A 57,671-nucleotide genomic window follows, 5' to 3' on the forward strand; every position below is an offset into this window, starting at 1 on the left:
GCCGACCAGTTCTTTGGCATTATCGGTGGCGTTACGCATGGCAATCATACGAGCCGCATGTTCGCTGGCCTGTGATTCCAAAACAGCCTGATAGACCTGCAAAGCGGTAAAGCGCGGAATGATCTCATCGAGGATCTCACGCATATCAGGTTCATACTCATACGCCGCAGCGGGGCCCGTGGATTTGTTTCCAAAATCTTCAACAAGGCCTTCGCCTTCGAGGTCGAGCGGCAGGAGTTTCTTAACCGTCGCGATTTGACGTCCCATATTGACGAAGTCAGTGTAAACGAGATAGACCTCATCCACAGCGCCACTGTTGAATTCTTCAACCGCAAGGCGGCCAATGGCGGAAACGTCGGCAAAACTTGGCGCGGCGGGAAGATTGCTGAAATCAGCAATCACCTTCTTACCACGGCGGATCATCAGGTCGCGGCCTTTGCGGCCGACGGCGATATATTTTACTGGAACAGGATTCGAGTCAAAGCGCTGGGAAGTAAAGCGGATCACATTGGAATTGTAGGCACCCGCGAGACCGCGGTCACCTGTTACTACAACCACCAGTGTATTATTCACCGATTTACGATGCGCCAAAAGCGGATGCAGGCTGTCGCGGCCGGGTTGCTCCGCAACATGTCTCAAAACCTGCCATGCTTTTGTTGCATAGGAACGCGTAGCAGTGACCGCATTGATTGCCTTGCGGACCTTGCTCGCGCTCACTGTTTCCAAAGCGCGCGTGACCTGCGAAATGTTCTTGACACTCTTTATTCTGAGTCGCATCTCACGAGCGGAAGCCATAGGTTAGTCCTTTAGTCCTTGGTCTTTAATCGGATGTCTAGGCTTGCCAGCCCGCGCGGAATGCATCGAGCGCTTTGGCGAGTGCAGCGCGGTTGTCATCGGTAATGGATTTCTTGTTGACAATATCCTTGCCGATTTCGGGATAGGAAGTTTCCATGAAGCGGATCAATTCAGCCTGCCACTGTGCCATCTTCTCCAGCGGAACGCCATCGGCATAACCGTTGGTGCCAGCGAAAATGACCATGACCTGATTCTCAACTTCAGAGGGCTGGTATTGAGGCTGCTTGAGGATTTCCTGCATGCGCTGACCACGGCTGAGCTGTTGCTGTGTGGACTTGTCGAGATCGGAAGCCATCAACGCAAATGCGGCCAATTCACGATAAGCAGCCATATCGAGGCGCAAGCGACCCGCAACCTGTCTCATCGCCTTGATCTGGGCGTCACCACCCACGCGGGATACGGATACACCTACGTTCACCGCAGGACGAATACCTGCATTGAACAAGTTACTCTCAAGGAATATCTGTCCATCTGTAATTGAAATCACGTTCGTGGGAACATAGGCAGAAATATCACCAAGCAGCGTTTCGATGATCGGAAGGGAAGTGAGTGAACCACCTGTACCGGTCACTTTGCTGATCTTGTGATTGTCTGCATCACTCATATGCTTGCGGGCTTCTTCGGCTTCATCTTTCGAGACTGGACCAGTATAAACCACGCCGTTCACGCCATCCTTTTCGGAAGCCGTGGCTCCTGAAAAATCCTTTTTGACAATAACGTATTTGTTGGCAAGGCGGGCGGAACGCTCCAGCAAGCGGGAATGCAGATAGAACACATCACCAGGGTAAGCTTCACGGCCAGGAGGGCGGCGCAGCAACAAGGATACCTGACGGTATGCCCATGCATGTTTGGAAAGATCATCATAAATGATCAGAGCATCGCGGCCGCTTTCCATGAATTCTTCACCGATGGCAGTGCCGGAGTACGGAGCGATGTACTGCAACGCAGCTGATTCATCCGCGGCAGCGACAACGATAATTGTATGATCCATCGCACCAGCACGTTCGAGAATACCGAGTGTGCGGGCAACAGCGGCTTTCTTCTGACCGATTGCCACATAGATACAAATAAGATCCTTGCCCTTTTGGTTGATGATCGCATCGATCGCAACGGCGGTCTTGCCCGTCTGGCGGTCGCCGATGATCAATTCACGCTGACCACGCCCCACGGGGATCATCGCATCAATGGACTTGATACCAGTCTGTACCGGGGTATCCACATCCTGACGATAAACCACACCCGGAGCAATGCGTTCGATCGGGCGAAAGCCAGTCGTAGCGATTGGGCCTTTGCCATCGATCGGTTCGCCCAGAGCATTCACAACGCGGCCGATCATTGCATCGCCCACAGGGACGGAAGCAATACGACCAGTACCGCGCACGGTCATGCCTTCTGAGATCTCATCGTACTCACCCATGATGATCACGCCAACCGATTCACTTTCAAGGTTGAACGCGGTGCCCATCACGCCGTTGGAAAACTGCACAAGTTCCTGCGCTTTTACATTCGCAAGACCCTGCACGCGGGCAATACCATCACCCGCTTCAAGCACAACGCCGATATCGCTGACGTTAAGCTCAGGCTTAAAACCTTCAATTTGTTTTTGCAAATCGCCTGTGATTTGCTTGATCAAGTCTGACATTAGGTAGCCTCCACCAAGATTCTTATTAGGACAAGAACCCGGATAAGGGCGTTATCCGGGTATATGTGTAATTTTCGCCCGTTTCCCCGCCCCACACCCCTTCGTGAGTAAGAGTACAAGCGCGACAATGATACCTGAAAGGGGAATGATTGTCTAGTTGCAATCAACCTGTTACCTTAAGAAATGTTTCTGACCCTTGTCATCTACACAGCTTGCGCTATTATTGCCCAAACTAATCTGGATTATCACATCTTCAATGAACAAAGGAGAAAAGATGTCTGAAACCCCAAATCGCGAAGAAGGAAAACCTCCCAGTCGCCGTATGAAGCGCTACTGGAAGGTTGCCGTTCTGGCAAACATCAAGGATGACAATCAGCAAAAACCCGAAGGGGTGCCGCCGGACGCCTTCGCCGATTTCGATCATATTGAGACAATTGACTCGCTTCGCGCCGCGCTCGAAACTGATGGCCACACAACTATCTTTATCCAGGCTGACAGAGACCTGCCCTACGCCCTCCGCGAAGTTCAGCCTGATATTTGCTTCAACATCGCCGAAGGTCTTGGGGGCGATGCGCGTGAAGCACAGGTGCCTGCCTTGCTGGAAATGCTCGGCATCCCATACACGGGTTCTCGCGTTCTCGCGAACGGAATTTCCCTCGACAAAACATTAACCAAACGCATCTGGCGTGACCGCCGCCTGCCCGTTGCCCCATTCCAGGAATTCAATGTCGGCGATGAGCCCTTGCGCCCTGAACTGAAGTTTCCGCTCTTCGTCAAGCCAGCCCGCGAAGGCACAGGCATGGGCGTGGACATGAAAGCCATCGTCAACAACGAGAAGGAATTACGCGAGCGCGCCCAATATATTGTCAATGTCTATCAACAACCTGCGCTTGTGGAAACCTTTTTGCCCGGCCGCGAATTCACCGTTGGTATTTTAGGCCGAGCCGATTCAAAACTATATTCCCGCCACCCCGAATGGTATGAAAAAGATGGCTTCCATCGTTTCCCCGTCCTCGAATTGGACAGCACCCGTTCCGTGACTCCGTGGGTTTATGGTCTTGAAGCGAAATCAAAAGACGTGGGCGCAGATGGATCCCCCGGTTATTTCTGCCCCGCAGAGATCGAACCTGAGTTGGAAAAGAAATTGAAGTATTATGCCTTGCGCGCGCACCAACTCCTGAACACATTGGACGTCTCCCGTACTGACATCCGCCTCGATGAAGATGGCAATCCGCGCGTCATGGAGATCAACACCCTGCCTGGCCTAACCCCCGATTACAGCGACCTGTGCTTGCAAGCCAAAGCTGAAGGCATTCGCTATGAAGACCTCGTGCTCGATATTCTTTATCTCGGCGCAAGCCGCTGGGGGATGTTGGAACCACGCGAATACGTGCCGGACTCACCAAAGAAAAAATAGAATCAAAAAAGCCCTGCAAATTTTGCAGGGCTTTTTTACATTAATCGTCGTCGTCGCCTTCACCGCCTTCAAAATCATTTCCATCGTGACAGGCTGTACATGTGGCCTCCTGCACAGTGGAAGGATGACATTGACGACAGGAAGCGCCGCCATGGAACACACCATTCCCGCCTTCCTCAGCAATTGGCTCGGGGTGTTGAATATTAAATCCGGCAGGTGTCCATGCAAAGATGGTATGGCAAGTGGCGCAATTGTTTCCAAACACGCCTGCATGGAAAGTTGGGTCGGCATGGCATGACACACACTCATTCGATAAACCCGTAAATGAGTCACCTTTATGGCATTGCTCGCAATCCACTCCTGAATGCCCGCCCGTCAACGGGAAGTTGGTGCGGCTGTGGTCAAAGGTTGCGTCGTCCCAGTCACTCGTGTTATGGCAGGATGCGCAATCTGTGCCGAACTTACCGTTGTGCTCGTCATCCTGTTGATGGCAGGAATAACAATCAGTCGGCGTACCCTTGAACACATTATTCACATGACAGCGTTCGCAACGCACTTCCCTATGTCCACCGTCCAACTTGAAGGCGGTTAGGTTATGGTCAAAGTTTGCGCTCTCCCAGTTCTTCGGTGTATGACAGGTTTCACACTGGGTTCCAAAACGGCCATTGTGCTCGTCATCCTGCTGATGACAGGAGTAACAGTCGCTGGGCGTACCCTTGAAGACGTTATTCACATGGCACTTTTCGCAGGCTACCTCATTGTGTTCACCTTCTAGTTTAAAGGCGGATAAATTATGGTCAAATTTCGCGGGAAGCCAGCCTTCTGATGAATGGCAGACACCACATTCATTACCATAGGTGCCCGCATGCGGATCGTCTCCGCGATGACAGGAGAAACAATCCTGCGGCGCAGACTGCAGATCCACGATGCTGCGGGCATCGAGATGACACGCTGTGCAGTTGGCTTCGGCATGTTCGCCAGTTAATTGAAACGGGAATTGATTATGATTGAAGTTGTCGCCGTAACGGTCGATGCCATCATGGCAGGCCAGACAATCCGTCCCGAAAGACAGGACATGTGTTTGGGTGAAGACAATATCCATTTGACGGTGGCAGTTGTCGCAGGAGTCAGATGCGAAGGTTGTCACATCCTCACCATGGCAATCCTTGCAGACGAACGCCTCGCCCGTCGCCTTTTGCTGATGCCCTTCCAATGAATATCCCAGCGCCTCATGCGGGAAGGTGTTCTCCCCCATCTCGGTCAATGAAGCCGTTGCGCCACGATGTTCAGGGTGACAATCACGACAGGCCAGCGTGTTATTCTTTTGCATGATCGCGCCGTGTAGTTGTGCCACATCGAACATCTGCGCGGCGATATCCGTGTGACACTTCGCACAGCGATCTGCCATTTTCTCGGCGCTCCACGGCTCGGCATGGCAAGCCGAACATTCCGTGATCTGTGCATGCGAATTAACACCGCCCAACACTTCTTCATCTGCCACGGCATTTAGTGCGCCAGCGGTGAACATTTGATTTCCGCTAAAAAACTCAAACCCGAAAAATACAACAATGGTTATCAGAGCGGCGAAAATCCCCGTTCCTGTAAAACATCCGAGACGATTATTACTTTGCATGATCCCCTCCTATCGCAGAAACGTGGCATAATAAAGTGCCGCGCCGACATGAATAAATGCGGAAATGAACAACGCCATACCGATAGGAATGTGCACCGTATGCCAAAGAGACATCAGCCGCCGCGCCTGTTTGAGCGCCTCCTGTGACAGCGTACCTTCTATTTCAAGCCCATCCATGGTGCGTGGAATACGAGTGTAGATATAACGGCCGATAAAACCGCTGAATACGATGATGACCGTCAGCAGCGTGGTCGCGCCCGCGAGACCGTTAAATTTCCATGAAGTGTGCAGCAAAACCATAAATGGCCCCACCAATCCAGTGAAAATATGGAATTGCAGCCATGTAGACATTCGTCCAAGCGCCGCACTCCTGCTTCGTTTTCGCAGGCTGTAGAGAATCTCTGTCATCAACATCAGCACAAAACCTACAATGCCAATGGAATGGCCGAACAATTCCCCCGCCGCGGGGATTTCCCGTGTCCAAACTACCACCGCCCCATACAAACCCGTGATCAACACACAAAACACAAACGCCAGCCAGAGTTCCTTGTTACTTCGAAGCATCCTCGGCCCTCCCGAAAAATGTATTTAACTCAAGTTACTGCCTTGAGGCTATAAAAATTTTTACCGCAAATCCAGGTTGTTTTTTTAATTTGCTTTATATTTGGACCAAAAATCCACCACCACATCTGCGATCTTTGCATCGCGCGCCAGTAATTTATCGCGCATGGACGTAATATCCATTCCATCCCGAACGATCCTTTGCAAAGGAGTGGAAATGGTTTGATCACCCATCACCACCGCACCAAGCAAAGTCTTTTCCCCAACCATCAAGCGGACACGGTTTACGTCGAATCCGCTTTGCGCCACAATGGCATCGGGCAATTGCCGAAACGTTTCACTGTCACCGCGCGCAATGCCGACGATGTCTTCATCGTGTCCCTGCCCCACTGACCCGATGATTGTGGTGGTCAGGCCTGCAAGGCGCGTTACATTGAAGGGAGTATTGCGGACATAGGTTTGCCGTTCACCAGTCATATTCAAACCCGCCGTATGACCTTGATCTCGCGCAAGGTGCCACAAACTGTCGATCACCGACCTGCCTGTGGCTGGGTCAAAGACCTGTGCCACATCGCCAGCGGCAAAAATATTTTCATCGTTGGTTTGTAAATATTCGTTCGTTAAAATGCCGCGGTCAACTGAAAGACCCGCATCTCGAGCCAGTTCCGCGCGTGGTTTAATTCCGATGGCATAAGCAAGGATGTCACAGCGCATCGTGCGCCCATCCTTTAAGCGGAGTCCATTCACACGGCTTTTCCCCGTGATCTCGGCTAGTTCCGTATGGAAGTGCAGAGTAACACCTTCCTCCTGCAAACGGCGCTCAATAATGCGCGATTCATATTCATCAAGCACATTACTCCAGTATCGATCTCCGCGCAAAAGGTAATGCACTTTCACCCCGCGTGATAACAGCCCCTCCGCCAATTCAAGCGCTGTGATGCCGCCGCCCACCACCACAGCGGTTTTTCCGCGTCTGGCAAATTTCAGGATTCTGCGCGCATCTTCCAAATGGTCGAGCTTGACCACGCCTTCAAGATTGGCGCCAGGAACAGCCAAAGGCGTGGCCTGTGCCCCGACAGCGATGAGCAGCTTATCGTAAGAAAGATACGTTTTTCCATCCAGGGCAATGGCCTTTTCTGTTGGAAGCAGTTTGGTCACGCGTCCCTTTTGAAATTTGAAATTGAGCCGCGCATAATCTTCGCGCGTGCGGGGAAACAAAGCTTTGTCGTGCAATTCGCCCGTCAGAAAGTAAGCCAGCCCGGGGCGCGAATAGAATCCGTGCGGGTCATCGCCCACCATTACGATCTCGCCAGCTTTCCCATTTGAACGGATCGCTTCGATCGCAGCCACCCCGGCAACCCCTGAACCGATCACGATATATCTCATTTGGCACCGTCCGTAAACAAGTCGGTGCGCTCAAAACGCAGCACCCCACGCGGACAACGAGCCACGCATTCCCCACAGGTCAAGCATTCGCTGTGCTTGATCGCCTCTCCCATCCAGGCATGCGCGCGAACATCGATCCCAATCGGACAATTGTAGGTACAAATACCGCATTGCACACAGCGGGAAGAATCAGGCACAACATGCCCCGCCGAAAGTGCCACACGCCTCGTTGCATCAGTTTTGAAAATGTTTATAAATGACAAGTAAGCCTCCTTGTATCAAGTCGCTTTTTCCCCAAAAAAGTTACGGCTTTGGCACTTGAGATTGTATTCCCATCTTGAAAAGCAGGACAGTAACAAATGTCATTAAAATAAAAACAGGGCTGCCTCACGGCAACCCTGCCTGTTCGCAAAACTTGAGCCGTCAGGCTTAGTCTTACGAGAGCGGAACTACATTCGCCGCCTGCAAGCCTTTGGGGCCATCCTCGATGGAGAATTCCACCTTCTGTTCGGCCTCCAACTTGCGGTAGCCATCGCTCTGAATGGCAGTGAAATGTACGAACACATCCTCACCACCATCCCGACCAATAAAGCCGTAGCCCTTGGTCGAATTGAACCACTTGACGGTTCCAACAAAACGCTCAGACATCTTTCTTTACTCCTGCTGAGAAAAAAATTGAAGCCCGTTCACCTTTCCGCTTTCAAAGGCGATTCGGGCCTGCTGAGCGCAAGATTATCATGCCTAAAACAGCATGTCAAGATTTAAATTTCTTCCGTATCGATGCAACTCTCGACGTAAGATGAAACCACCAAGGCGACCATTTCACCTGAAATTTTGCTCCGCGAATCACATTCCGCATCTCATTCGGACCTGTGAACGGGTCCAGCAAAATGACAGATCGCCCCACCTCGAAAGCCGCATGCGCATCCGAGCCGACCGTGCCAGCCAGCCCATGTTTTTCGGCAAACTCTTGCGCTCTTCGATTAAATCGCGGCAGCATACAGCGTGAGTTATACACTTCAATGGCATCCACAAATGGAATGATCTCCAGCAAGTCATTTTCCTGCCAACCGCCCGCGCGCAACTCGTCAAACGGGTGAGATACGCTGATGAATGCCCCTTGATCCTTCAAGCGCTTAATCGTTTCCTGCGGAGTTAAGAAAGGAGGAATTTCCTCCAACACAAAGGCGGCGAGAATCTCCCCTTTCGTCGTCATGATCTCCTCACCCACGATGACCAGTTCCGGGTCCAGTGCATGAGCCGCACGCGCGCCTGCAATGGAATTATGGTCGGTGATAACCAGGCGGTCCAATCCCTTGCGCCGCGCCGCCCGCACCAAATCTTCGGGGCGGGTAAGCGAATCTTTTGAAGCATGGGTATGACAATGAAATTCGAGGGTCAATTTACGAGACAAGGTCATAATGGTTTGAAGATGGCCTGCACGACGCCGCAAATAAAGAGCCGCTCATCCGAGGCATTGAATTCACGCTCGATATGCTTTGGGTTTAAGCTTTGCGGTTGGAGAATGATCCTGCCGTTTCGAACCAGGATTCTTTTCAAGGTGATTCCTTCATCCTCATCGCTGATGATCTCAGCAGCGACAATATCTCCGCTTTTATAGCCTGCTGGCGGCGAAATATCTCCATCCTCTTCAGGCTCGGTTACTTCCCTGGTGTTCTTTGGCAAAAACCGAAGCAACACATAATCACCGTTTTCGATGTTGGCCAGATTCATGCTGTCACCGGAAACCTTGATGACCGCCGTCCTGTGGGTTGAGCTTCGAAAAAAGCTGTGACCATCAATGGACAAGATCCGAAATGGTTTGTCTTCGATGAAGACCTGTTCCACTTCCACCATGCCATCGATCGGCGTTTCCAAAATACCGCTCGGCCCAATGTCACCTGCGTTGATGGATTCACGGATGGAAAAAAGCCCGATGCGGTCAGAATGCATTTGCTGTTCCGCATCTTCTCCGTTATTCGTGGCCGTCTCTGTTAACATGGATTTGTTTTCGGGTGTTTCGGCTGGCAACGGCGGAATTTGATATTTTTCAGCGGCCTGATGAAGCGCCTCGTGCATTTCTTTGCAGCGCACGTCATACCAATCCAGCCTTCCCTTTTGGCTCTCTTTATCGCGGATCCCCTTAAATCGTTTTTCTGCATCGCGCCATGAGTTGATGGCTTCCACTTCCTTGTTGGGCAACAGCCAATCCATGCAACCTTTCATCCACAAGGCAACAGCCTGATGGTGTAATGAGTTTGTATATTTGGTGGATGCCTCGCCGAAGAGTCTTTGAGCCTCCTTGAAGTTCCCCATCTCCGCAACACTCAACCCGCACTGCAAACAAATTTCAGCAGGCTCCAAACCTTCAGAAGCCTGACTCAAGCGGTTAAGGTCTTCGATAATACCCCAGGCTTTCTTCATTTCCTGCCTATCACATTCCCTCTTCAATCTATCCAGCAAAAGCGCGGAGGGGTCGCTCAATGAGCTCTTATTAAATTTATTCAACCATCTGCTGACATATCTCAACCAGCGGATGGATTTTGCTTCGGTCGTCATCATGGTTTCTTTCCATCCTTTTTCACGTCTTTGTCGGGAGTTTGCTCACCTGTTGTGGTTGAAAGCGCCTCCAATACCTGGGCAGTGCGTACCAAAACAATGTTGCGAATACTGCGGTCTTTTTCATCTTTCGCCAGATCAATATCGTCAAAGGCATGGACAATGCTCATCAATATTTCAGCCTGTGCCTCGGCATGGCCGATCTCCTGATAGGCATTGCGCTGCGCCTCACCATAGGCGCGTGTAACATCGGCATTGCCTATCCAACCAGCCTTCCACGTATCAATGCGTTGATCAGAAACAGCCTTATTATCCACTTCGAAGTGCCCGATATCACACCATAAAAGCTGGGCGCCTGCATCTTTTAATTTTTCGCGGGTGGCTAGGGTTCCCAATTGATCACTGATCTCCTTACGCGCATTACCATCGGTATATCGGGGTGCGGTAATCTGGTCTAACTGGTGTTTTGCAATATACTCGGAAATCGCTCCAGAAATGACACCCTTTACCATCTCGTGCCAAGTATTCGGTCCCGTTGTAGATACGGTGCGATTATATGTTAAGCTGCGAATCGCCCGAACAGTGAACGGATATGGGTTGGTCAGGCTGCGCCCGGCTGCGGTATTGGTCTCACGATGGTCAGACCACACACGGTAACGAAACCGCACATCTTTTACCGTTACCATGATCCCGTCCTTGGTCACTGCCGATACTGCCGGGATAAGTCCATGCTGATCATCAAGGTTGAGGGCACTCACGATCGATTCAAAGCGGGAAATAAAGAATTTACCCGCAGAATACACCCCGGCTGGCCCATGCAACCTTTCCGTCAAAATTGCGTTTCCGGGTCCAATGGAAATGTAGCCGGGGCCGCCAATCCGATCCAGACGATTTTTTCCCACCCCGGCAACGTACTTATCCGACACTTTGATCTTCGGATACCTGATTCCGCAAAAGGACGAGAGTAGATACAAGACCGCTAGTGCATAACTCCCGATGTTGTGGATATCCTGAATGTATCGCGCCCCTGACAAAAATGCGCTGATTAATGCCGCCAGAGGGAGGATCAAGTAGCGGAAAATGGACTCGCCGTTCAGAAACGGCTGTATATAGGTAAACTCAACCCAAGAAAGCGGCCCCACTACAATAAAAAACACTGCCGTATACCAAAGTATTTTTAAAGGCTTTGCCTTTTCTTCGTATCTTTCGACAAGGATATAAGCGATCAAAAGAATGAACAAGGCGATCACCACAAGTGGGAAGCCAATATCATTCCAAATTCGCCAAAGCGTGAGTTTCTCAACCACAAACCAGGCCGCGATAAGAATGGAGGCGGCCGCTGTCACAAAAAGCAGGAACAATCCGCGGAGCCGAGCCCAGAACAAGTCTCCAGACAGGAAGTTTTGAAGAATCCTCAAGAGTAGAGTTTTACCGGTACGAAAGATCATCATGGCGCACCTTCTTCGCCAATAATGGGATTCGATTCATCCGTCTTTTTGTTTTCTGGCAGGAGCCAGTGCCGCAGATTGGAAAGCATCTGAACCGTATCAGCAGGGAGCAATCGTTGCGTGGCTGGGTTGACTGCTGCCGATTCCAAAGCCTGATACAGGCGGAGCGCCAGAGCCTCTTCAGTATAGTGATTCTCCTGGAAGATCCTTGACAGGGAGTAGATCATATCCTGCTGGGTCCGCGAACGTTCATGGTTATGGATACGCATGGCATGCAGCTCATGACTGGCCAGGGTCTTTTGGGCCTCCTGCTGCCAATGGGCACGCCAGTTTTCAAGAAGTTGAGCACGCACGTCTTCATTGACAGGGACAAGGTCACCAAACCCGGCACCAAGGATCTTAATTCCACGGTCTCTGAGGACTGCGGCGCCTTTAAATTTCATAGGCCGGGAAAATTTCAAGTCGACCTCATTCACGTCCTGCGCATCCTTGATCGGGGTTTCATCCTTCAGCATCACAACCTGGTAGCCCAACACACCCAGGTTGGTAACTACTTTCCCAAATTTCTTTTTGAATTCACCCAACGGAAAATCATTCGGGTCGTCTGGCTTGTAAAGGTCATCGTAATTTTCATGTACCAGCAAATCCCGAAAAATATCGGCGGCCACATGTCCGGGCAGTTCCGTCCAATCGATCAGTCGAAACTCATCGGAGACATTGCGCGCGCGGGAATACACGGCAGAGAACACCCGCTCTTTATCGAAAATAAACTGGGAGGCCGCTCCAGTCTTCGAGACGCGAGTGTCAGTATCGTTCCACTCGAATTCGTTTTCGGCGTAGGCATGCTCAAGTTCTTTTGCGTCCTGATCGCTGATAAATTCCACGGGCTGAAATTTCACAACTTGATTACTTACAGAAGGCCCGGATAACTGCAAAGCCCGCCAGCCCTCATCAGTCCGCGTGACTTGCAAAATATCCTCAGCCTGCCCGAGGGTGAAGGTTACATTCACATTAGTCGTAACCTCAATGCCATCCCGGGTGCAGGCTTTTACTCCTTGTACGGCTCTGCTTTGCTTTCTCAGATCCACCCAACCCACGATCTTTTCTCCAGACTTGGTGAAAACCACGCCTGGACCAAATGCCTTCACGATGGTGACATTGACATCGTTACCGGCGATTCCCAACTTAGCCGCAACCTGCTTCCACACCCCAAGCTTGCGGGGGCTTTGAGTTTCAGCATCTTCAGATTCAGCTTCAAAATGTACCTCCTGCCGTAAAGCGTCAATGGATCCGGTCTGTTGTTCCAAAACAATGGCGCTGTATAGATCCACCAAAGCCACGCCTGCTTTGAAACTGTTCAATTCGTTTTCTTCAACCCTAGGCTCCCCCTCCTTTACGAAGATCGCCGGACCATGCAAGCTTCTCCCAGCCAATGTATAACGGACCAAGCCGGCAAACGCGTTTTGTATCTGCGTCAAGCCGCGCACTGGCAATGTAAATGGAGATATCCAAAATAACACGATGAAAAATATGACGACAAAAACAGTTACATTGGCAAAAATCATCAAACTGGCGCGGCTGGCTTCCGGGGAAACGTACACTGCTTCGGCCGCACGCAAAATATAAACATACCCCCAGGAAATGATCAACTGCCAGACAAGTTTTATTTCATTGAGAAAGGACACGCTAAATAGAGCCCCTACAAATATGGCAGTTCCGAGAATCGAGTATTTTGCCTGTCTTGAAATACGGGTATCAGCGGACATGGTATTTACCCATCCCCCAATGAGGGATTCAACACCCCCAACAAATCGTCAACCTCCAGATTGCTGTATTTGATCCCCAAATCACGGCGCATATTTGCGACAAGCAAAAAAAGCTTTTCGTCTGTCACACGCTGGGCTTTTCCATGCACAGTTGCACTTTCACGCCAATCGCGGAATGCGCGCACGACCTCATCTGAACCGATCAACACGATCTGCGAGGCAATAGCCGTTTCCGCCGCTTGTCTGCGACCATCTTCGAAAATATCTTGGGGAGGGGCCTGCAACAGTTTTGCAAACTCCGTATAAACACCCCACTTCTTATCGTTGAAACGTTTCAAGTATTCCTGTTCGAGGTCTGCTTTTGCTTGTCGCCAAAACCCCATGAAAGTAAATGCACCTGTTGCCAGAGCAATTACAAACGCAACTACGATCTCTGACGCTAACCCACTGATGTTTTCCATATGAAAACTCCCCGATAACTGATTGAAAATGCGGATGGATACGATGCTCAAAAATCAGTATATACGTGTAGCATCTTCATTGTCAAGAGGGCGTAAATTTGGTCATTTTGCCATCACAGAGATTCAGAGTCCACTCGAGAACAAAATTCGGAGAAATGTGTCATAATTATTGACAAGGCGTAACTTTTTATGCACAGCAACGACTGTATATAAAATACATGTATTTCGCCAAGATAAGGAGATAAGCATGAAAACAAAAGGCTTCTTGATTCGCATAGGGCTGGCTCTGTTGGTCGCCGCTTTGCTCGGGGCCGGAGCAGGGTTACTGACTCGCGAGAGCGTGGATGCCGCGGAGGGGACGTATAAAATCCTGGCCTGGAATGACCTGGGAATGCATTGTTACAACCGTGACTTTGCAGATCTCGCGGTATTGCCCCCATACAATACCTTGTGGGTTCAAGTGATCAAAGCCGGTGACCCGCCCACCCTGGTCACAAGCGGCGTTACCGTGGAATATTTCTACGAAGACAACACATACTCGGTTGGCAAAACCAATTTCTGGTCCTATTCGCAGGATCTGTTCGGCGTTAGTTTACCGCCCAATGTTGGCCTGAAAGGGAAAGGTCTGTCAGGAACGATGGATTTCAGCGGGGACCATTATGTTGCAGAGGGTATCCCGGTCACCGAGTTCAGCGACAGCGCCCCCACCACAAGCCAGCCTTATCAGCTTGCCACGGTCATCGTAAAAGATTCAGTCACAGGGGCGGAACTGGCCCGAACCCGGGTAGTCACACCCGTTTCATCGGAAATGCGCTGTGACAAATGCCACAGTGATGGCGGGGAAGGTAGTCCTGACAACCCAACTGGAAAAGTTGAAACCAACATTTTGCAGTTGCATGACGAAGAGGAAGGCACGAACTTAATGGCAAACCGCCCGGTATTATGCGCAAAATGCCATGCCTCCAACGCGCTCGGCGCACCGGGGCAATCGGGAGTGCCAAATCTATCCAATGCAATGCACGACAAACATGAAGATGAATCTCCAGACACTCTGGATGGCTGTTACAACTGCCACCCGGGGCCGCAAACAAAATGTCTACGCGACACGATGTCACAAGAAGGAATGACCTGCATTGATTGCCACGGCGGGATGTCCACCGTGAAAAATAATCCCGATCCTTGGCTGAACGAACCACGCTGTGACACCTGCCACGACAGCGGACAATACGATCAAAATCATCCGCTCTATCGCTTCTCAACCGAACACGGAGGCTTGTACTGCGAAGCCTGTCATGACAGCACGCATGCAGTTGCTCCAAGTCGTGAAGAGAACGATGCGATCAAATTCAATATCTTGCAGGGCAAAAACGGCCCCATAGACCAGTGTCAGGTTTGCCACACGATTACTCCATCTACTGGCTCGGGTCCGCACGGGCTCACATCGTCAGGCTCATTGTTCGAGGATGTACCATCCACATATTGGGCACGGGAATTCATCGAACGATTGTATAACGCAGGCATCACAGGTGGATGCAGCACTTCTCCACTGATGTATTGTCCAGACTCCACGGTAACGCGGGCACAAATGGCGATCTTCATTCTGCGCGGCATTCATGGGAGCACCTACGTCCCACCCACTGCATCAGGTACCGTATTTGGTGATGTCCCAGTTGGCTCCTTTGCCGCTGATTGGATCGAACAACTCGCGGCCGAAGGGGTAACGGCTGGCTGCGGCGGAGGCAACTACTGTCCCGATGCAACCATCACACGCGCTCAAATGGCGATCTTCCTACTGCGCGGTGAACATGGAAGTGTATACACACCCCCAGCAGCGACCGGCACCGTCTTTGGCGATGTTCCGCTCGGTTCCTTCGCCGATGCATGGATCGAACAACTGGCTCTCGAAGGCGTCACCAGCGGATGCGGCAGTGGAAATTACTGCCCGGACAATTCAGTGACACGCGCTGAGATGGCGGTATTCCTTGTAAGGGCCTTCAGCCTGCCATAACCAACGACTAAATCAAAAAACGCCGCGATTCCCCTGCGGCGTTTTTTGATTTGAGAATCAAGCCCAAACAAATTTGTGAAGCGAAAAAACAAAAGATGTGACATTGGTATTATTGAACAGCATATTAAAAGTTGTATATTGAAAATGTGTTGAGTTTATATACAACCTGGGAGGGTTGACATGAATACCAAAAAATCGCTTTCACGCATAATCACTATCCTAATTGTCGTTATATTCTTTTTGTCAGGCGCTGTTCCAACCCTGGCGGCACCTGTCTCTGCTCCGCTCTATGCAGACGATCCGACTCCGCCGGCACAAACGGTCAAGCTCATCTTCATCCATCATTCCACGGGTGAGAATTGGCTGGCGGACGGGTACGGAAACCTCGGCATTACGCTGGAGCAGAACAATTATTTTGTCAGCGGCACCAACTATGGCTGGGGGCCAAATGCCATTGGCGACCGAACAGACATCCCGAATTGGACCGAGTGGTTCCGTTCCGGAGATACAGAAACGTACATGAACGCTCTCTTCAACGAAAGCGGACAAAACTCCTCCTACACCCGCAACCTGACCGACCCCGGCGGCGAGAACGAGATCATCGTTTTCAAATCCTGTTTCCCGAATTCTGCGTTGGAAGGCAGCCCAACCGACCCGCCATCACCTGACGGCTGGTTGACGGTGGGACACGCCAAATATGTGTACAACGAAATTCTGCAATACTTCGCATCCCGTCCCGATAAACTGTTCATCGTCATCACCGCACCGCCTTTGCAGGATGGCACCTACGCCGAAAATGCCCGCGCCTTCAACGAATGGCTGATGAACGACTGGCTGACGGAAAACGGTTATACACTGCCCAATGTGGCTGTCTTTGATTTCTACAATGTATTGACCGGGCCAGACAATCATCACCGCTACATCAACGGCGCCATCGAGCATGTCTTCACAGCGGGCATGAATACATCATATTATCCATCCTCCCCCGCTGACGATCACCCCAATGCGGCAGGCAGCCAAAAAGCGACGAACGAATTCGTTTCCCTGCTCAATATTTTCTACAACCGCTGGCGCGGCTCAACCACGTCCATCTTCACCGACGTACCATCTACATATTGGGCGGCCAGTTACATCGAAAGACTCTATAATGCAGGCATTACCAGCGGATGCAGCACCTCCCCGATGATGTATTGTCCGCTTGCGCCTGTCACTCGCGCACAGATGGCCATCTTCATCCTTCGTGGCATGCATGGGAGCGCCTACATCCCGCCCACAGCTACGGGTACGATATTCGGCGATGTACCCGCTGACGCCTTCGCAGCCGCATGGATCGAGCAGTTTGCGAATGAAGGCATCACCAGCGGATGCGGCGGCGGAAATTACTGCCCCGATGCCAATGTCACCCGCGCACAAATGGCGATCTTCCTGTTGAAGGGCGAACATGGTGCCAGCTACGTTCCGCCCGTGGCAACGGGCATCTTCACCGATGTGCCCGTCGGCTCTTTTGCCGCCGATTGGATCGAACAACTCGCCAACGAAGGTATCACCAGCGGATGCGGCGACGGAAACTACTGTCCAGATGCTGATGTCACCCGCGACCAAATGGCAGTATTTTTGGTCAGGGCATTCAGCCTGCCCTAGAAAAAAATACTATCAATTAGAAGAACAGAGTGCCCCCGAGAACTCGGGGGCACTTAAGTTGAAATTAATAGTGAGGTCAGTATAATGATTTATGTCATTATTAATGCGAGCAAGGTAAAGATCTCAGAAAGGATTAAACGCCATGAATACATCGAATATTTTTATCCGAGTCATTGTATTGATGGCTCTAACCATGAGCATGCTTGCCATGGCAACCACCCCGTCTGAAATACAAACAGATACCCGTCAAACTAATTATTCTCTTCCCCTGCCGGATGGACCTTCTTCTATTCAGTCAGGGTTAGATGAAGAAGCGTCCATGTGGGAAGGTTATATTGATGTCGATGGCCAGGGATCTCCAACCTGGGAATTGAATAATGTTTCAGATCCATCACTCGATGGCAAGTCATTGCGTTGTGCCATCACCGGGGGAGATCCAAACTCAAATATCCATTGCTACAGAAATCTAAATCCCGAACCGTCCAGCCATTTCTTTTCATTGAGTTTGCAATTTCAGTACAGACCTACATCGACCTATAACAACGCGGGAGGTCCGTCCATTGTTCAAGCGATTGAATTCTCAATGAGCAAATGGGATCAAGGCGTACGGTATGAATGGGCAATGCAATGGAACAATGTGAATAATTCATGTGATGCGGGGGCACCTAATTGGCTTTATTGGGATCCAGCGGACCCTTGCAGATGGATGGATTTTGGTAACAGCTACCTTATTGATGGCGAACGATGGCACCCGCTGGTTTTGAATGGTGACATACTCAATGGTCAGGTGCACTACAGTTATTTTTCTGTTGATGGACTGGAACAACAACTAAATATTCCCTTGATCGCCCCAGCATTCGAATCTGGCGTCTCAGATAAATTGGCGGTTGCCGTGCAGTTGGACGGGAATTCAACTGAAACGCCTTATGAAGTCTTCATCGATCAGGTGACACTCACAACCTGGGTTTTCGGAGATGTCCCAGTCTCGCATTGGGCAAATGACTACATCGAAAGATTGTATGACGCAGGGGTTACAAGCGGATGTTCAACCTCGCCGCCAAATTATTGTCCTGATGCCACCGTCACTCGTGCGCAGATGGCGATCTTCATCTTACGCGGACTCCATGGTAGTACCTACACACCCCCATCGGCAAGTGGAACAGTCTTCGGGGACGTACCCGCCGACTCGTTTGCAGCAGATTGGATCGAGCAACTTGCAGCAGAGGGCGTCACTGGAGGCTGCGGCGATGGAAACTACTGTCCAGATGCAACCATCACAAGGGCTCAAATGGCGATCTTCCTGCTGCGTGGCAAGTATGGCAGCACCTACATGCCCCCGGCGGCAACAGGTACTGTCTTCAGCGATGTGCCTATTGGCTCCTTTGCGGCTCCCTGGATCGAGCAACTCGCCCGCGACGGTGTTACCAGCGGGTGCGGCGATGGAAACTATTGTCCGGAGAATTCTGTCACGCGTGCCGAGATGGCCGTCTTTCTCGTCAGGGCTTTCAACTTGCCGTAATTTCTTGACGCATGCCTTTTGCGGTGGTATCCTTGCGCGCAATGTTCAGCCAACTTGTAGTTGACACCACTACCAATACCACTCGTACCAATAATACAGGGACGGGGCATTGGTGGTTGTCAGGTGAACAGCAACAAGTTCATACTCACTAGGTACACCAAACGCCCCGAGAAAATCGGGGCGTTTTTCTTAATCTCACAAAGGAGAAGCTATCATGTCCATTTCAAACGCCACACCCGTCCTTGCCGTTGACGAGAAGAATCTCATTCCGGTCAGCGATCACCTTAAGCAGATGGCCGATATTCCGCCTTCACGCATGTTCCTCATCAACAAATCGTTGAAGGTCTATGTGGAAAAGAACGCAGGCGCGAAAATATTCGACGCGTCACAAGGCGACGGAGGCGCGTCACTGCCTGGCACACCCAAAGCGATTTTGGAACGCGCGCTTCAACTTCAACTGGAGCATGGTACGGCTTACGATATGCCTTTCGGCACCGACGCATATCGCAAGGCAGTCATTGAGCAATATTGGAAATTGGATTCCTCTTCGGGTTGGGGTCCCGCAAACGTACTCGGCACCGCAGGCGGACGTGATGCATTGGTCAAGGCCTACGGCGCGATGCTCTCACTCGGGCATGGACGTCAGGGCGATCTCATCATGGTATCCCGCGTTCCGTGGATCTCCTACAACTGGGGACCGTACGGCGTCGGGGCGAACGTGCTTTGGGCTCCCGGCGACCCAGCCCAAGGGTGGGCTTATTCGGAAGATGCCATTCGCGAGAGCGTCAAGTTCGCCGAATCCAAGGGTAGAAAGATCGCGGGCATCGTCATCACCAATCCCGATAATCCCACAGGTCTGACCATCGCCATTGAAAAGCAGGTCTCGCTCGCCAAAGCCGCATTGGAAGCGGGCGTGGCCTTCGTGCTCTTCGATTGGATGTATCACTACGTCACCGACGAATCACCGATGGACTTGAATTCCTTCCTCAAATTCTTCACCCCCGAAGAACGCAAGCGCATCATGTTCCTCGATGGCATCACCAAATCGCTGGGCGGATCGAACGTCCGCAACTGCCACCTGATCGCTGATGAAGCCGTCATCAAATTCATCACCGCGCGCGCTTCACACGGAGTTATTCCTTCATTCTATTCTTTGGCAGTCGCCATGGCCGCCTACGAAATGGGATTTACCGAAGCCGCGAAGACCATCATCGAACCGACCAATGCCAGCCGCGTGGTTTTGAAGAAGCTGATCGCAGAACAGGGTTTTCAGCACATCATCGGCAAAGGCTATTACGCCTTCATGAATGTCGGTGAATTCATCAAAGCCAAGGGCTGGGCTGATAGTGAGCCGCTCGGACAATATCTCGCCGAAAATCACGGCGTAGCCATCGTCCCCGGCGCATTCTTCTCCCCCTTCGGCAACGACTGGATCCGCTTCTCCTACGCCACTCCCGCCGAAAGAACCGAAGGCGCATTCAAGCGATTGGTTGAGGGGTTGGAGAGTTTGAAGAAATAACTGCAAAAAAGAGGAAAGAGGAAAGATGGGTAAATCCTTTTCTTTCTTCTTTCCTCTTTCATTTTTCTGACGAGTTACGGAACTTTCACTCTCACTAATATTTAGGAATCGCTTATGTCCCCTCAAAAATTTCCCGAAAAATACCACCTCGCACTCGAACAGGCTGCAAAAGAAAAACCGCAAAGCGGACTCAACGGCTTCGAGCAGGAATGGAATCTGCTCGATGAAGAACTGCGGCCATTGCTCACCGTGGGCGCTGGCCCCAGCCAGCAATCCTTTGTGGATTATCTGCGCGCCGAATGCATCGCGCCGTGGCAGGCGCAATTCAGCCAGCTCGAAGTCTTTCACTGGATGATCGAATGGGCCACGCGCCCATATTACAGTCCACGCGGCACGATCTACGAAGCGCGTCTGATGGAAGCCTCGCTCATCAACTCGCTGCATCGCGCGGGCAGCAACTTTGGTGAACGCCTGCATTATTGGCACGGCAATCTTCTATTCCTTACCGATATCAGCCACGATTCTTTGCCTGGAAATTGGAGCATTGCCAAACGCCGCTATCTCGAAAAATGCGTTGACTTGTACGGCGATACCCTCGCAACCGCAGGCATTCACAGCAACCTCTCTTTGCCTGATCCGCTTTTCGCGTGGGACTTCATGCATCTTTCTGCCAGTGAACGCGGCGACACACATCTCGATGAATTCAAATCTGAGTTTTACATCACGGCCACGCGCCTCTTGCGCGCCTTCGCTTCTCTCTTTATCGCCACTGCTGCGTCGACGCCGATGCAGGCCCAGGTTAAGGATGGACGCGCGGTTGTTGTCCTCACCGAGCATGATTCGATCCGCAATCTGACCTTCCCGAATCCGCGCGAGTTGGATCTCCCCGATCTCTATCGCTCGTACTCTGATTATCTTCAAAATTCTTATGACCTCGTACGGCGCGGCGTGCGCTTCGGTAACAACAACTGGACTCCCGTGCGCGCGCGTTCGTTTGCGGAACCTGTTGAACGATTGATCTCCACCACCAGCGACGAATTGACGCATCTCTATACCCGTGGCCTGTTCGCTGTGGGCCAGGCGACTCCACCCGAAGAGATGGCGCTACAGATCGAAAAACAGAACCTCATGGCACGCATCAACCTGCCGATGGGACGCGTTGAAGTCCGCGTGGATGATGGCGGGCACAGCCTTGATATTGACATCGCCAACCTCACGCTCAAACATCTTTTACTCCTGCGTATTTATTCAGACCCGCAATTTGCGCGCAGTTTCCGTTACGACCGCGAAGACATCGTCCGCGCGCGCAATAACGAAAACCTCGCCGCAAAATTCAGCCTGCGCGCCGAGATCGAAAATCCGCTCACAGCCAAACCGATCTCCATGCGCGATTTCCTTAAGTGGACTCTCTCCGAGGTCAAGCCGCTGGCCGAGGCATTGAACATGTGGAAAGATTTGACCCCGCTCGTTGAAATGTCTGAAGGCGGACGAAACACAGCCGAAAAATTCCGCGCCCGTTTGCAGGGCGAATTGGGCGACGGCAACGAAGTGCCTTTGGATATTTTGAAGGAAATACATTTCGAACGCGAAGCGCAGGTGAAAAGCGATGTGGAACGGATCGCCTCGGAATATGGGTTGCTCGGCGAGGAATCAGGCAAAATCGCCGAATTCCTCCAGCGTGGACGTGACGCCGCGCGCCACGCGGAGCGCCAAACCACACCCATTCTATTCCGCCCGCGCCCGCAGGCTGTGGTTGAAATTTCCTATCCAGACAAAACGAGCGAGATCCTCGACCTCGCTCAACAATTGATCCGCATTCCATCCGTCACTGCCTGCCCCGACGAACGATATGACGAAGTCCATCGTGCAGGATCGTTGATCGATGATTATTTACGAAATGCAGGTCTGGATGTGAAATTCTTCGATGGAAAATATCCTGCTGTTTATGCAACCTTTCCTGGCGCATCAAAAGAGAATCCGATCTTGCTCACAGGTCACTTTGACGTGGTCGAACCCGAGCCTGATGATTCACAGTTCATTCCGCGCATTGAAGGCGATTATCTGCACGGCCGCGGCGCAGCGGATATGAAGACCGTGGTTGCGACCTATCTCGTTTGGATGAAGGATATGTGGAAGGTCGAAGCTTCACTGCGCCCCAACATAGCGTTACTGCTGATCGGCAACGAAGAGAACGGCGAAGCTGAAGCATGGGGCACACCGCACGTTTTGAAGGAATTGAATCTCACCCCATCGCTGTTCATCGCAGGCGAGCGGACAGGCGAAAAAGGAAACGAACTCTTCGGTGAGATCTGCGTGGAGAATCGCGGCGTGATGCGTTTTGACGTGATCGCACACGGTGCGAAAGGTCACAGCGGCGTGGCGGGCACAGGCGACTTGAGCGAGAAACTCATCGCCGCGCGCTCTGCGTTGAATGAAATATTTGCAAAGCATCTCACATTGAAATCACCTGACGGATGGCAGTCACAAGCCAAGTTCCCCTTCATCAATGTCGGCACACCGGGCGTGTACAACGTCACCGCGGCGGAAGGGATTCTGGGCGTGGAGATCCGCCCCATTCCACAGGATGATGTGGAAGGTTTAAGGTTGAAGGTCGAAAGTTATTGTGCCGAAAATGGATTGGAAGCAAAATTCTCTGTCATGGAAAACGGCGTGGCCTGCGACCCAAATAACCCGGCGCTAAAAGCGCTCATCGAAGCAGTCAAGCAGGCTTCGGGTGGTCAGGAAGCGCGTATTGGGAAGAAACTGCCCGGTACCAGTGCCAGATTCGCCCCCGGCGGTCAGGCTGTTGTGTGGGGACAGTCGGGCGTGGGTCCGCACGCGAAGAATGAGGCACATTTCATTCCAAGCATCGAGCCGTATTACAGATCGCTGAATGAGCTATCGAAGTTGTGGAAGTAAACAAAAGGGTCACGCAATTGCGTGACCCTTTCTCGTGCTATCTGTTTATCGAATAAATCCAAAAGGGAATATGATCTCCCTCATAGCCATTCACTGTTTTCTCCCAGGCCATACCCATCTTTTCCGCAACTTTTTGAGAGGCTTTGTTCTCAGGGTCGATCAAGCAAACCATGCGTGATAAATGTAATTTCTCGAAGCCATATTTCAGGATCGCCTGGGCTGCTTCCGAGCCCAATCCCTGTCCCCAGTAATTCCGCGCGATGGTGTAAGCCACCTCAACTTCGTTTACATCATCGATCGTCCACGGGAGCAAGCCGCAGCGGCCAATGAATTTTCCCGTTTCCTTGTGAATGGTTGCCCACAATCCAAGCTCGGGATGTTTGGGATGGCCGTGCATGTGCCATTCCAATTCCTCCTGCGCCTCTTCGCGGGAACGCGGCGCATCGGGAATGTATTTCGTGATCTCAGGGTCACAATAAAGTGCCCATAAGTCATCGAGATCTTCGATCACTTGATGCCTGAGAAGAAGTCTTTCGGTTTCCAGTATGGTTGCCATTTTCTACACCAGATTTGCCATGATATCAGCCGCTTTTATTTTTTCTTATCAGAAGGAAGAAAATCAAAAGGCGGACGTTGATTCAACTTCACAAGATGCGCACCCGATTCGCCCACGTGCAAAACGGTCATCGAACCTGTATCGCAGGCCAGCCGCTGAAAGTGATCGAGCGGCATTCCGAGAAAATGAGCAACGGCCAGTTTGATCGGGTCGGCATGGAACACAACCGCGACGATATCCTGCGGCTTCTTATGCGTTTGAACAACCCGTTCCAGCACGTTTGCAAGCCGCAATTGTGCCTCGGGAAACGACTCGCCTTCAGGAAAACGAAATCTTGACGGCGCATTTTGCACGATCTTCCACGCTTTTGTCAGGCTGAGCACGCGCCATGATTTCCCCTGCCACTTCCCGATGTGCGTGTCCATCAGGTCAGGCTCTTGAAGGATATCCAATTTTCGAGCGGATGCGATCGGTGCAGCCGTCTCCATCGCCCTTTCAAGCGGACTTGAATAAATGGCCTTGATCGGCACATCCTTCAGCGCATCGCCCAACGCCTGGGCCTGCTTCTGCCCACGTTCATTGAGATGCACTCCGGGCAGACGTCCTGCCAATTTTCCAGTTTTGACGTATTCGTTTTCGCCGTGACGGATGAGAAGTAAGAGGGGCATTTGGGTTCCAATCAGAATTTTTGAATTAATAATCTCATGACATCGAGATAAGGAGTCGGTTCATTATAGTATTCACAAAACGATTCCCAGACGTATTGGTTGGGCATCGCATCAGGATGTCTGCGTTTAATATCCTTGACCGCATCCAACAAACTTAAACCTTCCACCTCTTTCAATGCCGCCATGCAAAAGACGGTCGAACGGTTGATGCCCGCTCCACAGGACACAAGCACCCTGTGTCCTTTTTCCTTTTCCGCCAGAATAAAATCCACTCCCTGCCTGATCAGTGGATGGGGTGTGCCATCCAGATCATCCACAGACAAAAACAGGGAATTGATATCTGGATATTGAATTGGCTCGGCAAGCTGAAGAATGGATTGGATCGACTTGAAATCGAGGTACGCTTTATCCAGTGTATCTCGATATCTCCCAATGTAAAGCCAGGGGCGAATCTCGTCCATGCTTACTTGATCTTCCGCTTCATTTCCTTGATCTCTTCCTCGGTCATGTCAGGGACGTCCTCCCTGCGCTCAATATTCAGCGCCTTGCGCTGGGCTTCGCGCCACATCTCCAACCGTGCAGTGACTTGCGCCTCATAGCCCTCCTGCGAAGGCGAATAAAAGTATGTGCCAAGCAAACGTTTCGGCAAATATTGCTGCGGGACGAAATGCCCATCGCTTTCGTGGGGATAGACGTAATCCTTGCCATGTCCCATCGCGGCGGCATCACGATTCCCGTCCGCGAGATGACGAGGAACGGAGACCTGCCCCTCTTCTTCGATCTTTTTCATTGCTTTGAAATATGCACCCGCGCTGTTGGATTTCGGCGCAGTGGCAAGATACAACGTGGCCTCGGCAATTGGGTAGATTCCCTCAGGCAGGCCGATGAAATCAAAAGCCTGAGCCGCAGAAGAAGCCACGACCAGCCCCATCGGGTCAGCGAGGCCGATATCTTCACCCGCTAAAATGATCAGACGGCGGATGATGAACTTCGGGTCTTCACCTGCGTAGATCATCTTTGCCAGCCAATACAGAGCGGCATCAGGGTCACTTCCGCGCACCGATTTGATAAAAGCGGAGATGGTGTCGTAATGCGCATCGCCATCTTTATCATACAAAACCGCGCGGCGTTGAATGGATTCCTGTGCCACATCCAGGGTGATGTGAATGTTGCCATCCTGATCGGGCGACGTGGATTCAACTGCAAGCTCGATGGCATTTAAGGCGTTGCGTGCGTCGCCGCTGGAAACTTCGATTAAGTGGGAACGGGCATCAGGGTCCAGAATGACGCGCTTGTTTCCATAGCCGCGTTCCTTGTCAGAGAGGGCGCGGTCGAGCAGAATCCCCGTTTCGGTCTGGTTCAAATTCCGCAATTGAAAAACGCGCGAACGCGAGATCAACGCTTTGATGACCTCAAAGTATGGATTCTCCGTGGTTGCGCCGATCAACGTGAAGGTTCCATTTTCAACATGCGGCAGGAGGGCATCCTGCTGGGCCTTGTTCCAACGATGCACTTCATCCACAAAAAGGATCGTGCGCTCGTTGTGCAGGCGGCGGCGTTCGAGCGCTTCATCGATCACAACGCGCAGATCAGCCTTGCCTGCCAGAATGGCCGAGATGGTCACAAAGTGACTCTTGGTGCTATTCGCAATGACTTGTGCCAACGTGGTCTTGCCTGTGCCTGGCGGCCCCCACAAAATAATGGACGAAAAAAGTTTATCGGCTTTGATGGCGCGCTGCAACAACTTCCCCTCACCAACAATATGTTCCTGCCCAATGTATTCATCCAGCGTACGCGGGCGCATCCGTGCGGCAAGCGGCGCTTCAGATTTCATGCGTTCCTGCATGGCATGGTCAAAGAGGTCGGTCATGGGGTGATTATAATGTAGTCAATCCGACCACAAGGAAACCCAATGAAAAAATCACCCGCCGAAATTTCAGAAGCTGTTGAATCCGCCCGCGAGGAATTGATCGCTTTCCTGCAAAAGATGGTGCAAACCGCCAGCCTGCCGAATCACGAACATGAGGTTCAAAACCTTGTCGCGCAAAAATTGCGGGCGTTGGGGCTTGAAGTGGAAATTGTCCCCTCGAATTTCGATGACCTGAAAGATCACCCTGCCTTTGGCGATGACGGCTTCTCACCGACGGATCGTGTCAACGTGATCGGACGCTGGCCCGGGACTCACACTGGCGAAGGAAAATCGATCATTCTTAACGGACACGTGGATGTGGTTCCAGTGGGCGATCTCTCCCTTTGGGTGGATTCGCCGTGGAGCGGCGTCATCCGCGAAGGAAAAATGTTCGGGCGCGGCTCATGCGACATGAAATCGGGTTTGTGCGCAGGCATCTTTGCCGTGGACGTTTTGCAGCGCCTCGGCTATCAACCTGCGCGCGATGTGTTGATCGAAAGCGTCATCGGCGAAGAATCAGGCGGCATTGGCACATTGACGACCATCGTCAAAGGCTACACGGCTGACGCCGTGATCCTGCTCGAACCCACGCGCCTTGAAATTTCTCCCGTGCAATCTGGCGCGTTGACGTTTCGATTGACCGTGCCCGGGCGTTCGATCCATGCGGCGATGAAGGCCTACGGCGTAAGCGCCATCGAAAAATTCGCGCTGCTGTTGAATGCCATCAACAAACTCGATGTCGAACGCCACGCGAATTTCAAGCATCCGCTGTTTGAAGATCCGCACAACATTGCGCCGATCAACATCGGCACAGTGCGCGGCGGCGAATGGCATTCCACCGTCCCCGAAGAAGTGGTGGCAGAGGGACGCATGGGCGTGTTCCCTGGAGAGTCGAATGAAACGGCGCGAAAAATGTTCGAAGCGGCGATTCAGGCTGCGGCCGAGTCTGATGCGTGGTTGAGTCAAAATCCGCCGCGCGTGGAATGGTTCGAGGGTCAATTCGAATCAGGTGAAACCCCGCTCGATCATCCGTTGATTCAGCAACTGACTGCGGCCCACGAACATGTGACAGGTTCAGCGCCGACTCTGCGCGGTGTGACCTACGGCTCAGACATGCGCCTGTTCACCAATCATGCAAAGATTGCGGCCACGCATTACGGCCCCGGTGACGTGGGCATGGCGCATGCGGTCAATGAGTTTGTGCCGCTCGAAGAAGTGGTGACCGCGACGAAAGTTGTGGCGAACATGGTCGCACAATGGTGCGGAGGAGAATTCAAATGAAATCATTTGGCTGTCAATCCATGTACGCGCCGATCCGACGGATGGTGTTGAAACATCCGCATGAGGCATTCATTTCGCAGGCGAATCTCGAAGCGCAATGGGAGAAACTTGTGTATTTCGGCTGCCCTGATTTCGAAAATTCGCTGGCAGAATACGAGCGTTTTAGCGGCATTCTGGAGCAATTCGATTTCGAGATTCATTATGCGCCAAAGGATGAAAGCACCAGCCTCGATTCGATCTACACCCACGACCCGTTGGTGATTTCGAATCGCGGTGCGATCCTGTGCAGCATGGGCAAGGAAGCGCGCAAACCCGAAGCCGATGCCGCTGAAAAATATTTGCAGGAATTGGGTGTGCCCGTCATCGGGCGGATTCAGGGAAGTGGAAAGTTGGAAGGCGGCGATGTGCTCTGGGTGGATGAGCGCACGCTGGCAGTCGGTCAGGGTTTCCGAACGAATGCGGAGGGATTACGTCAATTGCGCGAACTGCTCGGCGATTCGGTGGATGAAATTTACCCCGTGCAACTCCCCTACTGGACGGGGCCGCAGGATTGTTTGCATCTGCTGTCTTTCATCAGCATCGTGGATAAGGATCTGGCTGTCGTGCATTCGCGCCTGATGCCTGTGCCCTTCCGCGAATGGCTGTTGGAGCGCGGCTTTCAATTCGTGGAAGTGCCCAACGATGAATACGATAGTCTCGGCTGTAACGTGCTGGCGGTGGGTCCACGCCAGTGTGTGATGTTGAACGGCAATCCCGTCACGCAAAAACGACTCGAAGAAGCAGGCGCACAGGTGTGGACCTTCGACGGCAAGGATATTTCCTACAAAGGCACGGGCGGCCCCACCTGCCTGACTCGCCCAATTTTGAGGATGGGATAAGGGATCGAAGGTGAATTAAAGAGACTGGCGACCACCATGATGGGTGATCGCCAGTCTCTTTCTCTTTACAAGGAGAGGCTAAAAGGATGACACAGCCTTCAACAGATCGGTGTGAGTTTCGATATACATGTCGAAACCTCCAAGGGAAAAGGCCTTTTCGGCATCCGAAGACAGGTTCAGCAGTTTTATATATGGGGAGCGATAAGTGCCAGCGCTAATTCCCTTGCGGATCTCTTCGTCATTCCGATCAGGTTTTGCAGCGCGAAGCTGATTGTAAATGGAATGAATGGCACGCAACCCTGCACTGCTGATAAAGGGAGTATGCGTCAGGTCGATAAGAATATATTGAGTGCCATTCTTGATCAATTCATTCGCCTTGCTTTGAAACGCCTCATACGTAGACGAATTCAGGTCGCCGTGCAGGTGCATGACCTGCACCGGAACACGTCCCTTCATCGCAGTGATCTTGATTTCCATAGAATCCTCCAATTAACCATAGCTGGCTTGTCTTTTATTTTTCCCGTAGTTTACACGGAATACAAGCCACACTTTCACATCGAAACGAATTTGTGATTTATCAATTTTACAGGTTTGACGGGACAGATTCGGATACAGTGCCCCGCTCATCGCTACTTGGACGTAGTTGTGGTTGTGGTCGTAGTTTGTTGTTTTACTCCAACCAGTTTGCGGAGGATGTCAAACCAGAATGGTGCGCCCTGGGCAGCGGCAAAGGCCGTGAGAAGGTACCCGAACAATTTGACAATGATTCCCCAGCCATTGTTAAGGGCGGGCAAGCTTGTTACCGAAAGACATTTCCCTGCAGAGCGGATCACTAAGCGATAATCCCTCACACCCAAAAGACCGCAGGAGCCCGACTCCAAAGGCGTTGTTGTCCACCCGATCGGGAAGTTCAGGTCTTTTACAGTAGCAAATGAAATTTCATCGACAGGCGCCTCAGTCTGCGCTGCGGCTTGAGCCTGCGCCACGATCACGGCTCGCGCCGTAGGTTCCTGCCAGAGCTTTTGAGCAATGAAGATGGTATCGATATTGAGAAAGACAGCCAGCCAGAGGCCGATCCAAAACGCAAGCCATTGCGCGCGGATCTTGTACCAGCTGCTGGATTGCGACATGACATTGTTGAACCAGCCTTCCACATTGCTGCGATACTCAGCCATCTTGCCTTCGAACTCGTGCGTATTCCGCTGGATGTTTTCCATGCTTTTCTCCATGTTCGGAAAAACGTAAGGCAGCACTTCGTTCTTCGCCATCATGGACTTGAAGTTGGCGGTCATCTCAGGGATCGATAGCGTTTCGACAGCAACATCCTTCTCACCCTTGCCCGCATTCATAATCACTTCGAAAGCCGCCGTGGCAAACACCTGGTTGGGAATGTAATCCGTGCGCATCTGATTCCCTTTTCGATCCCTGACAATATCGCCATTCTTGTCTTTGAGTGCCAACTCGCTGACAAGCGGGTGGGCATAAAATCGATCCACCAGCGTCTTATCCTTCAACATGCTGTGAATGGATTTTTCAAGAAAGTTGGCACGCCAGCCCAAAAATGTGCCGATCCTGTTTTGGGCTTCCATGGTGGCAATGCTGATGACCAGCCAGACGAAAACGAGTCCAATGGCGACTTCGATAATGGCATCCAGTTGCATGATGTTCTCCTTGGATATTGATGGTTACACGCTTTACAGCACCAGTATATAAGCGGACAGGTTTATTTTCAAGGCCAACTATGCGTTGGGAAGTTCTTCCTGTGCCTGTAAATGCGATTGATTGACGAGATAAATACCCACGAGCGCAATCGCACCGCCCACCCACTGAGTGGTATTCGGTATCTCGCCCAGCAATGGAATGGCCAATACCGCAGTCAAAATGGGCTGGCCCACCAAGGTTGGCGAAACGATCGAAGCAGGCAAATGCCCCAGTGCGTATGTGATCGCCAGATACCCGATCATCTGCGAAACGACGGCTGTGGCAAGAAAAATACCCCAAGTCCTGGCGGGATAATCCGTCAATTGATTTCCGAGCACCAGATTCATGATGAACATGCCAATGACCGCGCTGACACCGACCAGCCAGGTATAGCGAAGCGGATCAATGTATTTTCGTCCGCGCTGGGTGATGAGTTGATAAGAAGCGTAGAAGATCGCGGCGGTGCTGGCCATCACATCGCCCAGGCCGAGGGTGGGATGATTCAAGAAATCACTCCCCATCACGAGCACCGCACCCGTCAAGGCAATCACGAGCCCGATCCAAAATGTGCCGCGCAGTCTTTCGCGAAGCACAAAGAACGCGAACAATGCCACCCACAGCGGAGAGGTGTTTCCAAGCAGGGTCGCATTGGCGGCGGTTGTAAATTTCAGGGATGAATTCCAAAAAGCAAAATCGAAGGCAGTGAACAGCCCCCCCAGAAGAGGAAAAATATAATATCTTTTATCAATGGGCTCCAGCGTTTTTTGCTGACGAACGAATAATGGCGCCAAAAAGATCGTGGAAAATAACAGGCGGTAAAAACCAGTGACAGCCCCGGGCGCATCGGCCCAGCGCACGAACATGGCCGAAAGGCTGAGCGCACTGATACCCACCGCAAGCGCGATATAGGGAAGGAATTTATTTTGCATCAGGGAATTGTACTCTGTCAGGGATGGACGGTTTCAAATGCGGGTAATGGAAATCCGCTCAAGGGTGGGCAAAAGCTCCTTGAGACTGCGCACACTAAAGTCAGGTTTGAAGCGCTGAATTTCATCCGCTTTAAATTGTGCGCGGCGTGTGATCCAGATCGATTTCATACTCAAGTTCTTCGCCCCTTGAATATCGGCTTCCAAACTATCGCCGACCATCACAGCCTCTTCGGGTGAAATGCTCCATTGCGCCAGCGCGATCTCAAACGCGCGCGGATGCGGCTTGCGATAGAAACTCGAAGCGGACGTGAGCACGAAATCAAAATACGAACGGATGCCGAAATCCTCGATGAGTTCCTGAACATCGCGATCATCGCCCGCATTAGAAAAGATGCCAAGTCGATATTGATTGGATCGAAGTTTCTGGATGGTATCGAGCGCATCGTCCTCAAGCATCCAATTGGATTGCGTAACAGAATACAACGCATCCAACGCGGACCTGAGAACTGGTTCGGCGACATCGACATATCCCAAATCCTTGAGCAGTTCGCGCAAAACGAAGTGATATGTGGTCTCCTGAAAATCCTTGTCGCGCTGGTCGTAATATTCGTGCAGGCGTGCGCGAAAGACCCGCGTATCCAGCACGATAGCATGTTGATTCAGAGAGTCGGCGAGAGCTTGATCGGCGCGTTCCAAAATGGGCGTCCAATCTCCGCGCGAATGCATGAGGGTCCCACCCAGGTCAAAGAGAATGTGATGAACAGAAGATGCTTTCATTGTATGTGATCTACCCTGACAAACCCATGAAAAATCTTTGCGGCTTTGCTGCAAGCTGCCTGCCTAGACTGAGGCAAAAAACGGAGCCAGTCCGCGCAAAATAACAAAAATGAACCAGATATTATTCGCCATCAGCGCCAGCACAAAGACCGTCAAAATGGACTCAAACCATGTTTTGCCAGCAAAATCTGCGAACGCGAGCGCGAGGAAAAAGACCAGCAGATACGTCCAATAGAGTGCGTAGAGAAACAGCTCCGTGCCATAATTCATGTGCAAAATGAAATTGAAAGCCAGGCTGCCCAACAAGCCAAGCATAAGCGGAATATGCACGGATGAACGTATTGATTTCATAAAAATCAGGAGCGCCCCTGCAAGCAGAGCCAACCATAGAACGAGCGGGATGTTGGCAAATCCCTTATAAGAGGCATAGGCGTTATTGGGAGCGTCGAAAGTCTTGAGGTCAATGGTGGGACGGGGGTCTTTGTTCGCAATGACTTCTACAGGTTTGGGGCCTGTAACGCCGTATAAAACCATTGTACGACTGACAAGCTTGAAACGCTCGATCAAACGCTCTGTCGGCGACTCATAGACAGGTTTGACAAAATTCGTCTCGAAGGCCAGGTCGGCAGGGACGAAGAAGAAGGTCTGCCAGCGGGGATAGACCATGCTGGTGAAGGCGGTCAGCACAACGCCAACGGCAAATACCATGACGCAATATCGCACCAGCCGCCAAAACCCAAATTTATTGAAGAACAATCCGATCACGCCTTGCGCAATATTTGTGACCGTAATTCCAAACACAAGCACACCCGCAGGGACCAGCACCCCAAACCGAGTCTCTTTGGCCTGGATCAACAGAAAGAAGAAGATCAACGAAGTCGCGCCAAATATATACGTATCGGTGAGCGAGCCAAAGAACAGATGCGCGGCTGTGGATCCCAGCATCACGGCAAAGATAAAAGCGTAACTGCTTTTTTCGGTCGCACGCTTCACGAATATCCATGCCATAAAAACGCACAAACCACTTAACGCTGAGACTACAAGAATCGGTGCAAGATTCCAATGGTCACCCATGAAAATGGCGAAAAAACGCACCAGTGAACGGATCGTCGTCAACGCCAGCGGATGCACGGAACGGTTCAGCGCATCACCTGTGGGGCTGCCGAGGATGAACAGCCACGGTCCCGCATCCGATTCAAAAAGGACGGTATTCACACTCAGCGCAGGGTGATTCAATGCACGCGCAATGACGAGGTTGATCAAGAAAAACATTCCACCCGCATAGACGCCAGGCAGATTCGATTTGATGAATTCGAAAAATTTGGTTTTCGCCAGCCGCTCATGAAACCCGCGTACCTCGAATTGTTCGAGCGCGCCAAATCCCCAGACTCCCGCGGTCAGTGCGCCTGAGAGAAACAAACCGAACCATTCCATCGGCAGCATGAGATGTTCCCGAAGAAGCATGGGCGGAAATTGCAGCCCTACGAAAATGATCGCCAGCAGAAAAATAGGGAGCACAAGCGCGAGAAGCAAATTTAGGGGCTGGCGTAAAAATCCGCCACGCAGCGAGTTCATCGCGCGACGGACGAGATAATATCCAAACACACTGCCGATAATTGTTAAGACAACGGTAAATACCAGCATATTGAAGATCGACCCAAGCGCATCGGCCAGAAAACCAACCGCGCCGTATACAAAAATGAGGGTCAATAAAAAACCAAGGAAATAATGCCAAAAACGGCTGGGCATCCGCTCGATAAAGGGAGCAACGGGCAGCATCAGGGCATACAACGCGAGCGCAAAAGCCAGCCACCCAAGATAATAAACGGTAGAAACTGCGATCGGCAGCACAACCGCCGCCCCGCCAATGATTGCCAGCACACCCAGCGCGAAAAGCACAGCGATTTGTCTCTGCCGCAGCCAATGCCAAAGGGTTGGGAATGCCTCAAATAATAAAAAAGCAATTGCCAGCGTGGGCACAGAGACGAGGAAAATACGGTCCAGAACCGTCTCATATCCTGAGTATCCAAAGAAAATTATCGCCGAGGAAAATGTGACGACAAATGCAGTGAACAGGCTAAATCCCACACGGAACAGGAACTGGAAAAACTTCACTCGAAATCTCTCCCGAACAAACTCTCAATCATGACATTATTTTACCCGATGCCATCCAGCCAAAATCCAGGATATTTTGGCATGGATTCTTAATGGGCGCAAATTGACTTGCCTGATAAATTAGACATATAATGAAATAAGCAAGGCCAACGCGCAATGGGCTGGTTCCACCATCTCAAACAACCTCTGCGGCTGACAAACCAGCCCGCACGAAAAGGGAAAAACCTATGTCAGGGCTGATCGGAAAAAATTTAGGGCGCTATCAAATTCTCGAACTCATCGGTGAGGGCGGCATGGCAACGGTGTTCAAAGCACACGATGCACGCCTCGAACGTGATGTGGCCATCAAGTTCATTCGGCCTGAAGCTGTCCCGCCCGATCAATTGGATATGATCCTCAAACGCTTTGAGCGTGAAGCCAAATCGCTGGCCGGGCTTTCTCAGCCCAACATCGTCGGCGTGATCGATTACGGCGAATTCGAAGGATTGCCGTACCTGGTGATGGTTTACCTGCCCGGCGGCACGCTCAAGGAACGCCTCGGCAAGCCCATGTACTGGCGGGACGCGGTCCGCTTTATCATTCCCGTAGCCCGCGCGCTCGAATATACCCACGAACACAACATCATCAATCGCGATGTCAAACCATCCAACATCCTGTTGACCGAAAAAGGCCAGCCCATGCTGACCGATTTTGGGTTGGTCAAGATCTTCGAAAAAGAAGGCGCAACACATCTGACCGCATCCGGCGCGGGGCTGGGCACACCTGATTACATGGCTCCCGAGCAATGGATCGGAGAAGCCACCGCCGCATCCGACCAGTATTCGCTGGGCGTCGTGCTCTACGAAATGATCACCGGCTACAGGCCCTACACCTCCGATACCCCGGCGGGCATTCTGCTCAAACAGATCAACGATCCGCTGCCGTTCCCGAAGGAATACATCCCAGACCTGCCGCAAAGCGTCGAATCGGTGCTGATGAAGGTACTCGCCAGAAAACCCAGCGACCGCTACGCCGACATGCACGCCTTCGCCAATGAATTACAAAATTTACTGGATGGACGGGAAGTCACCGCAACCGGTATCAAAACAAAACAACTTCGCGAGCAAATGACGGGCAAGATCGAAAAACCAAAACTCGATCAAATTCCAGTCGAAGCCGCGAAAACTCCAAACATCCAAGCCGAGCAAAAACAGGAAGCTCCAATACCAACGATCGTTCGGTCGGATAAAAAGGCTACGCCTCCTGCCAACCCTCTGCCTAACAGCCCGAAAAAGAAATCCTCTTCCCTGCTCATTGCCGCTCTCGGCACCCTCGTATTGATCGGCGCCTGCGGAGCCTGCTGGATGTTAAATTCCAGGCTTCACTTTTTCGGCGGAACAAACCCCACCGCCACACAGGAAGTGACCATTTCAACCGAAGCCGCCACCGAAATCGCCGAAGCGACCCTCCCCGCCGAGACAACCGAGCCCACCAGCGAGCCAACCGAAGCGCCAGTAGCCACCGAAGTCTCTCTGCCTGTTGAGATCAAAGACGAGAAGAATATTCCCATGCGCCTCGTCCCTGCCGGCGAATTCACCATGGGCAATGACGATGGCAACACAGAAGAACGCCCCGCCAGCAAAATCTACGTCGAAACCTTTTACATGGATAAATACGAAGTCACGAACGACATGTATTCCGCATGCGTATCTGCGGGCGTGTGCAAACTGCCCGAAAAGCCAGGGTCTGCCACGCGGTCTTCCTATTACAACAATCCATCCTTCGCGAATTATCCCGTTCTCTATGTCAACTGGACCATGGCCAAAACCTATTGCGAGTGGAGAGATGCCCGCCTGCCCACCGAAGCCGAATGGGAAAAAGCCGCCCGCGGCACAGAGGACGAACGCGCCTATCCGTGGGGCAACGACTTTAGCTGCAATTTTGCCAACCACTCCGGGTGTGTCGGCGATACCGCGCCTGTCAATCGATACGATGGCGGACAAAGCCCTTATGGAATCTACGGCATGTCTGGCAACGTCTGGGAATGGACCAGCAGCCTGTCCGAGTTCTATCCATACAGCGCCACAGATGGCCGCGAAGACCCCGATGCCTCAGGCTTCCGCGCAGTTCGCGGCGGGTCCTGGCATATTTTCGGCGGCACAGGTGGAAACATCCGCATCGACACGCGCTACAAACTGGATGCGGTCTACTTCGGCGCTTATGTCGGTATCCGCTGCGCGCTGACAAAATAGCCTCATAGATTTAGTGAACTCGGGATTCCTCGGAACCCCGAGTTTTTATTTAATCATGGCATCCGTTTTCACAAAAGTCCTCGAATCGTAGTACTTCTAAATGATGTCGCTTATAATTGAATTGCTTTACAAGATAACGAGCAAAACCAGCCAACATTTATCTTTAAGGAAAACTCCATGTCGTTGCTGATCGGTCAAACATTTGGGCGCTATCAAATCCTTGAGCTGCTTGGGGAAGGCGGTATGGCCACCGTCTACAAGGCTTATGACACCCACCTTGAGCGTGAAGTTGCGATAAAAGTGATCCGCCGCGACGCTTTCCCCGCCGACGATATGAACATGCTGCTCAAACGGTTCGAGCGCGAAGCCAAGTCACTGGGCAGGCTTTCGCACCCCAACATCGTCGGCGTGATTGATTACGGCGAACATGAAGGCTCACCATATCTTGTCATGGTTTACCTGCCCGGCGGCACGCTCCGCGAACGGCTGGGAAAACCCATCGCCTGGAGAACCGCGGTGGAATTGATCCTCCCCATCGCCCATGCCCTCGAATACGTCCACGACCGCAACATCATCAATCGCGATGTCAAACCCTCCAACATCCTGATGACCGAAAAAGGCCAGCCCATGCTGACGGATTTCGGTCTGGTCAAACTTTTCGGTGACAAGGAAAAAGACGCAACACATCTCACCAGCTCCGGAACAGGTCTCGGCACACCCGATTACATGGCCCCCGAGCAATGGACAGGCGAAGCCATTCCGCAGTCTGACCTCTATTCACTGGGCGTCGTGCTCTACGAAATGATCACAGGCCGCAGACCCTTCACAGCCGACACCCCCGCCGGTGTGCTGCTCAAGCAAGCCACCGAATCCCTGCCGCTTCCAAAATCATACATCCCAGATCTGCCAAAGGACGTGGAATCCGTCCTGCTTAAAGTCCTGGCCAAGGATCCCAAAGACCGCTACCCTGATGTGCATACCTTCGTCCTCGAATTGCAGAATCTGGTGGCGGGAAGGGAAGTAAGCGCGACATCCATCAAAGCCGAACAACTCCGCAGACAAATGACGGGGAAGATGGAGAACTACGCGTCTCAACCCGACCTGTCAACGGGTCAAACGAAAAAAGCATTTCCCGCCCTTTTTGCAGTGCTCGGCGGATTAGGCGCAATCGTAGTCATCACCATCATCGGCGTATTAATTTATGCCAGCAATGGCGGCACAGGCCTGCCCTTCCTCGCCGCACCAACGCAAACCTCACAACCGACCGCCGTACCATCTGCCACGAACACAGCCATTCCTCCAACAGCAACGCTTGAGGTCACAGCCGTCCCAACGGAAACTCTCGCTCCGACAGAAACAGCCATCCCGTCTGAAATAAGAGACGATCGCAACATCCCGATGATCTATATCCCCGCCGGGAAATTCACCATGGGCAGCAATGACAGCGGTGACGTCGGATCGAAACCTGCCAACGAAGTTGAGCTCGCAGCGTTCTACATCGACAAGTTCGAAGTGACCAATGAAATGTACGACGCCTGCGTCTATGCTGTGGAATGTAGAAAACCGCAGCAGCTGGGAACCGCCACCCGAAACACCTATTTCGCCAACCCGGTCTTCAAGGAATACCCCGTCATCTATGTGGATTGGAAAATGGCAAAAGCTTATTGCGAATGGAGAGGCGCGCGCCTGCCCACCGAAGCTGAATGGGAAAAAGCCGCCCGCGGCGCAGAGGATGAACGCCTCTACCCATGGGGCGATGAAAAACCTGATTGCGATCTCGCGAACATCGCAGGCTGTGTAGGTGATACTACGCCAGTAATGCAGCATGAGCTGGGGAAAAGTGTCTACGGTGTATATGGAATGGCTGGCAACGTTATGGAATGGACAAACACACTGTACGACCTGTACCCGTACGATGCCACCGACGGCCGCGAAGACCCCGACTCCACCAAAGAACGCATCGCACGTGGAGGCGCATGGAATCTCTTCGGCGGCAACAGCGGAAACGTCCGCGTGGATACACGGGTGAAATTGGTCCCTGAATATTACGGAGCCTACGTCGGCATCCGCTGTGCAAAATCGGCACAATAAACAAAAGAACTCGGAACCTTGAAAGTTCCGAGTTCTTTTGTTTCCCGTATTGGCAACTTCAGTCGCCGCACAAGAACGGCTGAAGCCATTACTACGTCAGCTAAAAAATCCCAGGCGCGCGCCATTCATACAAAACTTCAAGATTACCCTTCAGGAAGGATTCCCTCGTTGCACTTCTTTGAATCTTTCCACTTGTGGTCTTTTGGATCGTTGAAGGCATGATCAATACAACCGCCTGCACCCGCAGACCGTGATTTTTAGCCACTGCCATGCGAATGGCATTGGCAATACCTTCGAAGTCGTTGCTCTTTCGGTATTCGCGTTTTACTTCATGCACCACAACAAGATGATCCACCTGATTCGATTCCACCGCAAACGCCGCGCCAAAGCTGGGACGTAAAGCGTCGTGACATTTCTCCATCGTCAATTCAATATCCTGCGGATAGAAGTTGCGCCCCTGAATAATGACCATGTCCTTGATACGGCCAGTAATGTGAAGTTGGTCGTTATAGATAAACCCAAGGTCACCCGTCCGCATGAAAGGACCATCATTGGTTGGTGCAATAAAAGCCTGAAATGTCTTTTCGGTTTCCTCGGGGCGTTTCCAATATCCCTGCGCCACGCTGGTGCTTTGCACCCAAATCTCGCCAACTTCATCCTGCGCACACAGCTCTTTCGTTTGCGGATTCACGATCCGAATATCCGCACCAATCGAAGTCCATCCACAACCTACACTAATAAAGCTTTTTTGGTTTTCTTCTGGAAGGAACACAAGCTTGTGTTTTGCAAGCGCATCCGAATCCAGTATGCAATAAGATATCTTTTGACCATGCAACCTGCCACTTACCTTTACAGTAGCCTCTGCCAGTCCATACGCAGGGGCGAAAAGATTAAAATCAAAGCCACAAGGTTTAAAGGCATCGCTGAACATCTGCATGGTTTCAAACCTGACAGGTTCCGCGGCATTGCCGATAATCTTCAAACTACCAAGGTCAAGAGTTTCTTTTTCCTCATTCGTCACCTTTTGTACACAAAGATCGTAAGCAAAATTCGGAGCAGCGGAATGAGTGGCCTTGTGTTTTGAGATGGCTCTTAACCATCGATAAGGTCTTTCCAGGAATGCGATCGGGGCCATGAAGTAGCTGGGCCTGCCCAAATATACGGGCATCAGCAAACCGAAGATCAGACCAAGATCATGAAAGATCGGCAGCCAGGAAGCAAGTATGCTTTTGTCATCGAAGGCCGATCCCCGCTGCAAATCACGGACAGTTTCCGTCAGGTTGAGGTGTGTGATCATCACACCTTTTGGCGTGCTGGTGGAGCCAGAGGTGTATTGAAAGAAAGCCAGATCATCGGCTTTGTTTTCAACTTCCTTCCAGTGTTTCTCAATACCTGGCTCGACTTTTTCATTGACCACCCAGTTCAATTCGTGGAACTCGGGATATTCATCAAATAACAGCTTGAGCTTATCGAACAATTCCATCTGCGTGCAGGCCACCACGGCATCCGCATCGCTGAGCATGGATCTAAATCTGGGCGTGGCGCGTTTCAGGTGCGGGACGATGGTCGGCACAGCCACGACGCCTGCATACAAACAGCCGAAAAATGCGACGATGAATTCCAGCCCCGATGGATACAACAAAAGCGCGCGGTCGCCCGGGCTTGGTGTGCTGCTGCAAAGTGGCGGCAAATGCCCGAGACTGGCGATCAAGCTCGGCGAAGGTCAGAGGCGCTTCTTGATCCTCCCCGTCAACAAGGTACATGTAGGCCAGTTCATTCCCGATTCGATCCGCATAAAAGCGGACCACCTCTACAAGACTGACTGCCTCTTCAGGGTTTTGGATCATCCCATTTTCTCCTTGATTCTGGCAGCCATGGCGTCGATGGTGTTCATGTTGTCAACCGTCAACTCGGGGTCGGGGATGTAGATTTGAAACTCGATCTCGACGAACACCCCAACCTGCGCGAGCGAAAAGGAATCGATCAACCCGCTGGTGATGAGCGGCTCATCATACTTAAGCGGATATTCTGCATCGTTCATGATCTCGGTGCAGATGAATTTTCTTAATTTGGATCTGATCTCGTTTTCTTCCATGTTAAAACTCCTGATAAATAAATGGTGCCACCGCCGCCTGCCGTGTGGACAGGAACAAAAGCAGAAGCCCAACCGTAAGCAAGAACACCTTCGCAGGCTTTGACAGGCGCAGCAGGCCCAATTCGTCTTTGGCTGGCAACTGCATCACATCAATGAAAAAGGACAGGCCGATCGCCAGAATGGGTTTGATGATCTGATGAATGGACAGCGTCTGAATGATACCCCATCTGAACAGGCCGCTCCAAAATGCCAGCGTCTGGGTGAAATCCATTTTGAAAGGGGCATTGATCAGAATCAGAATCAGCAATGTGACCACGATGTTGGAAATCTGTCTCCAGCGCGGAAGCGGAATAGACGTTTTCTTCGCAAACATTTTCTGCACACGCTCGTATCCCTGCAACAAACCGTTGAGCGCACCCCACAAAATGAAATGCGGAGCCGCCCCATGCCAGATGCCGCTGACGATCATCGTTACAAGCGGCGGGATGACCAGGTTGGGCCAATATCGTCCGCTGGGATTGCGGCGCAGCATGGCGCGGCTGACGGGCAGGTAAATATAATCGCGCAGCCAATTGGAAAGGGAAATATGCCAGCGATTCCAAAAGTCAATATAGCTGGTGGAGAAAAACGGCTGTTCAAAGTTCGGCGAAAGCTGAATCCCAAACAATCCGCTGACTCCTCTTGCGATGCTGGTGTAGCCTGCAAAGTCATTGTAGATGACGAAGGCAAAAGTCAGCCACCAAAAAAGCAGATCGGGCATGGAATACTTTTGCGGAGCCGCAAATACGCCCAGCGGAATCATCCGCACGATGGTTTCAGAGATCACCAATTTGCGGACGAGACCGACGAAGATCTTGATAAAACTTTCAACAAGCTGGTCGTTTCCAATTTCAACGTCGGCTTGCAATTGCTTGAAGAAATTTTGCGCCCGTTCGATGGGACCCGCCAGCAGTTTGGGAAAATAGCCGAGATACAGCGAGACTTCCACAAAACTATGGTTTGCAGGGATTTGCTTGCGATACACATCCACCAAATACGAAATGGCCTGCAGGGTGTAAAACGAAATGCCGATCGGCTGAAGCAGGTCAAGGATGAGCAATTCGTTTGTCAGGCCGATCCGTAACAAGGCTTTGAAAAAATAGACCGAGGTCTGGTCGAAGTATTTGTAAAACAGCAAAACGCCCAGATTCGCGGCAACGCCAATCCAAACCCAGCGGGTCTTGGCGATGTCTTCCGCTTTATCCAGTTTCAGCGCGACCCAATAATTGACAATGGACGAAGCAAAGAGGATGGTCGCAAAAGTCCAATCCCAGGTGAAGCAAAACAGATACGAGGCGATGAGCAGGACGTAATTCTGCGCTTTTTTGGGGACGAGATAATAGATCCCAAGCGTGAGCAGGACAAAGAAAAAAAGCCGTTGGAGGTGATGGAGAGTTTTGAAAAAAGGTCAGTCATTTGAATCATTGATTATGTCACCCTGAGCGCAGCGAAGGGTCTCTTGGACAATCGTAGAGGTTCTCACTGCACTGGCGTGCAGCGCAAGTGTCGCTCCGCTCAGAACGACACTACACAACATCAGTTACCTCATAAACGTAATGCCGCCCAAATGCTCGCCAAGCAGGCCGCTGAAATATTCACTCCCAACTTTGTTGAAATGGACAATATCGTACCAGCCATCCGTTGGGATCTGAATGGACTCCTGTGTCAGCCACAAATCGGTGTTGACGAAGGCAGCTTCATTTTCCAGCATGTTGCGGAAATCGGGATAGACCTTGCGGTTGTAGGCGAATTTTTGGAAGGTGAAAAAGATGGGGTCAACAGGCGTTTCGAACAGGACGATTTTTGTCTCCGCGCTGTTCAGGGCCAGCAATTCATGCAAGCCATCGAGTTGTTCGCCTGTAATTTCAGGTCGATCCAGCAGACTATCGAAGTAATCCACCTGCTCCTGCTGGGACATGTTCGTTTTTTCGGAGAATTTCAGGGAATGGCCGTTGACTTCGATGTGATTCGCGTTCTCTTCGCCGTTGAGCAGATACCGATCTGCACCGAGGTAGGAACGATAGGAATTCGAGTTTTCGATGAGCCAGCCATCGGCCGAAAAATCATCCAATTGATATTTCACCCATGGCGAGGACATGATACTCGCATCTGACCCCGCCTGCACAGCGGTGTAATCGAACAGGTCTGTCCCAAAAACAATGACGGCTGGATGGAAGTTTTTGATGAGCAGTTTTGCCAAAGGGTAGGCTGTGATCGGCTTTAGCCCGCCCAGCCCAAAGTTTTGACAGTGAATCGTGTTCCCCGTCGAGTCAAAATAGGCCTGCTCCACGATTGTCGGATCGATTCCGTAAAGTACCTGCGAATCGCCGAGGATGATGCAATCGATCTGCCCGTCCTGAACTTCGCGGGCCTTGATGCGAATCACCTGCGGGTCAAAATGCGGATGCGAACTGCCGTACGATTCATATTGGAAAAAATTCCTGCCAGTGGAGGTTCTCGCAAAAGCCTCGATTGCCACACAAAATACCAACAGCCAGAGGACAGCCTGAAATAACACCTGCCCAACTGGCAGTTTGATTTTCAAAGATTTCATTTCGCCGATTATACCTGCTGGATGTGAGGCAGAGTATTTACTACCCACCGCCCTTTAAATAAATTCCCGTCGGGTCGAGTTCTTCGCGCAGGATTCTTAATTCGTTTTCGGTCACAGGTTCAGTGACACGAACTTCCACCGCGACTTTCAAATCCCAGCCTGTGTTGGCTTTGGCATCTTCAACGGTCTTGCCTGGGTGCAGCGCGGTCAGAATCATTTCGCCTGTTTCATCGGGTTCGAGCATACCGATATCCGTCACCACGCCAACCATGCCTTTGCCGCGCAAGCCCGCCTTTTCGCGGTCACCTTTTCCGCCGATGAATCCAGCCGAGGTCATGAATTCCACTTTTTCAGGGAAGCGGCGTTTTTGATGCGGGGTCATGATGTAACAGCGATTCGCCCAAGCTGCAATCTCCTGCGAACCGCCCGAACCAGGCAAACGCACTTTCGGATGGTCGTATCCGCCGATCACCGTGGCATTGATATTTCCGTGCTTGTCAATTTGCGCACCGCCCATGAAACCCACATCCACATTGCCGCGCTGGAGATAATTCGCAAAAATATCATACATGCTCACCACCGAAACCGAACCGCTCACGAGGGTCGGGTCACCGATGGAAAGCGGCAAACGGGCAGGCTCCGCGCCGATCACGCCCGCTTCGTACACCATCACCAGATTCGGCGCGTGCGTGCGCTTGGCCAAATTACAAGCCAAATTCGGCTGCCCCACCCCAACAAAAACAACATCGCCATCGCGCAGCAAACGCGCAGCGTTAATGATCATTAATTCAGCGGATGAATAGTCCATGGTTCCTCTATGTTTTTGTAGTACCGACTTCAGTCAGTGCAGGAACTATTGTGCCCGAAGATTGCCCGTCTGGCAAGGGAGAGATAAAATGGACTACGAGGAGAGAGACATGAAAACCAAGAATCCCACCGCCATCTTCAGTTTCATTCTTATTTTGTCCGTGCTGGCCTGTAACATGCCTGGTTCTGCAACCCAGCAAGCCACGCCTGTTCCCGTTCAGCCAACGGAAACGCCTGCGGCGTCCGCTTCTGCCACGCCGACAACTGTCCCCACCGAAACAGAAATTCCCTCCCCGACAGTGATTCCGCCCACGCCGACCATCGCCGTTTTCCATTCCCTCACCCCATCCACGAACATCAAAGCAGGTGACCTCGTCCACGATGTGGTTTCCGTGGATACCGCCGCCGAAAACCGCGCACCCTACGGCGACTCATACAACATCAATCTCTTCGAACGTCCCTTCACCCAGGAGATGACCTACATCCCCGATGTGGACATCGTCAGCTACAACCTGAGTCACGACGAAAAATTCTATTACGTCTCCATTGAACTCGTCGGCAAGAATCCGAACAACGAAATCGGAATCAACTACGCCGTCGAATTGGATCTGGATGCCGACGGTCACGGTGACTACGTCATCGCCGCCAGACCGCCCTACAATGCTGAATGGTCCACAGATGGCGTGGTGGTCGCCAAGGACAGCAATCGCGACACCGGCGGCCTCTCCCCCGAAAAATCAGATGCTCCCCTGCCCGGCGATGGCTACGATGAAATCATCTTCGATAGCGGCCTCGGGTCGGTCAACGATTCTGATCTGGCGTGGGTCCGCATCAACGCAGGCAGATATGCCACTGTGCAATTCGCATTCAAATTGTGGGTCGCTGAAAACAAGTTCATGTACGGCGTCCTTGCAGATGCAGGCCCACGAAGCATTGCCGACCTCGATTACGTAGACCGCTTCACCGAAGAACAAGCAGGTTCCCCAGTGCGCGGCGACAAGTTCTATCCGCTCAAGGCTCTCTTCGGCGTGGATAACGTCTGTCGCGAAGTCCAAGGCTTCACCGGCACAGGCCAGGAACCGCAAAGATGTCTGCCGAAGAAGTAGTGTTGAACCCACCTTATTCGGGTTGCGGACTTTTGTAGATTAACAATTAGATCAAGCAATCCATTAAAACCACGGGGGGAAGGGGGCCGGGGGGGTGGGGGGGTGGGCCCGGGGGCGGGGGGCGGGGGGGGGGGGGGGGGGGGGGGGTTTTGCAGATTGATTTCTCGATTAATAAAGAAATTCGTCTGATCGCTTAAATAAAAAGGGACACAGCGGCGCTGTGTCCCTACATTTTCAATTAAACGATCTACCCAAACAATTTCCCCAACCCCTTGCCGCCTGTCTTTTGGAACATCTTCATCATCTTCTGCGCTTCGCGGAATTGCTTGATAAGGCGGTTCACGTCCTGCACTTCCATGCCGGAGCCAGCCGCAATTCTTCGGCGGCGCGAGGCGTTCAAAATATCGGGGTTGCGGCGCTCTTTCAACGTCATTGAGTTGATGATGGCTTCCGATTGTTTGAATGATTTTTCAACCACAGTTGGGTCAATGCCGCGCGCGGCCTGCCCCATTTGCCCGGGCAGCATCTCCATGATCTGCGAAAGCGGACCCATCTTCTTCATCTGTTTCATTTGGTCGAGCCAGTCTTCCAGCGAGAAACCACCCTTCATCATTTTCTGGGCTTGCTTTTCCATGTCCTGGCCATCGAACGCAGCTTCCGCTTTTTCGATGAGACCGATCATGTCGCCCATGCCAAGGATGCGAGAAGACAAACGCGAAGGATCATACACTTCGAGCGCGTCGAGCTTTTCACCCGTACCGATGAATTTGATCGGCACACCTGTCACCGAGCGGATGGAGATCGCAGCACCGCCGCGTGAGTCGCCATCCATTTTTGTGAGGATGAGGCCGGTAAGGTTGATCGCATCCTTGAAGCCTTGTGCAATGTTCAAGGCCTCCTGACCGATCATGGAATCGACCACGAGCAGGATATCCACTGGGTTGATGTTCGCGGCGATGGCTTTCAACTCATCCATCAGATCCGCATCCATCTGTGACCGACCGGCTGTATCCACGATCACGAGGCCAAATCCACCTTTTTCAGCTTTGTCTACGGCGCGCTTCGCGAGCTGCGGCGGCGTGAGCGAAAGGTCGGCTTCCACCTCCACATCCAGGCGTTCGCCAAGCTGCTGCAATTGCTGAACAGCCGCAGGGCGGTACGGGTCACCTGCCACAAGCAAGACACGCTCGCCTTTTGCTTTCATCAAGCGCGCGAGTTTGCCGGAGGCGGTCGTTTTACCAGCACCCTGCAAACCGACCATCATAATGACGCGCGGCTTCGGGCCAGTGAGATTCAATCCGACAGGTTCGCCCAGTGATGCGATCAATTCTTCGTTGACGATCTTGATCACCTGCTGACCGGGATTCAGGGCCTTCGAAACTTCCGCGCCGACTGCGCGTTCGCGTACGCGGGCAATAAAGGTTTTGACAACGCTGAAATGCACGTCCGCTTCGATGAGCGCGAGGCGCACTTCCTTCATCGCGGCATCCACGTCCGCTTCGGAGAGTTTGCCGCGGCGGCGCAAGTTGTCGAATATTTGGTTGAGTCGTCCAGTGAGGGTTTCAAACATGGGTAAATGCTCCAGAGTAGGAACAGCATTTTAGCCCGTAGCAGGTTCGAGGTCAAGCAGGAGACGGGGTTTCATCCACATATATTTCTTTACATTGAAACCGAAACTCCTTATACTCGCCTGTGTTCTTGCTTGCATCCTTTTTTAACTCACGGAGGAGTTATGGCAAAAGAAAATGTTATGGTAAACGACAGGAGGGAAATTTTCGGCTGGGCAATGTATGACTGGGCAAACTCGGCTTTCAGCACGACCATCGGAACCGTATTTCTTGGGCCGTATGTGGCCTCGCTGGCACGCACTGCGGCGGAAGCGGCAGGCACAACCAATGTTTCATTTTTGGGAATCCCAGTCGCACCTGATTCATTTCTCCCCTACTGTATTTCGTTTTCTGTTGGAATGCAGGTTTTATTTCTGCCCATCCTCGGAGCGATCGCGGATTATTCGCATTTGCGAAAACGCATGATGCAGGTGTTTGCGACCATCGGCGCGGTTGCAACATTATTGATGTTCCTGGTGACTGGCGGATTGTGGTGGCTGGGCGGTCTGCTTTTTATTGTTGCCAATCTTGCTTTTGGCGCGGCAATCGTTTTCTATAACGCGTACCTGCCGGATATTGCCAGTCCGGATGAAACCGACCGCGTGTCTTCCTATGGCTGGGCGATGGGCTACATGGGCGGCGGTATTTTGCTGGCACTCAACCTGGCCTTCTTTACATTTGCCGAAGACCTTGGCGTGCCCGGTGACCTGGCGGTGCGAATCAATCTTGCATCGGCTGGCATTTGGTGGCTTGGGTTTTCTCTCATTACATGGAGCAGGCTGCGTCCGCGCCATGCAGCGCGGCAATTGCCTGCGGGCGATACTTATGTAAGCATCGGTTTCAAACAGCTTCGCAAAACCTTCAGCGAAGTGAAGCATTTCCCCGAGACCCTGAAATTCCTGCTCGCGTATTTTCTCTACAACGATGGAATTCAGACAGTGATCGCCGTCGCTTCGACATTTGCCGCCGCGCCTCTGATTCAGGGTGGGCTGGAACTTGAACAATCGACATTGATCGCCGTTATTTTGATGATCCAGTTCGTGGCATTCTTTGGAGCCTTGTTCTGGGGCAAGCTGGCAGGCTGGATCGGCGCGAAGCAATCGGTGGTTGTCAGCCTGGTGATCTGGGCTGGCGTGGTGATCTATGCCTACGGCGGATTAAAAGGTCCGACCGCGACCGCGCAGTTCTTCGTCCTTGGCGTTTTCATCGCGATCGTGATGGGCGGGTCACAAGCCATCAGCCGCAGTCTCTTTGCGCAGATGATCCCCAACGGCAAGGAAGCAGAATTCTTCTCCTTCTATGAGATCAGCGAACGAGGCACCTCCTGGATCGGTCCGCTGGTGTTCGGTCTTGCCAATCAGATCTTCGGGAATTTGCGCTACGCGATCCTGTCTTTGATCTTTTTCTTCATCATGGGCTTGATCCTGTTGCCGTTCGTGAATGTGAGTAAGGCGATCACGGATGCGAAGAAGTATGAGGGGTAACAGTAATCCATAAGCAGTGAAAAGTAATCTAAGCGGACTGGCTAATGCCAGTCCGCTTTAACCGGGGGCCCGGGGGAAGGGCCGGGGGACGCCGCCCGGTTTAATGTTTGTGTTTCTTTTTCGGGATAAACAACGGCGGTAATTTGAATTTCGGCGCACGATCACTGGACCAGGGAGTTTGTGGAGCCATGACGAGGGTACATAAAACCAAAAGCACACGATCATAGTTAACACGCCAGCCTGCGAAATCCTTCCATGCTTTTTCATGGTCGGGTTTGATGGGAATCCCCGCCGCTTCAAGCTTACGGATGACCTCATCATATTCTTCGCGGGTAATGCTGATGGGTGTTTCAGGATAGGTGGGATTCTGCGGATGCGAAATATCGAAATAGTCAGCGATGCGCCGAAATGCAATGAACCCCGCACGGATGCACAACGCGGCGGACATTTCATTTGGAATATCGATCGAGGACAGGGTCAGTGCAGCGGTATCGAGTACAGCGCCCGCAGAGGTGACCCACGAATTATCGGAGCGCGGCGAGCGGAAGAAAACCAGCGCAGGCAATGTAGTATGACTCTCCTCCACATCCGCAAACCAGATTTCCCAAATTTTCCATTGCTCGGCAAGTTTATCCAGCCCATGAATACGATGGAAGCGTGAAAGCATATCGTAGGGGTTGGGTGGATTCCCCGCGCGCACTTCGAGCATGTTCACGGCCTGTTCGCGCCGCGAGAAAGCGGAATACATGGTTGGCAGGTAAGCCATCAACAATGCCACCAGCACCAGGCCGAGCAGTGCTTCGGAAAAGGATAGAAAAGTGACGATGGGGCTATCTGATGTGGCAAAACCAAGCGTAAAAACCGAGGAGCCGCTAAAGCGGAGATCTGCGTACAAATCCCCACGCCAAGTGACCAGTACATCGCGGCATAACCAGACATGATGAGGAAATACCAAGTCGGCACCAACATCATCAAACTCAGCGGCGAATAGTATGCCATGATCTGGTCACGCTGCTCATAGGTTGGAAAAAACTTCAGGATGAATTCAAATATCCTGCGCATGATCCCAAAGACAACCCGATTCAACTGACTACGCGCAGCGCGTGTCAGAACAAAGGTGGAGAGGGCTGAAAAAACGGTCAGGCAGACAACAACAAACCCAGTGAGAAAAACAAAGACCCGAATCAAGATATCCATTTACTGGGTAAGCCCTATCGGCAATTCATACATCCGTTTTTGGTCGTAATTCTTTTCGAGGATGACAAGCCTGTAGATCGGGCCATCGCCAGTGAATGAGATCTGAAAATTGGGAGCGACCTTTTTATTGAATACAGTAAAGACATGCTCACGCCCGAGGTTATACAAAGTATTCAGATATCGATCCCCAATCCTTGCTGCGTAGACGAATCCATCCAGTGAAACGTAGATGAGAAATTTATTGTTCGGGCCAATGGCAAAGACACCTTTTGCAAGCGGACCAAGCTGATATTCCAGCCCATCGTCACAGCGCAGGATGTGCAGGATATCTCCCTTTTTGGTATCGTCCACAGTGACGACAATGCCAGGACAGCCCGTCCACTGCGGGGTGGATGTGATCGTAGGCATGATGCTGTTGAAAAGCGTTACGGTAAAGGTAGGGACGACCGTTGGAATGGGCGTCGCTGTAAAGGTGGGCACAGGCGAGAAGGTCTCTGCTGGAATGACGGGAATCTCACTTGAAAGAGTTGGGTCTAGTTCCACATTGGGATTCACCACTCCCAGATTGCAGGCACTGAACAGGAACGTCATCGCTAAAATAAATAATGTGGATAAGACATGTTTTTCAGGTCGCATATCGCCTCTATTCTGGACAAAAAAGCGCAAGACAAACATCTTGCGAGACAAAAAAATTATAGCATTAAAAAATTTAGGGAAAATTCGTGAGTTTATAAAAAAGCAGGTTCGACATTAAATGTCGAACCTGCTTCAGTCTTCGTAAATCAAAACCTATTGGATATATTTCTCGAACTCTGCGGTCAGTTCTTCACGAGATACCAAGCCGATGAATTTCTTCAAGACGTTTCCGTCTGCATCCAACAAATAAAGTTCGGGCTGGTAGTAGAAACCGAGCGCGCGCTGGAATCCGTCAGTGCGGGGGTCATCAGCGTCGAGATATGAAAATTTGATCTTGCCAAAGTACTCTGCTTCGAGCCCATGAACCATGGGCGCCATGGATCGGCAGGTACCTCAGGTGAAGCGGAAGAATTCCACCAACTGCAGCTCGCCAGCCGCCAAATTGACAGTAGTGGGGTCAGTGGCTTCGAGGTTGGGTCCGCGGGAGGTGGCGACGGGCAATACTTCCGCAACCGCCTGCGTTGGCGCAGGGGCGGCGACTTCGCCTGTGGCAGTGGGCACAACTTCCGCTGCAGGTGCAGAAGTAGCAGCAGGCGCCTCTGCCGCCGGGGGCGGGTTGGTCGCCGCTGCCGGGGCGCAGGCTGATGCCACAAAAATGGCAACCAGCACAACGGTCAGGAACGAACCGCGTCTTTGAATCCAATCTGGGAAGTGTGGTCTCATAAATAAATGTCTCCTGTTTGTATTTTCATTATGATAGCCCAATTCCGCACCTTCTTACAAAATCTCATGAAATTCTTAGCCGCACCCGAAAATAGCCTTTGCTTTGACGATTGCATCGGCCTGCGCTATACTAACATTAGTTCATTCGTTGACTGGCTGTTCAATGATGGTCACAGTCAGTCAACTCAAAACCGTTGACTATCAAACCACACTCGGAGGATCCTTATGGCAGATTTTAAACTTACATACGCAACCATGTTCAACCCCCCTGAAGAGTTACATGCCGGCTTCGATAAAGCCGTCGAGAAACTCAAGAAGAACATGGGGCAGGAATACACCATGCTTATTGACGGCAAGGAAGTAAAAGCCGATGAAAAGTTCGACGACCATTCCCCCGTCAACACAGATTGGGTGCTGGCGAAAATGCAGAAGGGTAACTCCAAACATGCGCAGGATGCCCTGACCGCCGCGCGCAAGGCTTTCCCAATGTGGAGCCACACCCCATGGCAAAAGCGCGTGGAGCTGCTCCGAAAAGCGGCTTCCCTCATTGAAGAGCGTATTTTCGATCTGGGCGCGGCGATGGCGCTTGAGGTCGGCAAGAACCGCATGGAATCTCTGGGTGATGTGCAGGAAACAGCCGATCTTATTTACTACTCCTGCTATCAAATGGAAAAGAACGATGGCTACATCGTTGAAATGGGCAAGGATCCGCTCGTTGGCTACGATGCCCGCAATGTCTCTGTGCTTCGACCTTACGGCGTGTGGCTTGTCGTTTCTCCCTTCAACTTCCCGTTCGCCTTAACTGGCGGACCTGCAGGCGCTGCACTTGTAGCGGGCAACACCCTCGTCATCAAACCCGCCACCGACACCGCGTGGATCGTGCGTCTGTTGGTGGATTGCTTCCGCGATGCGGGCATCCCCGATGGCGTGGTCAATTTCGTCACGGGTCCCGGCTCCACACTTGGCCAGGCACTTGTGGATAGCTCCGAAGTGGACGGTGTGACCTTCACCGGTTCCTTCGATGTAGGCATGAAAATGTTCCAGGATTTCGGCAAGCGCAATTATGTGCGCCCGATCATTTTGGAACTCGGCGGAAAGAATCCCGTGGTCGTTTCGAAGAATGCGGATCTGGAACGCGCCACCATCGGCATTATCCGCTCGGCCTTTGGCTTGCAGGGACAGAAATGCTCCGCCGCTTCGCGCGTACTGGTAGAGGATTCTGTTTACGACGACCTGGTCGGCCGTTTGAAGGAAACCGCTTCCAAACTCGTCATCGGTGACCCCACCGACCGCAACACCTACAACGGCCCCGTTGTCAACAAATCGTCCTACAATGATTTCAAGGATTTCTGTGAAGAGATCAATCAAGGCGGCGGCAAGTTCCTCGTCGGCGGCAACGTGAAGACAGGCGGCATGTTCGATAAAGGCTATTACTGCGAAAGCACCTTCGTCGTTGACCTGCCCTTCTCACACCGCTTGTGGAAGCATGAAATGTTCCTGCCCATCACCACCATCGGCAGAGTCAAGAACATGGACGAAGCCATGAGCATCGCCAACGATGTCAACTACGGTCTCACCGCAGGCTTCTACGGCTCTCCCGAAGAAACCGAATGGTTCTTCGACAAGATCGAAGCGGGCGTCACATACGCAAATCGTCCGCAGGGCGCGACCACAGGCGCATGGCCTGGCTTCCAACCCTTCGGCGGTTGGAAGGGTTCTGGCTCCAGCGGCAAAAATGCTGGCGGTCACTACTATCTCCCGCTTTATATGCACGAACAAATCCGCACACTCGTTAAGTAAGAAGTGTAATCACAAACCCCTTTCTCAACTTTTCGAGAAAGGGGTTTTCAATTATAGGTATCCATCATGCCCTGGGACCCCAAACAATATCATAAATTCCAAACAGAAAGGTCGGCACCTTTTTTCGACCTTTTGAAACTGGTCAATATCCGCCCCAGCCTGCAAGTCGTTGACCTCGGCTGCGGCACCGGAGAACTCACAAAACATCTGGCAGAAGCTTTGCCTGAAAGCAACGTCCTTGGCCTCGACTCCTCGCTGGAAATGCTTGCAAAGGCAAAACAACACGCCAATTCATTGCTTCGCTTTGAGCACGGTAACCAGACCGAATTGACAGGCACTTGGGACCTGATCTTCAGCAACGCCGCCCTGCAATGGTCTGAAAACCATGAAGAATTGATACCCAATTTATTCTACAAATTAAAAAAGGATGGGCAGATCGCTGTACAGGTCCCATCCAATCATTTTCATATTTCCCATCAGTTCATCCGCGAGACCGCAAAAGAAGAACCCTTCCAAACCGCATTGGGCGGATTCAACCGCCAATCCCCTGTCCTTACGATAGAAGGATACACAGAAGTATTATTCAAATGCGGCGCGCAAGATATCGTCGTTTTTGAAAAGGTCTATCCGCACGTACTGGAAAACTCGGATGCGATCCTGGAATGGATTCGCGGCACGGCGCTGGTTCCTTATCTTGAAAAATTGGGCGAACAAAAGGAAGCATTTACTGAAACCGTCCGTAAAAAGCTGAAAGAAGCCATTCCCGGCGGACCCGTGTTGTATCCCTTCAAGCGCACCTTCCTTTCTGCGATCAACCGAAGCAGCATTTGGTAGAATACTCCTATGGACGATGAACCCCTCATCTACCGCGTGGGAATGTTCTTCTATGTGATCGGCGGCGGAGCTTTTGTGCTCTTCGTAGCTTCCGACATTGCCGACCAGGTGGATTTTGACTATCTCTTTATCTCGCTCCTGATGTTTGGGTTCGGCTGGTATTTCAGGCGTGGAATGGCTCCCCCACCCTCTGCAGGGCGGTTCGCAAGTTTCAAAAAATGGCGCGAGAACGCAAAAAATAAAAAACAGCAAAAACAAGAGGTAAAGAAAAAATAACATGACCAAACTCACCACACTCAAGCAGGCAGTCGCCGACTTTGTTAAAGATGGAGATATTGTTTATGCAGCGGGATTCACGCACCTCATCCCATTTGCGGCGGGACATGAGATCATCCGTCAGGGCAGGAAGAATCTCATCCTCGCCCGCGCCACACCTGACCTGATCTACGATCAAATGGTGGCGGCGGGATGTGCGAAGAAAGTCATCTTTTCGTATATGGGCAACCCGGGGGTTGGGTCGCTGCGTATTGTGCGTTCGGCTCTTGAAAAAGGTGAATTGGAATGGGAAGAGTATTCCCACTTCGGCATGATCACCCGCCTGCAAGCGGGCGCAGCAGGCCTGCCATTTCTCCCCATGAACCAGACCGGCGCAACCGACCTCGAAAAATCGAACCCGCAGATCAAACGCATTCCCGACCCGTACGGCGGCAAGGATGTCATCGTTGTGCCTGCGCTCAATCCAGATGTAGCCATTGTCCACGTGCAGCGCGCGGATAAGAACGGCAATGCCCATTTGTGGGGCATCATCGGCGAACAGAAGGAAGCCGCCTTCGCCGCAAAAAAAGTCATCCTCACTGCCGAAGAGATCGTGGATGAATCCGTCATCAGGTCTGACCCGAACCGTACGATGATCCCCGCCAATATTGTGGATGCAGTTTGCCATGTCCCGTTCGCGAGTCACCCGTCGTATTCACAAGGCTACTATGACCGCGACAACGAGTTCTACCTCGCATGGGACAAGATCAGCGAGTCGCAGGATTCGGTTAAAGCCTATTTGGATGAATGGGTGTTTGGCGTAAAAGACCGCGAAGAATATTGGCAGAAACTCGGCGCTGAAAAACGCGAGCAATTGAAAGTGGTCAGCGCGTTGAGCGAACCTGTGAATTACGGGAAATATTAATTTTTTTTCCAGTACCTTTAACACAAAGGCGCGAAGACGCAAAGGCAATTTAAAACCTGGCGACTTCGCGTCTTCGCGTTAAAAAACTTTTTCTATTCGCCCCTACTTACATCCCCAAACTTTGCATTCGTTAACTTCACAAGATCGGTAACGGGCAGTTGAATATCCAACCCGCGCTGGCCGCCGGAGATATAAATTTTTTCATGGCTTTGGGCGGCAGAATCGATCACCACTTGAAAGCCCTTGTTGATCAACGCCAGCGGAGAGATGCCGCCCGCCTGCAACCCTGTCAGCGCCTCGGCTTCGCGCTCGGTGGGCAGGAATACTTTTTTTTCGTTCAAAAATGCGGCCAGCTTTTTCAGATCCACCACGCGTGGACCGGGGATCACCGTCAACAGCGGTTTCTTTTTTTCACGCGTGACAACGATGGTCTTGAAAACCTGTTCGGGCGGTACGCCCATATGCTGAGCCGCCTCCACCGCGCCGAGTTTTTCGGGCGGGAGTTCGTGCGCTTCATATTTCACTTTGTGCGCATCCAAAAATCTTGTGACATTATTGGTGACTGTCATAATCGAAAAATCCTGTACAATTATAAGCATAAATATGGATGAACGTACTGCCGCTTCAAACCTGACCGCAAGCCTGCTCCCGCAAAATTGACATTATCAGCCCTCGGGCAAAATCTCATAAATGGAGGCCAGTCATGACAACCGCAAGCGTATTATCTCAGTTCGGCTTATTCCAGGATCTCCCTCAACAGCTTTTGGAAGAGATCGCCGTCATCTCGGACGAAGTTGAAATGAAGCAGGGCGACTTCGTTTTCCGCGAGGGCGAAAAAGCGGACAAGCTGCACTTCCTGCTCCATGGCAGTGTGGCTCTGCGCGTCAAACTGACCTCGAGACCGGAAAGCCTCACCGTTTCGTTCGTATCCACCCCCTATCAAAGTTTCGGCTGGTCGGGCATCGTTGCGCCGAATCATTACACCTCCAGCGCCGAGTGCGACGAAGATTCAAAACTGCTCATTACCCCCGCCCAACCCTTTATCAAATTGCTAGAGAAGTACCCCGAAGCAGGCTTCAAGGTGATGCAGCGCATTGCCGAGATCATCGCAGACCGCTTGCGAAACAGCCGGCAGGCCTTGATCAAGACCCTCTAAAATCGCTGAAAATTTCAAAGAAAACAGGACCAAGCCTCGGTTAAGGGGGAAGCGGGCAGGTCCTGTTTTTTATTAAATCCGCGTAGTACAATAAAGCGCATGAAGTCGTCAACCGCAGCCATTCCACTTGAAAAATTGATCGAGCAATTACCGGAGCAATTCACAGTCGCCGACCGTGAATTGGTTCAACGCGCGTATCGGGTGGCAGAGGAGGCGCATCGCGAGCAAAAACGCAATTCGGGTGAGCCGTATATCAATCATTGCATCGCAGTCGCCAGCATTTTATCGGATTTGAAAGTGCCGCCGGAAGTGATCGCGGCAGGATTGCTGCACGACACCGTGGAAGATACTCCCATTACGCTCGCGGATATTCGCCGCGATTTTGGGGATACGATAAAAATTTTAGTGGACGGCGTAACGAAGTTGACCCATCTGCCGCGTGTATCGCGCGGAGACCAGCACCCGGAAAAAGATGAAGATGGAAACAACGTTGAAGAAAAGCCGATCGAGCCCGCCCTGCTTGGCCGCAAGGAAGATATTGTTTCAGAAACATTACGCAAGACATTTCTGGCGATGGGCGATGATGTACGCGTCATATTGATCAAACTGGCTGACCGTTTGCACAACATGCGCACGCTCGGCCACATGCCCGAATACAAACGCCGACGCATTGCGCAGGAAACCCTCGATATTTTTGCCCCGCTCGCAAATCGACTCGGCATCTGGCAGATCAAGTGGGAACTCGAAGACCTCGGCTTTCGCTACGTCAACCCTGAAAAATATAAAGAGATCGCAGAACTGCTGACCGAGAAAAGACCAGACCGTGAAGCCCAACTTGAGACGATTAAAGAAAATCTCGTCAAGCTGCTTGAAAAAAATAACATCAGAGCTGAAGTCAGCGGGCGGCCGAAACACATTTATTCGATCTTCAAGAAAATGCAAAAGAAGGGCAAGCCTTTCGACATGGTGCGCGATGTGCGCGCCGTGCGCTTGATCGTGCCAGATATGCCCTCGTGTTATGCGGCTCTGGGCGTCATCCACACTACGTGGCGACCCATCCCCGGCGAGTTCGATGATTACATCGCGGCGCCCAAGGATAACTTTTATCAATCCCTGCATACGGCAGTGATCTACGATGACAAGCGTCCGCTTGAAGTGCAGATTCGCACCAGTGAAATGCACCTCAACGCCGAATACGGCATTGCCGCGCACTGGCGATATAAGGAAGGCACCAAGCACGCCGATAAGAATTACGAACAGCGCATCAATTCACTGCGTACGATGATGGAATGGCGTTCGGACGTGAAGGATGCCGCCGAATTCGTTGAATCCATGCGCAGCGATGTGTTTCAGGACCGCGTCTACATCTTCACGCCGCGCGGTGACATCATTGACCTGCCCGCTGGCTGCACCCCGATCGACTTTGCCTATCACGTCCACACCGACATCGGCCACTGTTGCCGCGGCGCGCGCGTAAATGGAAAGCTTGTCCCGTTGTATCAGGAATTGAAGACGGGCGATCAAGTGGAGATCCTCACCGCAAAACGGGGCGCACCCAGCCGCGATTGGTTGAATCCAAATCTTGGGCTTGTGCGCACACAACGCGCCCGCTCGAAGATCAAGGTCTGGTTCAAGAAACAGGAAGACGAACAGAATCTCGCGCAAGGCCGCGATACCCTCGAGAAGGAATTGCAAAGACTCGGGTTAGTTGATATTAACTTTGAAAAGATGGCGCGTGACCTTGAATTCAAGACGCCCGATGAAATGTTCATCTCACTGGGCAATGGCGATCTTTCGGTCAGCAAGATCATCAAACAATTCTCACAGCACGAGGAAGCCAGCGACATCTTCGAGGTCAATCCATCCTCCACGCCGTCCACTTCCACGAACGCAATTGAAGTGGTTGGATTGAAGGGCATGCTTTCCTCGATGGCGCGTTGCTGTAACCCAATGCCCGGCGATCAGGTGGTAGGATTCATCACC

At 51.8% G+C, this 57,671-nt stretch carries 51 protein-coding genes (2 of these 51 cut by a window edge); 18 read left to right on the forward strand and 33 right to left on the reverse strand.

Features of this window, described 5'->3' with window-relative positions; translation table 11 throughout:
• Positions 1-795, reverse strand: the 5' portion of a protein-coding gene (gene atpG, locus IPI86_RS23785; RefSeq protein ID WP_345300520.1) for an ATP synthase F1 subunit gamma. The gene continues 96 nt to the left of window position 1, outside the view; 795 of the gene's 891 nt are visible here — the first part of the coding sequence; its start codon is at positions 793-795; its stop codon lies off the left edge, out of view.
• Positions 796-832: 37 nt separating this feature from the next.
• On the reverse strand, positions 833-2,497 hold the full coding sequence (gene atpA, locus IPI86_RS23790) for a F0F1 ATP synthase subunit alpha (RefSeq protein WP_345300521.1): 1,665 nt from the start codon (positions 2,495-2,497) through the stop codon (positions 833-835).
• Positions 2,498-2,771: 274 nt separating this feature from the next.
• On the opposite strand from atpA, the gene IPI86_RS23795 reads away from it, so the two are divergent.
• Positions 2,772-3,914, forward strand: a complete 1,143-nt coding sequence (locus IPI86_RS23795; RefSeq protein WP_345300522.1) for a hypothetical protein — start codon at positions 2,772-2,774, stop codon at positions 3,912-3,914.
• A 40-nt stretch (positions 3,915-3,954) separates the two neighbouring features.
• Here the strand turns inward: IPI86_RS23795 and IPI86_RS23800 are convergent, their stop codons facing one another.
• The 10 genes from IPI86_RS23800 to IPI86_RS23845 all read right to left on the reverse strand — a co-directional run bounded on the left by IPI86_RS23800 (position 3,955) and on the right by IPI86_RS23845 (position 13,728).
• Positions 3,955-5,547, reverse strand: a complete 1,593-nt coding sequence (locus IPI86_RS23800) for a cytochrome c3 family protein (protein ID WP_345300523.1) — start codon at positions 5,545-5,547, stop codon at positions 3,955-3,957.
• A 9-nt stretch (positions 5,548-5,556) separates the two neighbouring features.
• Positions 5,557-6,111, reverse strand: coding sequence for a hypothetical protein (locus IPI86_RS23805; protein ID WP_345300524.1), 555 nt, complete (start codon positions 6,109-6,111; stop codon positions 5,557-5,559).
• A gap of 84 nt (positions 6,112-6,195) precedes the next feature.
• The gene (locus IPI86_RS23810; protein ID WP_345300525.1) at positions 6,196-7,494 is read right to left on the reverse strand and encodes an FAD-dependent oxidoreductase; all 1,299 of its coding nucleotides are present in this window, start codon (positions 7,492-7,494) and stop codon (positions 6,196-6,198) included.
• Positions 7,491-7,757 (reverse strand): 4Fe-4S dicluster domain-containing protein, encoded by a 267-nt coding sequence (locus IPI86_RS23815; RefSeq protein ID WP_345300526.1) that lies wholly within the window; start codon positions 7,755-7,757, stop codon positions 7,491-7,493. Before IPI86_RS23815 ends, IPI86_RS23810 begins: the two co-directional genes overlap by 4 nt.
• A 172-nt stretch (positions 7,758-7,929) precedes the next feature.
• Positions 7,930-8,142, reverse strand: coding sequence for a cold-shock protein (locus tag IPI86_RS23820; RefSeq protein ID WP_345300527.1), 213 nt, complete (start codon positions 8,140-8,142; stop codon positions 7,930-7,932).
• A 106-nt stretch (positions 8,143-8,248) separates the two neighbouring features.
• On the reverse strand, positions 8,249-8,914 hold the full coding sequence (locus IPI86_RS23825) for a PHP domain-containing protein (RefSeq protein WP_345300528.1): 666 nt from the start codon (positions 8,912-8,914) through the stop codon (positions 8,249-8,251).
• On the reverse strand, positions 8,911-10,056 hold the full coding sequence (locus IPI86_RS23830; RefSeq protein WP_345300529.1) for a S24 family peptidase: 1,146 nt from the start codon (positions 10,054-10,056) through the stop codon (positions 8,911-8,913). Before IPI86_RS23830 ends, IPI86_RS23825 begins: the two co-directional genes overlap by 4 nt.
• Complete coding sequence (locus IPI86_RS23835) at positions 10,053-11,414, reverse strand: SPFH domain-containing protein (protein ID WP_345300530.1); 1,362 nt, start codon at positions 11,412-11,414, stop codon at positions 10,053-10,055. Before IPI86_RS23835 ends, IPI86_RS23830 begins: the two co-directional genes overlap by 4 nt.
• Before the next feature lie 86 nt (positions 11,415-11,500).
• On the reverse strand, positions 11,501-13,186 hold the full coding sequence (locus IPI86_RS23840) for a hypothetical protein (RefSeq protein ID WP_345300531.1): 1,686 nt from the start codon (positions 13,184-13,186) through the stop codon (positions 11,501-11,503).
• 86 nt (positions 13,187-13,272) lie between these two features.
• Complete coding sequence (locus IPI86_RS23845; RefSeq protein ID WP_345300532.1) at positions 13,273-13,728, reverse strand: hypothetical protein; 456 nt, start codon at positions 13,726-13,728, stop codon at positions 13,273-13,275.
• A gap of 247 nt (positions 13,729-13,975) precedes the next feature.
• On the opposite strand from IPI86_RS23845, the gene IPI86_RS23850 reads away from it, so the two are divergent.
• From IPI86_RS23850 to IPI86_RS23870, 5 genes are all read left to right on the forward strand, one after another.
• Complete coding sequence (locus IPI86_RS23850; RefSeq protein ID WP_345300533.1) at positions 13,976-15,736, forward strand: S-layer homology domain-containing protein; 1,761 nt, start codon at positions 13,976-13,978, stop codon at positions 15,734-15,736.
• A gap of 180 nt (positions 15,737-15,916) precedes the next feature.
• The gene (locus tag IPI86_RS23855; protein ID WP_345300534.1) at positions 15,917-17,377 is read left to right on the forward strand and encodes an S-layer homology domain-containing protein; all 1,461 of its coding nucleotides are present in this window, start codon (positions 15,917-15,919) and stop codon (positions 17,375-17,377) included.
• Between the two features lie 142 nt (positions 17,378-17,519).
• Positions 17,520-18,896: an S-layer homology domain-containing protein gene (locus tag IPI86_RS23860; protein WP_345300535.1), complete on the forward strand. Its 1,377-nt coding sequence runs from the start codon at positions 17,520-17,522 to the stop codon at positions 18,894-18,896.
• A 214-nt stretch (positions 18,897-19,110) separates the two neighbouring features.
• Positions 19,111-20,415 (forward strand): pyridoxal phosphate-dependent aminotransferase, encoded by a 1,305-nt coding sequence (locus tag IPI86_RS23865; RefSeq protein ID WP_345300536.1) that lies wholly within the window; start codon positions 19,111-19,113, stop codon positions 20,413-20,415.
• A gap of 114 nt (positions 20,416-20,529) precedes the next feature.
• On the forward strand, positions 20,530-23,334 hold the full coding sequence (locus tag IPI86_RS23870) for a M20/M25/M40 family metallo-hydrolase (RefSeq protein ID WP_345300537.1): 2,805 nt from the start codon (positions 20,530-20,532) through the stop codon (positions 23,332-23,334).
• Between the two features lie 37 nt (positions 23,335-23,371).
• On the opposite strand, the gene IPI86_RS23875 is transcribed toward IPI86_RS23870, so the two are convergent.
• Genes IPI86_RS23875 through IPI86_RS23890 form a run of 4 tightly spaced genes read right to left on the reverse strand, consistent with a single transcriptional unit; the run spans position 23,372 to position 26,428 of the window.
• Positions 23,372-23,890 carry a GNAT family N-acetyltransferase gene (locus IPI86_RS23875; RefSeq protein WP_345300538.1) on the reverse strand — a complete coding sequence of 173 codons (519 nt, stop codon included), beginning with the start codon at positions 23,888-23,890 and terminating at the stop codon, positions 23,372-23,374.
• A gap of 35 nt (positions 23,891-23,925) precedes the next feature.
• On the reverse strand, positions 23,926-24,558 hold the full coding sequence (locus IPI86_RS23880; protein ID WP_345300539.1) for a histidine phosphatase family protein: 633 nt from the start codon (positions 24,556-24,558) through the stop codon (positions 23,926-23,928).
• A gap of 11 nt (positions 24,559-24,569) precedes the next feature.
• On the reverse strand, positions 24,570-25,019 hold the full coding sequence (locus IPI86_RS23885; protein WP_345300540.1) for a dual specificity protein phosphatase: 450 nt from the start codon (positions 25,017-25,019) through the stop codon (positions 24,570-24,572).
• 2 nt (positions 25,020-25,021) lie between these two features.
• Entirely contained in the window at positions 25,022-26,428 is a 1,407-nt protein-coding gene (locus IPI86_RS23890) for an AAA family ATPase (RefSeq protein WP_345300541.1), read from the reverse strand.
• A gap of 42 nt (positions 26,429-26,470) precedes the next feature.
• On the opposite strand from IPI86_RS23890, the gene IPI86_RS23895 reads away from it, so the two are divergent.
• Together IPI86_RS23895 and IPI86_RS23900 are read left to right on the forward strand one after the other, a co-directional pair.
• The gene (locus tag IPI86_RS23895; protein WP_345300542.1) at positions 26,471-27,748 is read left to right on the forward strand and encodes an ArgE/DapE family deacylase; all 1,278 of its coding nucleotides are present in this window, start codon (positions 26,471-26,473) and stop codon (positions 27,746-27,748) included.
• Positions 27,745-28,626: an arginine deiminase family protein gene (locus tag IPI86_RS23900; RefSeq protein WP_345300543.1), complete on the forward strand. Its 882-nt coding sequence runs from the start codon at positions 27,745-27,747 to the stop codon at positions 28,624-28,626. Before IPI86_RS23895 ends, IPI86_RS23900 begins: the two co-directional genes overlap by 4 nt.
• 78 nt (positions 28,627-28,704) lie before the next feature.
• Here IPI86_RS23900 and IPI86_RS23905 read toward each other — a convergent pair whose 3' ends face one another.
• The 5 genes from IPI86_RS23905 to IPI86_RS23925 all read right to left on the reverse strand — a co-directional run bounded on the left by IPI86_RS23905 (position 28,705) and on the right by IPI86_RS23925 (position 34,148).
• Positions 28,705-29,103, reverse strand: coding sequence for an STAS domain-containing protein (locus tag IPI86_RS23905; RefSeq protein ID WP_345300544.1), 399 nt, complete (start codon positions 29,101-29,103; stop codon positions 28,705-28,707).
• 152 nt (positions 29,104-29,255) lie between these two features.
• The gene (locus IPI86_RS23910; protein WP_345300545.1) at positions 29,256-30,287 is read right to left on the reverse strand and encodes a hypothetical protein; all 1,032 of its coding nucleotides are present in this window, start codon (positions 30,285-30,287) and stop codon (positions 29,256-29,258) included.
• A 78-nt stretch (positions 30,288-30,365) separates the two neighbouring features.
• Positions 30,366-31,256 carry a DMT family transporter gene (locus tag IPI86_RS23915; protein WP_345300546.1) on the reverse strand — a complete coding sequence of 297 codons (891 nt, stop codon included), beginning with the start codon at positions 31,254-31,256 and terminating at the stop codon, positions 30,366-30,368.
• 33 nt (positions 31,257-31,289) lie between these two features.
• On the reverse strand, positions 31,290-32,033 hold the full coding sequence (locus tag IPI86_RS23920; protein WP_345300547.1) for an HAD family hydrolase: 744 nt from the start codon (positions 32,031-32,033) through the stop codon (positions 31,290-31,292).
• A 63-nt stretch (positions 32,034-32,096) separates the two neighbouring features.
• Positions 32,097-34,148, reverse strand: coding sequence for a hypothetical protein (locus IPI86_RS23925; protein WP_345300548.1), 2,052 nt, complete (start codon positions 34,146-34,148; stop codon positions 32,097-32,099).
• Positions 34,149-34,375: 227 nt separating this feature from the next.
• On the opposite strand from IPI86_RS23925, the gene IPI86_RS23930 reads away from it, so the two are divergent.
• Both IPI86_RS23930 and IPI86_RS23935 read left to right on the forward strand, forming a co-directional pair.
• Positions 34,376-36,379, forward strand: a complete 2,004-nt coding sequence (locus tag IPI86_RS23930; protein ID WP_345300549.1) for an SUMF1/EgtB/PvdO family nonheme iron enzyme — start codon at positions 34,376-34,378, stop codon at positions 36,377-36,379.
• A gap of 177 nt (positions 36,380-36,556) precedes the next feature.
• Positions 36,557-38,470 carry a bifunctional serine/threonine-protein kinase/formylglycine-generating enzyme family protein gene (locus tag IPI86_RS23935; protein WP_345300550.1) on the forward strand — a complete coding sequence of 638 codons (1,914 nt, stop codon included), beginning with the start codon at positions 36,557-36,559 and terminating at the stop codon, positions 38,468-38,470.
• A gap of 100 nt (positions 38,471-38,570) precedes the next feature.
• Here IPI86_RS23935 and IPI86_RS23940 read toward each other — a convergent pair whose 3' ends face one another.
• The 6 genes from IPI86_RS23940 to IPI86_RS23965 all read right to left on the reverse strand — a co-directional run bounded on the left by IPI86_RS23940 (position 38,571) and on the right by IPI86_RS23965 (position 43,966).
• Positions 38,571-40,112 (reverse strand): fatty acyl-AMP ligase, encoded by a 1,542-nt coding sequence (locus tag IPI86_RS23940; protein ID WP_345300551.1) that lies wholly within the window; start codon positions 40,110-40,112, stop codon positions 38,571-38,573.
• Complete coding sequence (locus IPI86_RS23945; RefSeq protein ID WP_345300552.1) at positions 39,997-40,317, reverse strand: hypothetical protein; 321 nt, start codon at positions 40,315-40,317, stop codon at positions 39,997-39,999. The genes IPI86_RS23940 and IPI86_RS23945 overlap by 116 nt, the downstream gene beginning before the upstream one ends.
• Positions 40,314-40,565 carry an acyl carrier protein gene (locus tag IPI86_RS23950; protein ID WP_345300553.1) on the reverse strand — a complete coding sequence of 84 codons (252 nt, stop codon included), beginning with the start codon at positions 40,563-40,565 and terminating at the stop codon, positions 40,314-40,316. Before IPI86_RS23950 ends, IPI86_RS23945 begins: the two co-directional genes overlap by 4 nt.
• Position 40,566: 1 nt before the next feature.
• Positions 40,567-41,742 (reverse strand): MBOAT family O-acyltransferase, encoded by a 1,176-nt coding sequence (locus IPI86_RS23955; RefSeq protein WP_345300554.1) that lies wholly within the window; start codon positions 41,740-41,742, stop codon positions 40,567-40,569.
• A 402-nt stretch (positions 41,743-42,144) separates the two neighbouring features.
• A complete protein-coding gene (locus IPI86_RS23960; RefSeq protein ID WP_345300555.1) occupies positions 42,145-43,158 on the reverse strand; it encodes a hypothetical protein in 1,014 nt (337 codons plus the stop codon).
• A 40-nt stretch (positions 43,159-43,198) separates the two neighbouring features.
• Entirely contained in the window at positions 43,199-43,966 is a 768-nt protein-coding gene (locus IPI86_RS23965) for a CoA-transferase (RefSeq protein ID WP_345300556.1), read from the reverse strand.
• A gap of 109 nt (positions 43,967-44,075) precedes the next feature.
• On the opposite strand from IPI86_RS23965, the gene IPI86_RS23970 reads away from it, so the two are divergent.
• Positions 44,076-45,071, forward strand: coding sequence for a hypothetical protein (locus IPI86_RS23970; protein ID WP_345300557.1), 996 nt, complete (start codon positions 44,076-44,078; stop codon positions 45,069-45,071).
• A gap of 247 nt (positions 45,072-45,318) precedes the next feature.
• Here IPI86_RS23970 and ffh read toward each other — a convergent pair whose 3' ends face one another.
• Positions 45,319-46,641: a signal recognition particle protein gene (ffh, locus tag IPI86_RS23975; RefSeq protein WP_345300558.1), complete on the reverse strand. Its 1,323-nt coding sequence runs from the start codon at positions 46,639-46,641 to the stop codon at positions 45,319-45,321.
• 162 nt (positions 46,642-46,803) lie between these two features.
• On the opposite strand from ffh, the gene IPI86_RS23980 reads away from it, so the two are divergent.
• A complete protein-coding gene (locus IPI86_RS23980; protein WP_345300559.1) occupies positions 46,804-48,162 on the forward strand; it encodes an MFS transporter in 1,359 nt (452 codons plus the stop codon).
• A gap of 100 nt (positions 48,163-48,262) precedes the next feature.
• Here the strand turns inward: IPI86_RS23980 and IPI86_RS23985 are convergent, their stop codons facing one another.
• The 4 genes from IPI86_RS23985 to IPI86_RS24000 all read right to left on the reverse strand — a co-directional run bounded on the left by IPI86_RS23985 (position 48,263) and on the right by IPI86_RS24000 (position 50,718).
• Positions 48,263-49,057, reverse strand: a complete 795-nt coding sequence (locus IPI86_RS23985) for a hypothetical protein (RefSeq protein ID WP_345300560.1) — start codon at positions 49,055-49,057, stop codon at positions 48,263-48,265.
• Between the two features lie 302 nt (positions 49,058-49,359).
• Positions 49,360-49,995, reverse strand: coding sequence for a hypothetical protein (locus IPI86_RS23990; protein WP_345300561.1), 636 nt, complete (start codon positions 49,993-49,995; stop codon positions 49,360-49,362).
• 153 nt (positions 49,996-50,148) lie between these two features.
• Positions 50,149-50,373, reverse strand: a complete 225-nt coding sequence (locus IPI86_RS23995) for a hypothetical protein (RefSeq protein WP_345300562.1) — start codon at positions 50,371-50,373, stop codon at positions 50,149-50,151.
• A gap of 15 nt (positions 50,374-50,388) precedes the next feature.
• Complete coding sequence (locus tag IPI86_RS24000) at positions 50,389-50,718, reverse strand: hypothetical protein (RefSeq protein WP_345300563.1); 330 nt, start codon at positions 50,716-50,718, stop codon at positions 50,389-50,391.
• 225 nt (positions 50,719-50,943) lie between these two features.
• Here IPI86_RS24000 and IPI86_RS24005 point away from each other — a divergent pair, with 225 nt between their 5' ends.
• The 4 genes from IPI86_RS24005 to IPI86_RS24020 all read left to right on the forward strand — a co-directional run bounded on the left by IPI86_RS24005 (position 50,944) and on the right by IPI86_RS24020 (position 54,532).
• Positions 50,944-52,518, forward strand: a complete 1,575-nt coding sequence (locus IPI86_RS24005) for an aldehyde dehydrogenase family protein (RefSeq protein ID WP_345300564.1) — start codon at positions 50,944-50,946, stop codon at positions 52,516-52,518.
• A 66-nt stretch (positions 52,519-52,584) separates the two neighbouring features.
• Positions 52,585-53,352 (forward strand): methyltransferase domain-containing protein, encoded by a 768-nt coding sequence (locus IPI86_RS24010; protein ID WP_345300565.1) that lies wholly within the window; start codon positions 52,585-52,587, stop codon positions 53,350-53,352.
• A gap of 9 nt (positions 53,353-53,361) precedes the next feature.
• On the forward strand, positions 53,362-53,628 hold the full coding sequence (locus IPI86_RS24015) for a hypothetical protein (protein ID WP_345300566.1): 267 nt from the start codon (positions 53,362-53,364) through the stop codon (positions 53,626-53,628).
• 1 nt (position 53,629) lies between these two features.
• Entirely contained in the window at positions 53,630-54,532 is a 903-nt protein-coding gene (locus tag IPI86_RS24020; protein WP_345300567.1) for a CoA-transferase, read from the forward strand.
• Between the two features lie 92 nt (positions 54,533-54,624).
• On the opposite strand, the gene IPI86_RS24025 is transcribed toward IPI86_RS24020, so the two are convergent.
• On the reverse strand, positions 54,625-55,101 hold the full coding sequence (locus IPI86_RS24025) for an aminoacyl-tRNA deacylase (protein ID WP_345300568.1): 477 nt from the start codon (positions 55,099-55,101) through the stop codon (positions 54,625-54,627).
• 134 nt (positions 55,102-55,235) lie between these two features.
• Here IPI86_RS24025 and IPI86_RS24030 point away from each other — a divergent pair, with 134 nt between their 5' ends.
• Positions 55,236-55,688: a cyclic nucleotide-binding domain-containing protein gene (locus IPI86_RS24030; protein WP_345300569.1), complete on the forward strand. Its 453-nt coding sequence runs from the start codon at positions 55,236-55,238 to the stop codon at positions 55,686-55,688.
• Between the two features lie 99 nt (positions 55,689-55,787).
• Positions 55,788-57,671: the 5' portion of a bifunctional (p)ppGpp synthetase/guanosine-3',5'-bis(diphosphate) 3'-pyrophosphohydrolase gene (locus IPI86_RS24035; RefSeq protein WP_345300570.1), read on the forward strand. Its footprint extends 348 nt past the window's final position; 1,884 of the gene's 2,232 nt are visible here — the first part of the coding sequence; its start codon is at positions 55,788-55,790; the stop codon falls past the right edge of the window.

Source organism: Candidatus Villigracilis affinis (assembly GCF_016705895.1).
In the GTDB taxonomy this organism is placed as follows: domain Bacteria; phylum Chloroflexota; class Anaerolineae; order Anaerolineales; family Villigracilaceae; genus Villigracilis; species Villigracilis affinis.

Bases quoted from the DNA above. Each gene is read 5' to 3' on its own strand.
- atpA (WP_345300521.1), bottom strand. From the start codon at position 2,497: ATGTCAGACTTGATCAAGCAAATCACAGGCGATTTGCAAAAACAAATT.
- IPI86_RS23795 (WP_345300522.1), top strand. From the start codon at position 2,772: ATGTCTGAAACCCCAAATCGCGAAGAAGGAAAACCTCCCAGTCGCCGT.
- IPI86_RS23800 (WP_345300523.1), bottom strand. From the start codon at position 5,547: ATGCAAAGTAATAATCGTCTCGGATGTTTTACAGGAACGGGGATTTTC.
- IPI86_RS23805 (WP_345300524.1), bottom strand. From the start codon at position 6,111: ATGCTTCGAAGTAACAAGGAACTCTGGCTGGCGTTTGTGTTTTGTGTG.
- IPI86_RS23810 (WP_345300525.1), bottom strand. From the start codon at position 7,494: ATGAGATATATCGTGATCGGTTCAGGGGTTGCCGGGGTGGCTGCGATC.
- IPI86_RS23820 (WP_345300527.1), bottom strand. From the start codon at position 8,142: ATGTCTGAGCGTTTTGTTGGAACCGTCAAGTGGTTCAATTCGACCAAG.
- IPI86_RS23825 (WP_345300528.1), bottom strand. From the start codon at position 8,914: ATGACCTTGTCTCGTAAATTGACCCTCGAATTTCATTGTCATACCCAT.
- IPI86_RS23830 (WP_345300529.1), bottom strand. From the start codon at position 10,056: ATGATGACGACCGAAGCAAAATCCATCCGCTGGTTGAGATATGTCAGC.
- IPI86_RS23845 (WP_345300532.1), bottom strand. From the start codon at position 13,728: ATGGAAAACATCAGTGGGTTAGCGTCAGAGATCGTAGTTGCGTTTGTA.
- IPI86_RS23850 (WP_345300533.1), top strand. From the start codon at position 13,976: ATGAAAACAAAAGGCTTCTTGATTCGCATAGGGCTGGCTCTGTTGGTC.
- IPI86_RS23855 (WP_345300534.1), top strand. From the start codon at position 15,917: ATGAATACCAAAAAATCGCTTTCACGCATAATCACTATCCTAATTGTC.
- IPI86_RS23860 (WP_345300535.1), top strand. From the start codon at position 17,520: ATGAATACATCGAATATTTTTATCCGAGTCATTGTATTGATGGCTCTA.
- IPI86_RS23865 (WP_345300536.1), top strand. From the start codon at position 19,111: ATGTCCATTTCAAACGCCACACCCGTCCTTGCCGTTGACGAGAAGAAT.
- IPI86_RS23870 (WP_345300537.1), top strand. From the start codon at position 20,530: ATGTCCCCTCAAAAATTTCCCGAAAAATACCACCTCGCACTCGAACAG.
- IPI86_RS23875 (WP_345300538.1), bottom strand. From the start codon at position 23,890: ATGGCAACCATACTGGAAACCGAAAGACTTCTTCTCAGGCATCAAGTG.
- IPI86_RS23880 (WP_345300539.1), bottom strand. From the start codon at position 24,558: ATGCCCCTCTTACTTCTCATCCGTCACGGCGAAAACGAATACGTCAAA.
- IPI86_RS23885 (WP_345300540.1), bottom strand. From the start codon at position 25,019: ATGGACGAGATTCGCCCCTGGCTTTACATTGGGAGATATCGAGATACA.
- IPI86_RS23890 (WP_345300541.1), bottom strand. From the start codon at position 26,428: ATGACCGACCTCTTTGACCATGCCATGCAGGAACGCATGAAATCTGAA.
- IPI86_RS23895 (WP_345300542.1), top strand. From the start codon at position 26,471: ATGAAAAAATCACCCGCCGAAATTTCAGAAGCTGTTGAATCCGCCCGC.
- IPI86_RS23900 (WP_345300543.1), top strand. From the start codon at position 27,745: ATGAAATCATTTGGCTGTCAATCCATGTACGCGCCGATCCGACGGATG.
- IPI86_RS23905 (WP_345300544.1), bottom strand. From the start codon at position 29,103: ATGGAAATCAAGATCACTGCGATGAAGGGACGTGTTCCGGTGCAGGTC.
- IPI86_RS23910 (WP_345300545.1), bottom strand. From the start codon at position 30,287: ATGCAACTGGATGCCATTATCGAAGTCGCCATTGGACTCGTTTTCGTC.
- IPI86_RS23915 (WP_345300546.1), bottom strand. From the start codon at position 31,256: ATGCAAAATAAATTCCTTCCCTATATCGCGCTTGCGGTGGGTATCAGT.
- IPI86_RS23920 (WP_345300547.1), bottom strand. From the start codon at position 32,033: ATGAAAGCATCTTCTGTTCATCACATTCTCTTTGACCTGGGTGGGACC.
- IPI86_RS23930 (WP_345300549.1), top strand. From the start codon at position 34,376: ATGTCAGGGCTGATCGGAAAAAATTTAGGGCGCTATCAAATTCTCGAA.
- IPI86_RS23935 (WP_345300550.1), top strand. From the start codon at position 36,557: ATGTCGTTGCTGATCGGTCAAACATTTGGGCGCTATCAAATCCTTGAG.
- IPI86_RS23945 (WP_345300552.1), bottom strand. From the start codon at position 40,317: ATGATCCAAAACCCTGAAGAGGCAGTCAGTCTTGTAGAGGTGGTCCGC.
- IPI86_RS23950 (WP_345300553.1), bottom strand. From the start codon at position 40,565: ATGGAAGAAAACGAGATCAGATCCAAATTAAGAAAATTCATCTGCACC.
- IPI86_RS23960 (WP_345300555.1), bottom strand. From the start codon at position 43,158: ATGAAATCTTTGAAAATCAAACTGCCAGTTGGGCAGGTGTTATTTCAG.
- IPI86_RS23965 (WP_345300556.1), bottom strand. From the start codon at position 43,966: ATGGACTATTCATCCGCTGAATTAATGATCATTAACGCTGCGCGTTTG.
- IPI86_RS23970 (WP_345300557.1), top strand. From the start codon at position 44,076: ATGAAAACCAAGAATCCCACCGCCATCTTCAGTTTCATTCTTATTTTG.
- ffh (WP_345300558.1), bottom strand. From the start codon at position 46,641: ATGTTTGAAACCCTCACTGGACGACTCAACCAAATATTCGACAACTTG.
- IPI86_RS23980 (WP_345300559.1), top strand. From the start codon at position 46,804: ATGGCAAAAGAAAATGTTATGGTAAACGACAGGAGGGAAATTTTCGGC.
- IPI86_RS23990 (WP_345300561.1), bottom strand. From the start codon at position 49,995: ATGCGACCTGAAAAACATGTCTTATCCACATTATTTATTTTAGCGATG.
- IPI86_RS23995 (WP_345300562.1), bottom strand. From the start codon at position 50,373: ATGGCGCCCATGGTTCATGGGCTCGAAGCAGAGTACTTTGGCAAGATC.
- IPI86_RS24000 (WP_345300563.1), bottom strand. From the start codon at position 50,718: ATGAGACCACACTTCCCAGATTGGATTCAAAGACGCGGTTCGTTCCTG.
- IPI86_RS24005 (WP_345300564.1), top strand. From the start codon at position 50,944: ATGGCAGATTTTAAACTTACATACGCAACCATGTTCAACCCCCCTGAA.
- IPI86_RS24010 (WP_345300565.1), top strand. From the start codon at position 52,585: ATGCCCTGGGACCCCAAACAATATCATAAATTCCAAACAGAAAGGTCG.
- IPI86_RS24015 (WP_345300566.1), top strand. From the start codon at position 53,362: ATGGACGATGAACCCCTCATCTACCGCGTGGGAATGTTCTTCTATGTG.
- IPI86_RS24020 (WP_345300567.1), top strand. From the start codon at position 53,630: ATGACCAAACTCACCACACTCAAGCAGGCAGTCGCCGACTTTGTTAAA.
- IPI86_RS24025 (WP_345300568.1), bottom strand. From the start codon at position 55,101: ATGACAGTCACCAATAATGTCACAAGATTTTTGGATGCGCACAAAGTG.
- IPI86_RS24030 (WP_345300569.1), top strand. From the start codon at position 55,236: ATGACAACCGCAAGCGTATTATCTCAGTTCGGCTTATTCCAGGATCTC.